Below are 57671 nucleotides of genomic sequence, written 5' to 3'. Positions count from 1 at the left end.
ATAATGAGGAAGAACCATGTCTGTCGTGATTTATCATAACCCACGCTGCTCAAAGAGCCGTCAAACTCTAGAAGTGCTTCAGGAAAACGGCGTACAGCCAGAGGTCATCAAATACCTGGAGACTCCGTTAACAGTTGAACAGCTGAAAGTACTGTTCACTCAGCTTGGTTTTGACAGTGTTCGCGACATGATGCGCACCAAAGAAGCGGACTACAAAGAAGCAAACCTTGGCGATGCTTCAGTTACTGATGAAGATCTTTTCGCCGCGATGGCAACCAATCCAAAACTGTTTGAGCGCCCAGTCGTTGTCGCGAACAACAAAGCAAAAATTGGTCGTCCACCAGAGCAAGTGCTAGAGATTCTGTAATCCAATATGAGCATTAACATTCTTGTTCTTTATTACAGTCGCCACGGCAACACACAAGCTCTAGCAAGGCAGATTGCACGAGGGGTTGAATCCATCCCGAACTGCGAAGCTATGCTAAGGACGGTGAACGACGTGTACACAGTAGAAGAGCAGCCTGATTCGCGTTATCAACCAACCGATCCTATTGCCTCGTTACAAGAACTTCGATCTTGTGATGGTTTGGCGCTAGGCAGTCCGGTTTGGTTTGGTAACATGGCCGGGCCAATGAAGCACTTTTGGGATAGCACGACATCAATGTGGATCAATGGTGATCTCATCGATAAGCCAGGTTGTGTATTTACCTCTTCTTCATCATTGCATGGTGGTCAAGAGACAACACAACAAAGCATGATGTTGCCCCTGCTTCATCACGGCATGTTAGTCGTGGGCATCCCCTACTCAGAACCGGCGCTGCACACCACTCAAACTGGTGGTACGCCTTATGGTGCAAGCAGTACTGGAGAGAGCGCTTCACTTAGCAAAGAAGAGATTGAGTTGGCGCAAAACCTAGGTAAACGCCTAGCGCGCATCGCAATAAATCAGAAGGGAATTTCTCAATGATGTATATGCCAGAGAAGGCTATGTCTCCCAAAACCAAGCTATTTCGCTACCTTGCTTTAGCGGGCAACTTGTCGCTTTTATTCTGGGTGGTGGCTTGGCAGATGACGCTTTCACCGCACCCTCATCTCAGTAATGTCACACTGGCGATTGCTTGGGCTATCCCGCTGTTATTGCCATTACCGGGCATTTTAGCAGGAAAACCTTATACGCACGCATGGGCAAATTTCGTCTTGATGCTCTATTTCCTACACGCATTAACTATCTTGTATGTAGACGATGGTGAACGTTTATTAGCGGCTGTAGAACTGCTTCTGACGACTCTAGGTTTCGCGGGCAATATCTTATTTACTCGCTTTAGAGCCAAAGAGTTAGGCATCAAGTTGAAGCGTCTTTCTGAAGTAGAAAAGAGAGAAAAAGCTAAGTTCGAGCAATAATATTGAGCCCATGCTTTTAAACTGACCGCTTACAAACAAAAAGCCCTGCGAGATTGCTCTTGCAGGGCTTTTTTCAAGTTTTCATTTCAATCAGTCATGTCAGCTGACAATTATGAGCGAACCCACTCGTATACCAAGCTTGGCTTAGCATGTACTGGCGCAGTGATGGTTAGATCTTCTGTACTAGAATCCTCTAACGTTGCGTCAGGCGTATTCGTTAGCTCAGCATCCTCAGATACCTCGTTGCCCTTAATCACTTGTACGCCTGAGTCAGTTTCGTCACCAACGACTTCAGCAGCGTCTGTTGAATCATCACCTACAGACATTGTGTTGTCTTGAGTTTCAAATTCAGGGCTCACTTCAGGCTCAATGTAAGATTCTTCAACCTTCGCAACTTGGCGAATACTTGCTACTTCTTGCTCAAACTCTTGTTGAGTCGACAATAAGTGAATTCGGAAAGTGACTTCGTTGTTCTGAATCTTCAGAATATCTAGGCTTGCCACCGAGTTTAGACGCTTAAGTGCGTTCTCTAACTGGAAGAAGTCTTGAGCATTATTCAGGCTAATAAACTGCGTTAAAATCGATTCTGATGACTCACTCGCTACCGTCACAGCACTTTTGCCTGCGTAGTAGTTACTGATTTGGTCAACTAACTTCTTAGAAGTCGTGTCGCTGTTACCCGATAGTGAACCACTTACAGGCGATGTTGGTGCACTCGTCAATTGACTTGGCTTTTGATCGTATAGAGCCCAACGTAGGCCTGAAGATTGAGCCTTTATCACCAACACAGCATCAACAGGATAACGCTGACTCGCTTTACTGATTGGCGTAACAAAGCTACCCCACAAATCAGAAGTCGCAATACCCGTAATATCGTCAAAGTCACCCACAGGCAGCGTTAGAGGCAAGCCACGCTCTTTTGCGTTCGCTTGTAAGCTAGCTGCTAACTGTGAGTTAGAGTGTTCCCATACGATGTTCTTGTCGTAGTTGTCCTCTTCCACCAGCCAAACAAGGATGTTTGAACGCGAGTCAGGCCAGTAAGGTAACTGTGCTTGAGTCAACAGAGAACGGATTTGAGCACCGTTAAAACGCATACGCAATGTTGATTGGTCATTGCTTTCGCCAAAACTCATTTGAGACATGTACTGCGAACTCTTGCGCATCGCCTTTTGAATCGTCTCATTCGAAGCGACATCAGTTTGGCCAGTCGCACGTATCAATACCTGCTCCATACCTGTATTTCTTGCCACTTGTTCTGGCTGTTTGTCTTCAGCGTTAATCGCAACTTCAGCACTAAAGATATCTACTTGAGTTAAGGCATAACTCGGAGAGGCTAATAGTCCCATCAACAACAATGCTATGTAGCGCATACTGATCCTAATATTCAAATCTTGTGCCTAGATGATAAGCAACTATGGATTGAGGGGCAAGGTCGATAGCGCCCACTGTGTTTAATAACCACAAAATATCACCTGGCCATGATAAATCGCTCACTTATAAACTGAATTTCTAGGGCTTAGATGGATATAAAACATCACTAAGATAAATAAATTTGATCTATTTGGTGTAGCAATCGATTGCCAAGTGATAGAATCCCGCGAATTTTATTTTTCGCTTTTCATATAACGACCATTTTTAAGGACATAACATGAAAAATGCTCTGCAAGGTGCGCAAATGCTGTTTGTAGCATTTGGTGCGCTTGTATTAGTGCCGCTACTGACTGGACTCGATCCCAACGTTGCACTGTTTGGCGCAGGTATCGGTACCCTTTTATTCCAACTTATTACACGCCGTTCAGTGCCAATCTTCTTAGCATCTTCTTTTGCTTTCATCGCGCCTATCATGTTTGGTATTCAAACTTGGGGTGTTGGTGCAACCATGGGCGGCTTGATGGCGGCGGGTGTTGTGTATGTACTAATGGGCGCGTTAATTAAAGTTCGTGGCGTTGGCTTCATCCATAAACTGCTTCCACCTGTAGTGGTTGGCCCTGTGATCATGGTGATCGGCTTAGGCCTTGCGCCTGTTGCGGTTAACATGGCGCTAGGTAAGACAGGCGATGGTGCGGTTCAGCTTGTTGATGCAGACGCTGCCCTGTGGATCTCTTCAATTTCACTGTTAGTGACGATTGTCATCAGTGTGTTTTCAAAAGGCTTCCTTAAGCTACTGCCAATCTTCGGTGGTATTGTTGCGGGTTACATCACCAGCTTGGTATACGGCGCGGTAGACTTCACTCCAGTAGCGCAAGCATCGTGGTTAGCACTACCAAACTTCACCATGCCGGAGTTCAACATCAACGCTATCTTCTTCATGGTGTTTGTCGCGATTGCCCCAGCCGTTGAGCATGTAGGTGACATGCTGGCGATTTCTAACGTGACGGGTAAAGACTACCTTAAGAAACCTGGCCTGCACCGCACAATCACAGGTGACGGCGTGGCAACAATAGCTGCTTCTATGCTGGGCGCTCCACCAAACACAACTTACAGTGAAGTAACAGGCGCAGTAATGCTTACCAAAGCATTTAACCCTGTAATCATGACTTGGGCTGCAGTAACCGCTATCGTTCTTGCATTGGTTGGTAAGCTAGGCGCATTACTGCAAACCATTCCGGTTCCAGTGATGGGCGGTATCATGATTCTTCTGTTTGGCTCTATCGCAACCGTAGGTCTTAACACGCTAATCAAGAACAACGTTGACCTTCACAAATCACGTAACCTTGTGATTGTGGGCATTACTTTAGTCTTTGGTATTGGCGGCATGGCCTTTGGTATCGGTGACTTCAGCCTACAGGGCGTAAGCTTGTGCGGTATCGTAGCGATTCTACTTAACCTAGTACTTCCAGAAGAGCTAGGTGACAACACTGTGGTAGACAAAGCTCAAATCGATTAATCCATCGGTAAGGCTAGATTCAAAAGAATCACAAACCAACAAGATCAAAAAAGGGAGAGCATTGAATGCTCTCCCTTTTTATTAATACGGCTAATTCAGCGAGTTAAGAAACGATTTAGAGTCACTTAAGCTGAAACCGAATTACTTAGTACCGAAGATCTTATCACCAGCATCGCCAAGACCAGGAACAATGTAACCCTTGTCGTTTAGCTTCTCATCGATTGCAGCTGTGTAAAGTTCAACATCTGGGTGCGCTTTTTCTAGAGCCGCAATACCTTCAGGAGCCGCTACAAGAACAAGAATCTTGAAGTGCTTACAACCTTTCTCTTTCATTAAGTCGATAGTCGCGATCATAGAACCACCCGTTGCAAGCATTGGGTCTACCACTAGAGCGATACGCTCATCGATGTTAGATGCAAGCTTGTTGAAATATGGAACTGGCTCAAGCGTTTCTTCATCACGGTAGATACCAACAACGCTGATACGTGCGCTTGGGATGTGCTCAAGAACACCGTCCATCATGCCTAGACCAGCACGTAGGATTGGCACTACTGTTACTTTTTTACCTTTAATTTGGTCAACTTCAACTGGGCCGTCCCAACCATTAATAGTTACACGTTCAGTTTCAAAGTCTGATGTCGCTTCGTATGTTAGAAGGCTACCCACTTCTGTCGCTAGCTCACGAAAACGCTTAGTGCTAATCTCACCTTCACGCATCAGGCCAATTTTATGTTTTACTAGCGGGTGTTTCACTTCAACAACTTTCATTTCCAACTCCGGCAATATTTAAACAAACCTGTAGATTATACACGAACTCTAAGGTTATTTCAGAATCTTTATTCTAATAAAAAAAACCGCGCAAACGTTTGCTCTTCATATTCAAGCCCTGTTAGAATAGCGCCGTTTTCACATCCAACTTAAGTTCGAGGACTATCCCGTGAGTGGTAATACTTCTTCTCTAAGCTACAAAGACGCTGGTGTTGATATCGACGCAGGTAATGCACTAGTAGACCGTATTAAAGGTGCTGTTAAACGCACTCGTCGCCCTGAAGTAATGGGCGGTATTGGTGGCTTTGGCGCCCTATGTGAACTTCCAACGAAATACAAAGAGCCAGTACTTGTTTCAGGTACTGATGGTGTTGGTACTAAACTTCGCCTTGCTTTGGATCTGAAAAAACACGACACCATTGGTATCGACCTAGTGGCAATGTGTGTGAACGACCTAATCGTTCAAGGTGGTGAGCCTTTATTCTTCCTAGACTACTACGCAACAGGTAAGCTAGATGTAGACACAGCAGCAGACGTTGTTTCTGGCATCGCTGAAGGTTGTGTTCAAGCTGGTTGTGCACTTATCGGTGGTGAAACCGCTGAAATGCCGGGCATGTACGAAGGCGACGACTACGATGTTGCTGGCTTCTGTGTTGGCGTTGTAGAAAAAGCTGACATCATCGACGGCACTAAAGTAGCAGCAGGCGACGCACTTATCGCTGTTGGCTCAAGTGGTCCACACTCAAACGGTTACTCTTTAATTCGTAAAGTCCTAGAAGTTTCTGGTGCTGATAAGAGTGAAGAACTAGAAGGTCGCACTATCGGTGAGCACCTACTAGAACCAACTAAGATTTACATCAAATCAGCACTTAAGATGATTGCAGAGCATGACATTCATGCTATCTCACACATCACAGGTGGTGGTTTCTGGGAAAACATCCCACGCGTACTTCCTGAAGGTACTAAAGCAGTCATTGATGGCAAGAGCTGGGAATGGCCTGCTATCTTCAACTGGCTACAAGAGAAAGGTAACGTGGAGACATTCGAAATGTACCGCACTTTCAACTGTGGTGTAGGCCTAGTTGTTGCTCTACCTAAAGATCAAGCAGACGCTGCTGTTGAACTACTGAAAGCTGAAGGCGAAAACGCTTGGGTTATCGGTGAGATCGCAAACGCTGAAGCTGGCGAAGAGCAAGTTGAAATTAAATAAGTGATACGCTCACTTACTTAGTTAATCAATGAGGACCTAATGGTCCTCATTTTGCTATTTAGCCCGCAGAAAACCTTAGTTTATGTAGGTACATTGTAAACAATTCAGTTAATCAATCGTATGACCCACTCTATGAAAAACAATCACTCAAATAAAACCAGTCACTCTAATAAAAACATCGTTGTGTTAGTTTCAGGAAGCGGAAGTAACTTACAGGCAATTTTGGATGCCTGTGATAACAATATGATTGATGCTTCAGTTAAGGCTGTCTTTTCAAACAAAGCAGAGGCTTTTGGATTAGAACGAGCGAAAACCGCAGGTGTTGACGCACATTCAGTGAATCCAAAAGACTTTGGTTCACGTGAAGAGTTCGATCATGAATTGATGATTCAGATTGATGCATACCAACCCGATTTAATCGTACTTGCGGGGTACATGCGTATCCTGAGTTCAGCGTTTGTTCGTCACTATTCCGGTAAAATGGTCAACATTCACCCTTCCCTGTTACCTAAATACCCAGGCCTACACACCCACCAGCGTGCCATTGATGCACAAGATAAAGAGCACGGTACTAGTGTCCACTTTGTGACCGAAGAACTTGATGGGGGCCCTGTGATCTTACAGGCTAAGGTACCGGTATTTGAAGGTGATGATGCTGATATGCTGGCAAGCCGAGTGCTTACCCAAGAACACTGCATTTACCCTATGGTCTGTAAATGGTTCGCCGAAGATCGTTTATCAATGCTAAACGGGCAAGCTGTCTTAGACGGTAAGGCATTAGGTAAACACGGTTACGCAGAAGAGTAATTCTTCAGAAACTAAATCAAATCCAAAAAAAGGCCGCTTACTGATTCATTAGTTCAGTAAGCGGCCTTTTTTATAGGGTTCAAATAATACTATTCGGGACACTTAGCTCAGCTCAATGGTTCAGTTGGCGCTTGGCTTGCTACCTTCTTCGGCGCATAAGCGACATCTTCCAGTGCTTTATGATTGTTGCCAATCAGCTCACCAAAATGAAACAGCGCGTATTCGCCCGGCTTCATTCTAAACCACTCTTCATTGTCTGTTAGAGGCTGAGTTGCCACCACTGTAACCACATCATTAGGCGTAGTTTCTTCCTGGAAGTTAATCTCAACATCTTCATCAATCAGGCTCGCTTTACCAAAAGGTGCGCGCCTTGTTATCCAGTACAAATGGTTGGTGCAGTAGGTCATGACATACTCACCATCACTGAGTAACATGTTAAATACGCCTTTCTCTCGCAGCTGGTCACAACACTCAGCCACAAAGCGGAACATACCTTCCATATCTTGAGGTGGCTCAGGGAAACGCTCTTCAAGTTGTTTGAGTAGCCAACAGAAAGAGAGTTCACTGTCTGTCTCGCCAACCGGTCTGAAACGACCACTGGTCAGATCGTCATAATCCGTTAATTGACCATTGTGAGCAAAGGTCCAGTATCGCCCCCAAAGCTCACGAGTAAAAGGGTGTGTATTCTCTAGATTAACACCACCACGGTTCGCTTGACGGATATGACTGACAACGGCTTGGCTTTTAATTGGGTAGTTTTGAACCAACTCAGCAATCTTTGATTCACAGCTAGGGTTAGGATCTTTAAATGTACGAAAACCCTTTCCCTCATAGAAGGTAATACCCCAGCCATCACGATGCGGGCCAGTATTGCCTCCACGCTGCATAAGACCAGTAAAGCTAAAACAAATATCAGTTGGCACATTCGCGCTCATACCGAGCAATTCACACATGGTTTAATCTACTCCCTATTAAAACCAATGGAGCCACAAACATGGGTTCCAAATGTCTGTAAAACTATTATTCCATCTCTTTTTCAACAAGCTGAATCACAATATGAATGATCTTAATGTGAATCTCTTGGATACGATCTGCGTAACCAAAGTGTGGTACTCGGATTTCGATATCAGCACAACCCGCCATTTTGCCGCCATCTTTACCCGTCAATGCAATCGTCTTCATGCCTTTAGCTTGAGCAGCTTCAATCGCTTTTAGAATATTGGCAGAGTTACCTGAAGTCGACAGACCGAACAACACATCACCTTTACGACCTACCGCTTCTACATAACGAGAAAATACGTGGTCGTAGCCAAAATCATTACTCACGCAAGACAGGTGGCTTGGATCTGAAATCGCAATGCCAGCGTAACCTGGACGGTTTTCACGGTATCGGCCTGTAAGCTCTTCCGCGAAGTGCATTGCATCACAGTGTGAACCACCGTTGCCACAAGAAAGCACTTTGCCTTCTTGTTTGAATGAGTCAGCAATCAGTTTTGCCGCCGCTTCAATTTGAGCGATGTTATGGTCATCACTCAGGAACTTATTCAGAACGTCAGCAGCTTCGTTTAATTCACTTTTGATTAGGTCTTGGTACATAAGACTTATCTCTTATTTTTTTTGACGCAGCTTAAAGTGCGTGAAATGAGAACTGAGGGTTTTCCCCTCTTTATAGCTGAGTTTACCCACAAACATGAAATAGTGTCGACACTTAAGCCCAAAGATTGCCACCTTAATTAACTTGTCGTTGTAAATCCGTCCAAATATTCGCCACCAACCTCTCACAATTAGAACTTTAACTCTATTGAGATCACTTTTTACTCACCTTGGAGTTTTACAAATATTTAATATTTTGTTTACACTTGACTGGTTAGACCTCTTACCTAAAACTTAATAACAATAAGTGATCTCTGAAAAGGAAATCGATCATGAACATATTGCTCTCCCTACTCGGCATGACCGCCATCTTAGGCGTCTGTCTTTACCATAGAGTTAGTCTGGTACGTGCATTAGTTGTATTAACCGGCGCAATGGTAGCATTAACACTGCTTGGCGGCGTGGCTGTTACCGGCTGGCTTTGCTATCTATTAGCCGTTGCGATCTTTGCTGTACCGACCATTCGTCAGACACTGATCAGCCAAAAAGCACTCTCTTTATTTAAGAAAGTTCTACCGGCGATGTCTCAGACAGAAAAAGAAGCACTAGAAGCCGGAACAGTATGGTGGGAAGCAGAGCTGTTCAAAGGCAAACCTGAATGGAAGAAACTTCAGAACATTGCTGACCCGAAACTCTCTGAAGCTGAGCAAGCGTTTTTAGATGGTCCAGTAAATATCGTGTGTGAAATGGTCAATGATTACCAAGTCACTCATGAGCTTGCTGATTTGCCACCAGAAGTATGGCAATACCTGAAAGACCATAAATTCTTCGCCATGATCATCAAGAAAAAATACGGCGGCTTAGAGTTCTCAGCTTACGCTCAATCTTTGGTTCTACAGAAGCTAACAGGCGTTTCTAGTGTATTGTCATCGACGGTTGGCGTACCTAACTCATTAGGCCCTGGTGAGCTTTTACAACACTACGGTACAGAAGAACAAAGAAACCACTACCTGCCTCGCCTAGCGGAAGGTAAAGAGATCCCTTGTTTCGCACTAACTAGCCCAGAGGCAGGCTCTGATGCTGGCTCTATTCCAGATTACGGTGTGGTTTGTAAAGGCGACTGGCAAGGCGAAGAAGTACTCGGCATGCGCCTAACTTGGAACAAGCGTTACATCACTCTCGCGCCTGTCGCGACGGTATTAGGCTTAGCTTTTAAACTTCGTGACCCGGATGGCCTGCTTGGTGATCAAAAAGATCTTGGTATCACTTGTGCGCTTATCCCAACGGATTTAAAAGGCGTAGAGATTGGCAACCGCCACTTCCCACTAAACGTACCTTTCCAAAATGGCCCGACGCAAGGCGACGATATCTTCGTGCCTATCGATTTCATCATTGGCGGTCAGAAAATGGCCGGTCAAGGCTGGCGTATGCTGGTTGAGTGCCTGTCGGTTGGTCGTGGTATCACACTGCCTTCAAACTCAACTGGTGGCATCAAGTCTGCCGCGCTTGCAACTGGCGCTTACGCTCGTATCCGCCGTCAGTTCAAACAGCCTATTGGCCGCATGGAAGGGGTTGAAGAGCCACTTGCACGCCTTGCAGGTAACGCTTATGTAATGGACGCTGCAAGTAACCTAACCGTTGCGGGCATCGACCTTGGTGAAAAGCCTTCGGTTATCTCTGCAATCGTTAAGTACCACTGTACTCACCGTGGCCAGCGCAGCATCATTGATGCGATGGATATCGTCGGTGGTAAAGGCATTTGTTTAGGCCCATCGAACTTCCTAGCTCGTGGCTACCAAGGCTCGCCTATCGCGATTACGGTTGAAGGCGCAAACATCCTGACTCGTTCAATGATCATCTATGGTCAAGGTGCGATTCGCTGTCACCCTTACGTACTGAACGAAATGGAAGCGGCTTATTCTGAAAGCAGCGATGCGCTTGATAAGTTTGATTCAGCGTTAGCAGGGCACGTTAGCTTTACGATGAGCAACCTAGTCCGCAGCTTGTGGTTTGGTTTAACCGATGGTCGTGGTTCTGATGCGCCAACACCTTCAAATAAAACAGATAAACAGACACAGCGTTACTACCAACAGCTAAACCGCTACAGTGCAAACCTAGCGCTACTGTCTGATATTTCAATGGCAGTTCTAGGCGGATCACTGAAGCGTAGAGAACGTTTATCAGCAAGACTGGGTGATATCTTAAGTCAACTTTACCTCGGTTCAGCAACGTTGAAGCGCTTTGAAAGTGAAGGCAGCCACGCTGAAGATCTACCGTTAGTACATTGGGGGATGCAAGATAGCTTACGTCAGACTGAAGTGGCGATTGATGAATTCTTAGCGAACTTCCCTAACCCTGTGATTGGTCGTCTGCTTCGTGTTGTGCTAATGCCATTTGGTCGTATCCGTCGTGCTCCAAACGACAAGCTCGATAGCAAAGTTGCGCACATTCTACAAACACCAAGCGAAACACGCTCTCGTATAGGTCGCGGCCAATACCTAGAAGCGACGGAATACAACCCAGTAGGTAAGATTGAAAAAGCGCTAGAAGTGATTCTTCAAGCTGAACCTCTGTTCGACAAAGTCTGCAAAGAGACACATCAAAAACGTGCCTTCTTACGACTTGATCTTGTTGCTCAGTTGGGACTTGAGAAAGGTATCTTAACGCAAGACGAAGCAAATCTTCTGATTAGCGCTGAGGAACATAGACTGTACACGATTAACGTGGATGACTTCTCACCAGAGGAGCTTGCAGCAAAATCTCAGTACCCAGACCAATCGATTGATAACGTCGCTTAAGGCCAGAAAAAGAAACAAAAACGGGACTACTATGAGTCCCGTTTTTTTGTTCATGATTTCGTTGCCACAAATTCCAATGCTTTATCTAGCAGCTTATTCTCTCTAGACAATCTAATCATCTAAGCGAGTTACTTGGGCGCCTTGAGCTGCATCTCAGGTAACGCTTTTTTCTTCGCCTTGACCTTACGAACCACAAACCAAATCAATAAGCCCAATAGAATAGCGACCACATTACCCACCGCAATAATGATCATACTGCGCTGTCTGTCATCTTCACGTTTTTGAAGGATCATCAACTCTGTTGCGATACGCTTCTGTTCAGCAAGAGCTTCTTCTTGAAGACGTCGTGACTCTGCTAAGTCGATATCTTCAACAACGCTGTACGACTGCTCGGTAATTGGAAAAATCAGCGGGCGCTGACTTGAAGCATCAGTGGCATAAACCATCCCTGACCAATTATAAATTCCTAAATCGCCATTATAAGGCACCTCTAAAGCGACTTTCATTGCGTCGACTTCAGCTTGCCCCTGCTTGTACATCACATATTCATCAGGAGCCTTGTGCTCAACATGAACCGCTAACGAGCTCGGTGCGATCATCCCCTGTTCACCAGACACCACAATAGTATGAGGTAAACCCTCTTTTCGTGATTGAATGAAGGTGCTAGTGATCGGTGTTGGGTAAACCAAGACTTCTTGCTCTTGCGCTCGCAGGAACACGCCATTACCAGAGGTAATACGCGCTCGGTATTTACCGGGCTCGATATCAATTGGCAAAGAGACAGTGAACACACCATCTCCAGCCTTTTCATCAAGATCAGCGCCATCATCGGCAAACTCGCCCATCACAACCGGCACCGGGCGCGCTTCTCTCACCAAAGACTCTTCGTTTTCAACAAACTTAGTAAAGGTAACCTTAAGCTTCACGCGATCGAGAAAATCGCGCAGCACCAGCGGCTTGCCATCAGAAGTCAGTCGAGCGGTAAATTTGATGCGCTCTGTTTGATACAACTTATCTGGGAACTCATTAGCATCCAAAACAAGATGAGACAGCAGCTTGATATTGTTCTTAGGGGAAACTTTACCTATCGCTTGCCAAGGGCCGGGCATCGGATTGTCGATAGAGATAATGTCCATGGACGATTCTTCGTACCAACGGACATTATCAGCATTGCGCCAAGAGTAGTATTTCTTGCCATCAGGGCGAACCAAAACGACAGGTTTAGAGTTATCGGCTCGATAAATCACAAAGGTGACTTGTTCAATACTGGGATCAACTCTAAAACGGTTGTCCAATAAACTCATAACGGATTCTGTTGCTGCATGTAAGCCAAAACTTAACAGCAATAAGCAACCGGTAGCCAATACCCTTAACATACTTTCTCCCTACTGACGCCAGAGGCAGCTTCCGCTTTTCTCGACGAGATCTAAACGACTTTGATGCGCTTCTACTTCATCGGCCGTAGCTCGTAAAACCTTTAGGGATTTTCGACCACTTTCTACTCTTCGTATGCTTTCGGCTTCACCTTCCTGTTGACCAGCGTTAAATTGCAGCGAAGTTTGACCACCCGTCATCAATAAGTAGACGTCGGCTAGGATCTCCGCATCGAGCAATGCGCCGTGGAGAGTGCGGTGCGAGTTATCGATACCGTAACGGTCACATAAGATATCTAGGTTGTTTCTTTTACCTGGGAATATCTTCTTCGCCATTGCCAAGGTATCGGTAACTTTACAGTAGTCATCCGTTTTACCTATCGCTGGGTTGAGCTTCTCAAACTCATAGTCCATGAAGCCCGTATCGAAGGGCGCGTTATGAGCCACCAGCTCCGCACCTTTGATAAAGTCGAGAAACTCTTTATGAATGTCTTGGTATTCAGGCTTATCAATCAAGAATTCATCGGTAATACCGTGAACGCCAATCGCCTCTTCTTGAATCGCACGATCGGGCTTGATGTAGACGTGGAAATGACGCCCGGTCAGCCTACGGTTGATGATCTCTACTGCACCAATTTCAACGATGCGGTGACCCATATAGTGAGGGCCACCTTCTGTATTCATACCGGTGGTTTCGGTATCGAGTACAACAATGCGCTTATTTTCGTTCGAACTGTTTTTTTCGTTCGTGCTTTGTTCTGGAGTGCTACTGGTATTCATAAGGATAACTGTGTCAGACTATGCCGATAATGTGCTTGAGGTAATAGTATCAAATCATGACGAAACAAGTTGAAATTTTCACTGATGGTTCTTGTTTAGGCAACCCTGGTCCCGGCGGCTATGGCATCGTACTTCGCTACAAAAAAGTCGAGAAGACGCTAGCAGAAGGTTTCACGCTAACAACCAATAACCGTATGGAAATGCTCGCCGCTGTCGTTGCTCTCCAAGCCCTCAAAGAACCTTGCTCTGTGATTCTGACCACAGATAGCCAATACGTGCGTCAAGGCATCACACAGTGGATTCATAACTGGAAAAAGCGTGACTGGAAAACAGCCGACAAGAAACCGGTTAAAAATGCCGATCTGTGGCAAAGGCTCGATAAAGAAACCGCTCGCCATAGCGTTGATTGGCGCTGGGTAAAAGGACACGCGGGACACAGAGAAAACGAAATGTGTGATGATTTAGCGCGAAATGCAGCGGAGAATCCGACTCTAGAAGATACGGGCTATCAACCAAGCTAATCGTCTTTTTAATTAGACGCACATTTCAGAAAGCGATTTATAATTTCTTAAACTAATTGACAATTTCTCAATCGAATTGATAGATGAAAAGCCGACAACTAATCGGCTTTTTCTGTTTTTAGCGGATATGACGCTTTGGCTGAATCCATTGTACGGCGCGTATTGGTTCTAAAACTTGCCCCAACAGGCGAGAAACGTCGCTTGAGGTGCCAATGTGGTTTGATGGGTTTTAGCGGGTAAGTACGCTTACGAGCAACAATAAAGTATTGGCTTCCGGCGAAGGATGCACAACCACCTAAGCTGTTCTCCAACCACGTCCACATCGCTTGATACTTACTCATCGGAAACAGCGCGTAGGTGTCACAATGAATTACTTCATAGTTAAGTACACCTAACCAGTCTTTAATTCGACTTGGCGTGTACATACGCCCACTCCAAGGCAAGCTGTTCTTTCGCCAAGGCATCAAACTGGCAAGCCCAGTGACACTGATTGGGTTGAAGCCCGTGATAATGATATAGCCATCGTCCATCATCACTCGATCGACTTCTCTCAATAAGCGATGCGGGTCATTGCTATAATCTAGCTGATGACTCAGTACTACAACATCAAAGCTTTTCTCCAAAAAGGGTAAATTATAGCCATCCGCTATCACATTATGTAATGGGTTCTGGATATCTAGGTTTACTTGATGTTGAATGTTGCATGTGCAGCTAGAAATCTCACTACTGAGGCCACCGAGCTTGAGCATATGGTAACCAAATAGCTTTGGGCACCACTCATCGAGTCGAGTTTGAATAGATTCTCTCAACCAGTCCCCATTGTGCAATTGCGCCCAAGTGTAAGGACGTTCAAACTTCTTTCTGCTACGTGCTGGCTTCATCAATAATCTGTCTCACTTATTCTGTCGCACTAATAGTGACTGGAGAACCAATAATGTTACATATCAAAAGCATACCTGCATTTAACGACAATTACATCTGGCTGATTCAAAATAGCGATCGCCGTTGTGCTGTCGTCGACCCTGGTGATGCGGCTCCAGTATTAGAGTACTTGGCACACCATGAGCTAACTTTAGATGCAATCTTGATTACACACCACCACCACGATCACATTGGTGGTGTTCCAGAACTCGTTAGACAATTTCCCGGCGTGGATGTTGTCGGTCCAAGGAATGAACCTATCCCTACCTTAACTCATCCGGTCGATGATGGTGATCAATTAGAACTGTTTGGCGAAGTATTCCTCGTCCTAGGGCTCAGTGGCCATACTGCGGGTCATATTGGTTATGTGGGCGATGCCAAACTGTTTTGTGGTGATGTGTTGTTCTCTGCGGGCTGTGGCCGAATCATGGAAGGCACACCACAACAGATGTTCGATGCACTGAATAAGATCACGGCTCTGCCTCAAGAAACCGAAGTTTATTGTGCACATGAGTACACTGCAGCCAATATCGCTTTCGCATTAGCCGTAGAGCCTGATAACCAACATTTGCAGCAATATCGCGACCAAGTGAACCGACTTCGCGCTCAAAATAAGTCGACCATCCCCACAAATTTGAGACAAGAGAAGTTTGTGAACCCCTTCCTGCGCTATACCGAGCCAAGTGTAGTGAAATCAGTGTCTAATCGCACCGAGCAGACCGATCCTTTATCGGTATTCACCGCTTTACGTGCGTGGAAGAACGAATTTTAACAAATACAGACTTGTCACTCATAGGGGGTGGCAAGTATTATCATCGGCCGTTAATTAAAAAGGCTGTAACATGCGAGTTAAGTACAGCTGGGCTTTGGTATTACTACTTTCTGGTTGCCAATTAACTCAGTCAGAGAATCCAGACCAAGCTTCCGAGCAAACCAACACATCTCCTACTAAAGAAGTTTCTCAAGCGAACGTTTCATCAGAAGCAACAGCCAAAGAAGATCAAAAAGTTGAAGCACCTGTCGTTACTCCACAAACACAAGAAGATGTTTGGAAACGCATTGCGATGCAACTTGAAATGGAAGTGCCAGACCAAAAGAAGGTCGACTACTACCGAACTTGGTATCTCAAGCACCCGAGTCATCTAAAAACAGTATCAAAGCGTGCTGAACCTTTCTTGTATCTGATCACGACTAAGATTGAAGAAAAAGGCTTACCACTAGAATTGGCACTACTACCCGTTGTAGAAAGCTCTTTCGATGCGTTTGCCTACTCTCATGGCAGCGCTGCAGGTCTATGGCAATTCATTTCAGGCACTGGCAAAGACTACGGGCTTGAACAGAACTTTTGGTATGACGGCCGCCGCGATGTTGCCGCCTCTACCGACGCCGCATTGGACTTCCTCTCAGATCTTAACCGACGTTTCGATGGCGACTGGAATCATGCGATTGCTGCCTATAACAGTGGTGGTGGTCGAGTAAACAGCGCAATCCGCAAGAACAAGAAGCTTGGCAAGCCAATCGACTTTTTCTCTTTGGACTTACCAAAAGAGACCAGCAGCTATGTACCTAAACTGCTTGCGCTAGCAGATGTCATTGCCAACCAAGAAAAGTATGGCATCGATATTCCGGCGATCCCGAATAAGCCAGTGCTGACTCTGGTTAACCCTGAAGAACAGCTTGATTTAGCCATTGCTGCGAACTACGCAGGCATTCCTGTCAAAGAACTTCAAGGTTACAACCCGGCTTACAACCAATGGGCAACGGCACCAGAGAAACACCAACAACTATTACTTCCTTTAGATTCAGTTGAGAAATTCAACAAAGAAGTCGCTGCCAATAAAGGCAAAGGCATGAAGTTGGTGCGTTACAAGGTTCAATCTGGTGACAGCATTAGCGTACTGGCAAGCAAATATAACACCACCAGCAAAGTGATCCGCTCTGCAAACGGTTTGAGCAACAACAATATTCGTATTGGCCAGCACTTACTTATCCCAACATCCACCAAAGACGACAAGACATACGCCCTAAGCGCCTCAAACCGCCTAGCAAGCACACAGTCGAAGAGTCGTGGTCAATATAAGCTCAGCCATACTGTAAGAAGTGGTGACAGCCTATGGACGATTGCACGCGCAAATAAGGTCTCTCATCAATCACTGGCTAAGTGGAATGGCATGGGACCACGCGACACGCTTAGAGTTGGTCAAGAACTGGTCATTTGGAAGAACGGCTCAGACGGCGCCATCATCCGTACGATCTTTTATAACGTAAGATCAGGTGACACAGTCAGCGGTATTGCATCAAAGTTCAAAGTAAAAAGTACAGATGTTGTAAAATGGAACACTTTGCAGAACAAAAAATACCTACAGCCAGGACAAAAACTGAAGCTGTATGTTGATGTAACTAAGGTAAGTGTATGAACCCGTCAAGTAACCCACTCGTCATGCTGTTGGATATATTCCGTTCGCCAACAGCTTGTTTCTTAGCGCTTTATCAACGAAGTGCTTGGGGATGGCAACCCTACGTCGTATTAATGCTCAGCCCATTTTTGTTTTGGGGTGCTTATTTTTCGAATGTAGATTTTGCATGGTTAAGTGCAGAGCTCTCGCAGCAACTGGCTCAAACGAACCCTGACCAATTGGCGTTACTTGACAGCAATACCTTACTCGCAAGTGAAATCATCAGCGACGTATTTGGCCGAACATTAACCATCGTTCTATTGGCATTCTGGTTTAACCTAGCAACCAAGCCAAGCCAACATCAGCACAGCTTTTGGCGATGGTTTGCAGCGGCATCGGTTGTTATATTCCCAGCTGTTTTAGGTGATGTAGCAAGCTACGCAAGCCTGATACTCAAGCATGGACATGTGATGAACTACGCTGCCGACTTGAACAGCTTAAATGGCTTGATCAAGTTACCGCTAACTAATGATTGGTCACAGTTTGCTAGCTCATTACCACTGCTTCTGCCATGGTACATCGTGCTAGGTTATGCTGCGGTATTAACGTGGACTGAGTTTGAACGCGGGCAAGCGCTTGTGATTTCAGGCTTACCATGGGTTGGCTACTACCTAATCTGGGCGCTCTACATTTTAATCTTTTAAGTATAAGAGATAAGGCTAGCGAAGACTCTCTAGCCTATTGTTCCGTTAGATTTCCCAAGGTAACCACCGTGCGAATGGTTAAGTTCCAATGACTAATAGCTAATCACTATTTAGCCTTAAAGGTCACTCGCATAGGGTTATGATCAGAAGCGTCCGTAATGGGCGCTTTTGCTTTTTCTACCTCTAGCCCTCGATAGAACACATGGTCGAGCACCAGTCCTGTAATGAACTGAGTTCTGTTATCTGGCTCAAAGGCAACTTCCGTCAAACCAACCTTCTCCAACGCATCTTTCAATACAGCAACGCGAGCTTCACTCCAGCTATTAAAGTCCCCAGCAAAAATAACCGGCCCACGATACTTTTGCAGATTGTCAGTTAAGCTCTTGAGCTGAGCCTCGTAATCTTCCGTACCAAAGGTAAAGTTCACAGCGTGGATATTAATCACAGCCAGCTCTTCGCCATTGTTTAGTTGGTAACGCGACCAAAGCGCCGATTTAGGCAGTTGAAGCCAAGGTTCTTCATGAGTATAAGCACACGCTTCAATCGGTAAATGGGTTGCTAGGTTGAGTACCCCAGCACTTTGCTCAAAGGCCTCAAACGCATTAACACGTGTGCTTCCCCACTGTCCGCTCATTACCCATTGGCGAAGTCCTTCTGTCATACTAGCTTCTTGCAGCAAGACTAAATCGCTACCTGCCGACAGCTTATTTAACTCACTCTGCCAATTATTTCGGTTTTGCTTGTAGATATTCCACACCGTAATGTCTAAGCCATCAGACACATCAATCGCTTTCGGTGCAGAGTTTTGGTAGCAACTGTAGATGTCGTTACTGGTACTTTGAGAGGAAATGATCAGGTTGGGTTTATTCGGGATCACGAAGATAAAATGAAAACTAACGACAGCAAGCGTTATCAATAACGTGATAACAATGATGGTTTTCTTAAACATACAGCACCCTACCAGAGATGAAAAAGGAGCGATAAACGCTCCTTTTAGGGTAATAGTTTTTTTATACGGCGTCTTCGTCTTCTTCGCCAGTACGAATACGTACCACACGTTCAACTTCAGTAATGAAGATCTTACCGTCACCAATTTTACCTGTTTGAGCCGTCTCAATGATGGTATCAACACATTGGTCAGCCACTTCGTCGGTCACAACGATTTCTAGTTTCACTTTAGGTAAAAAGTCGACCATGTACTCTGCGCCGCGGTATAGCTCAGTATGACCTTTTTGACGTCCAAAGCCTTTAACTTCAGATACTGTCATACCCGTAATACCCACTTCTGCAAGTGCTTCACGTACATCATCAAGTTTGAATGGCTTGATAATGGCTTCAATCTTTTTCATGTTCATCCCTTAAACTGTGCGAATGGCTCATTATCGGTTAGCTATAGTAAACATTCAATGAAAAAAGCCAGAGCTTTAAAGCTCTGGCTCGAAATTTATCATCTTGTTTAATCAGCGCTTTGAGAAGGTTTTACTTAAGGCTTGCGTAGTAAGCGGCTAGATTCGCGATGTCTTCATCACTCAGCATTGAAGCTTGAGCCTGCATTACAGCGGCCAAACCGCCGGTGCGCTGGCCATTCTTATAGGCCTTAATTGATGAAGCGATGTATTGCTCGTTTTGACCTTTAAGGTTTGGATAGCCAGGGATCACTGCGATACCGTCTGCACCATGACATGCCGCACAGATTGCTGCTTTAGCTTGACCCGCAGCAACATCAGCCGCCAGAGCGTTACCACTCAATAGTCCAAATCCAAGAACTAATCCTAGTGTAATTTTCTTCATTGCATATTCCATTAATTATTTTTATTAAAGTGACGGTGAATTGTGACATAAACTTTTTCTACTTGCTCCAAAGCGCTTCACAATCTTGACCTTCGTAGTTTTTATCTACGAATAAGCCTAAAACAGCGATCACTCGATCGCCATCCATTAATATCGGCGTTCTGCGTCTTAACCAACTGGGTACTTGGTACTCTTGAAACAACTTCTTAAGCTTCCTGCTATGACCGCGCCCAACAGGGTGTGCTGACAATCCCTCAGGGTTAAATATCACTCGCAGTGTTCCTCTAGTTGTGTTGAGACTAAAATGTTGCGCATCACAGTGGTTAGATACACCATCACTCGCCGCTGAAGTTAAGTGTAGTTCCCCTAAACCGTCAGGCAAAACTAAGCTCTCTTCCATCGAGATATCACTTTGCCAGTTCGACAAGTCTTTGGTCTCTTTTACGACATGGAGCTGATGATTAAAACGTCTAACCTCAACCTCATTCAACACCAGCTTAGGGTTGGCGTCTGCCTGAGCACATGCCACCTCATCCCATATAAGTTTGAGCTGCTTTTGGCTCGGCATCGGTTGATTACAGCGGCTCAGCCACATTCTTAATAAGCGTGCACGCAGTAAATCAGAGTACTGAGATAATACCTCAATACTTAAGCTGTGCTTCTCAGTCAAAGCTTGTTGTAAGTGAGATTCTAACAACTCATCCAACAGTAACTCTTGCTCTGCACATAGCTGAGCACTACGACTGACCGATTCTCGAAAACTAGGCCAACGCTCGGTCAGTGTCGGAGTGACTTGATGACGAATAAAATTACGGTCAAAGCGAACGTCTTGATTACTCTCATCTTCTACCCAAGTTAAAGCCATATCGCGCGCCGCCCCTTCAATATCCGTTCTCGTCACCGACAGCAGTGGGCGAACGATATGAGCACCTGAAAATGGCATCACTTTCGCCATTGAAGAGAGCCCTTTCGGACCACTGCCACGCTTAAGAGCTAACAAGAAGGTCTCGACTTGGTCATCGATGTGCTGGCCTGTCACTAACACATCACCTTGTCTAATATGCTTTTTAAGGGCTTGGTATCGCGCGTCTCGAGCCAGCTTTTCAACGCTTTCTCCACGGCTAATATCTAGCGAGACTCGTTCAATGAACAAGGATACCGACAAAGCATCACACCATGTTTTGCACTGCTCTGCCCAATAATCAGCATTGTTGCTTAAGCCGTGGTGAACATGTACCGCACAGCAATCGATGTGATGGGACTTAGCGAATTGGGCAGCCAACTCCAACAACACTCGTGAATCGACACCACCACTGAAAGCGACGATCAACCGACAAGGCTTAAGCGCGCTTTGATCAAGTACAGATGTGAAGGTATCAATTAAGTGTGTCATGAGGCTAATAAACCAAGAGATCGTGTTTTAAGGGATAATGTTTTAATAATAAAAAAGGGTTGGCACTGAGTCCAACCCTTTCATCATTTGTTCGTATAGCTAGCCTTATCGCTAAGGCAAGTTATCAGCAGTAGCCGTAGCTCATTAGACGCTGGTAACGACGCTCAAGCAGCGTTTCGTTATCAAACTGCTCTAGCTCTTCTAGCTGTTTAACTAACATGTCTTTCATGTTTTGAGCGGTTTGTGCAGGGTCGCGGTGCGCGCCACCTAGAGGCTCAGGAATGATTTCGTCGATAAGCTCAAGCTCTTTAAGACGAGGAGCAATCAGGCCCATCGCTTCAGCTGCTTGTGGTGCTTTATCTGAATCGCGCCATAAGATTGAAGCACAACCTTCTGGAGAGATTACTGAGTACGTAGAGTACTGAAGCATGTTCACGTAGTCACCAACACCAATCGCTAGTGCACCACCAGAACCGCCTTCACCCACAACGTTACAGATAACAGGAACTGAAAGGCCAGCCATCACTTTTAGGTTTTTAGCGATAGCTTCAGATTGACCACGCTCTTCAGCACCAACACCTGGGTATGCGCCCGCTGTGTCGATGAAAGTAATAATAGGCATGTTGAAACGCTCAGCAGTTTCCATTAGACGTAGCGCCTTACGGTAACCTTCTGGCTTTGGCATACCAAAGTTACGGAGCACTTTCTCTTTAGTCTCACGACCTTTCTGGTGACCAATAACCATAACAGGACGGCCATTTAGACGAGCCATACCACCCACAATAGCTTTGTCGTCAGCGTAAGCGCGATCGCCCGCCATCTCTTCAAACTCTGTGAATGCATGCTCCAGGTAATCTTTGGTGTAAGGACGTTGAGGGTGACGAGCAAGTTGAGCTACCTGCCATGCACCTAAGTCACTAAAGATTTTCTGTTTAAGCTCTAAGCTTTTTTTCTCTAGTTGTTCGATTTCTTTGTCTAGATCTACCGCTGTGTCACCACCGTGACGCGAAACGTCACGTAGCGCTTCGATTTTTGCTTCAAGTTCAGCGATAGGCTTTTCAAATTCTAGAAAGTTCAGGCTCATCTATGAATCCTTGTTGATTCAGCTCCGCATTCGCGAAGCTAAATTTTAGTTAAATTCGAGTTCTACTTGGCTATTTCCAAGCAGCTGTTTTAATTCGTCTAGTAATGTATCACTTGGCGTCACACGCCATTCTGTGCCCAATGTTAACCGCGCTCTAGCGTCGGCACGCTGGTAGTATACATTGACTGGGACCGTTCCGGCTCTATAAGGTTCTAAGATTTGACTAAAGCGTTCAAAAAATTGACCGTTAATTTGGGATTGGTCGATAGATATCGACACCCCACGAGCATATTTCTCACGGGCGCTTCCTAAGTCCATGACCTCGCGCGCGGACATTTTAAGCCCGCCATTGAAATCATCAAAGCTGACCTGTCCGGAAACGACCACAATTTTGTCTTTTTCGAGCAATTCTGCGTAGCGATCGAGCGCATCCGAGAACAACATCACTTCCATTCGGCCCGATCGGTCATCAAGTGTCATCAAACCGATTCGCGTACCGCGCTTAGTCGTCATTACTCTCGCAGCAATCACCAAACCGGCAATTGTTAGTGATTGGTCACGACGCGTTGGCGTGGCATCTTTCAAACGACAGCTGGTGTATTTCGCTAACTCTTTGATGTAAGCGTTAACCGGGTGACCCGTTAAATACAAACCAAGCGTTTCACGTTCACCTTCAAGCCAAACCTTCTCAGGCCATTTAGGCACTTGGGTATACTTGTGTTCGACCTCTTCCGGAGCGTCGGTCAACACGCCAAACATATCAGATTGACCAAAAGACTCGGCATGGTGATGTTGACTCGCTGCCTTCACCGCATCTTTCAAAGATGCCATCATCGCCGCTCGGTGAGGACCTAATCTATCTAAGGCTCCGGATAGAATCAACTTTTCGATAACACGTTTATTAACCTTCTTCAGATCAAGACGTGCACAGAAGTCGAATAAGTCTTTAAAGTAACCACCTTTATTTCGCGCTTCAATAATCGCTTCAATAGGGCCTTCACCGACCCCTTTGATCGCACCGATGCCATAAACAATCGCGCCATCTTCATCCACGTTAAAGCGGTACAGACCCGAGTTGATATCTGGTGGTAAAAGCTTGAGCTTCATACGGAAACATTCATCAACAAGGCCAATAACCTTCTCGGTGTTATCCATATCTGCCGTCATTACCGCAGCCATAAATTCCGCTGGGTAGTGCGTTTTCAGCCATAGCGTTTGATAAGAAACCAGTGCATATGCTGCGGAGTGAGATTTGTTAAAGCCGTAGCCCGCAAATTTCTCTACCAAGTCAAAGATCTTCATGGCCAGCTCGCCATCAACACCATTGGCTTCAGCACCCTCTTTAAAGGTACCACGCTGCTTTGCCATCTCTTCTGGCTTTTTCTTACCCATCGCACGACGCAACATATCCGCTCCACCAAGCGTATAGCCAGCAAGGATCTGTGCGATTTGCATTACCTGCTCTTGATACAGGATGATGCCGTACGTAGGTTCTAGCGTCTCTTTCAGCGATTCGTGTTGCCACGTTTCATCAGGGTAAGAAACCGCTTCACGGCCGTGTTTACGGTCGATAAAGTTATCTACCATGCCTGATTGCAGAGGACCCGGACGGAACAGGGCTACCAATGCGATAATATCTTCAAAACAGTCGGGCTGTAGACGTTTGATAAGGTCTTTCATACCACGCGATTCCAGCTGGAATACCGCGGTGGTTTCAGAATTTTGTAATAGGTTAAATGACGCTTGGTCATCAAGAGGAATCGACTCGATACGAACCGGTTCTTTCCCCTCTTTCTTCAAACGTGGATTCACTAGGCCTAACGCCCAGTCGATGATGGTCAGGGTACGCAGCCCCAAGAAGTCGAACTTAACCAAGCCAGCCGTTTCAACGTCATTCTTATCGAACTGCGTTACTGGGAAGTTACCTTCTGCGTCGGCATAGATTGGCGCAAAATCGGTGATCGTGGTGGGTGAGATAACAACACCACCTGCGTGCTTACCGGCATTTCGCGTACAACCTTCAAGGATGCGACACTTATCAATCAGCTCACGAACTTCTTCATCGCCATCGTAAAGCTCTGGCAATGCAGGTTCAGCAAGGAATGCTTTCTCTAGCGTCATACCCGGGTCTGGCGGTACAAGCTTTGAAATTCGATCGACGAAACCAAACGGGTGGCCCAATACACGGCCTACATCGCGGATTACCGCTTTTGCCGCCATGGTACCAAAGGTGATGATCTGAGAAACGGCATCACGACCGTACATTTCAGCCACGTGATCAATAACTTGGTCACGCTTATCCATACAGAAGTCGATATCGAAATCGGGCATGGATACACGTTCTGGGTTCAAGAAACGTTCGAAAAGTAGATCGTATTCAAGTGGATCGAGATCGGTGATATCCAAGGCGTAAGCGACTAGAGAGCCGGCACCAGAACCACGGCCAGGACCTACTGGCACATCGTTGTCTTTTGACCACTGGATGAACTCCATTACGATCAAGAAGTAACCTGGGAAACCCATGTTGTTAACAACTTCGAGCTCAATCTTGAGTCGCTCATCGTATTCCGGTCTGCGCTCAGCACGCACTTTTTCATCTGGGAATAGGAACGCTAGACGTCGCTCAAGGCCTTCTTCAGATTTCTTGATCAAGAAGTCTTCAATCGCCAAACCTTCCGTTGGGAAGTTAGGCAGGAAGTACTCGCCCAGACGAACCGTTACATTACAACGCTTAGCAATCTCAACACTGTTCTCAAGTGCTTCAGGGATATCGGAGAACAACTCGCACATCTCTTCTTCGCTACGAAGATACTGTTGCGCGCTGTAATTTTTAGGACGACGAGGATCGACCATAGTGAAACCATCATGAATTGCCACGCGGATTTCATGGGCATCAAACAGGTCTTCAGTTAGGAATACTACTTCGTTGGTTGCAACAACAGGCAAGTCTTCCTGCTCAGCCAGTTCCAACGCAAAGTGCAGGTAAGACTCTTCATCCGGACGTCCGGTACGAATCAGCTCAAGGTAAAAACGATCAGGGAAGTATGTTTTGTAAAACTTGACATTGCTTGCAACCAGTTCACGGTTACCTTTCAGTAACGCTTTACCGATCTCACCTTCCTTCGCACCCGATAAAATGATCAGGCCTTCAGCATTCTCAATCAGCCACTCTTTATCAATAACAGGCTGATGCTGAACATGACCACGAAGATAGGCTTTTGAGATGAGTAACGTTAGGTTGTTATAACCTTTATTGTCCGTTGCGATAACGGTGAGCTTGGTCAACTCGTCACCGAATTCCGGAGACTGCATCAAGAAGTCAGCACCAATAATAGGTTTAACCCCACACCCATGGGCAGTACCGTAAAACTTCACCAAACCACACAGGTTGGTAAAGTCGGTCAATGCTAGAGCAGGCATACCCATTTCAGCGACTTTTTTAACTAATGGTGGCACCTTGGATAGGCCATCCACCATCGAAAAGTCACTGTGTACGCGTAGGTGAACAAATTTTGGATCTGACATTATTTTTCCTGAGTTCTAGGTTTGAGCCTAGGATTACAACTGTGTGTATTCTATTTTTTTCTAATACAAGTTAGCAACTTTATTTGATGCCAAGCTCTAGTTAACGTAAAGCTCTAGTCTATGCCAAGAATACGTTTTACTGGCTTAAAGCTCTTTCGGTAATGCTCGGTTACACCATGTTTTTCAATCGCTTCGAAATGCGCTTTGGTCGGGTAACCTTTATGCTTAGCAAAACCAAACTCTGGATGAAGTTTATCAAGATCTTCCATCTCTTGGTCACGAACGACTTTTGCGATAATAGACGCCGCACTGATTTCAGCCACTCGCAAGTCACCCTTCACAATCGCAAGACCATCCATCGGCAGTTCTGGGACACGGTTTCCATCTATCAACGCCATATCAGGTTGAACGCTCAAACCTGCGATAGCGCGCTGCATAGCTACCATCGTCGCTTGCAGAATATTCAACTCATCAATTTCTTGTGGAGAGCAACGACCAACCGACCACGCTAAAGCTTTCTCTTTGATTTCTGGAAGCAGCGCAAGACGCTTTTTCTCAGATAATTTCTTTGAGTCGTTCAAGCCTTCGATTGGGTTGTTTGGATCAAGGATAACCGCAGCGGTCACCACGTCGCCAACCAAAGGGCCACGCCCTACTTCATCCACGCCAGCAAACAGCTGGTAACCTTGCGGGTATTCAAATGGAGGAAGCTCTTTTTTTTCTTTTACTGCCATAACTAATCTCTTAATGTTCTGTAAATAAGCGCTTTATGCTTCAACAAAAGGTCGGTCAATCAATTTCAATACTGCGTTAGCGGCTTGTTTGTCTGCGTCTTTGCGGATCCAGTGATGCATCTCGGTAAAGCGTTCGATCAAGGCACTGTTATCGGCTGATAGCATTTTATCGACAGACGGGAACAAAAAGTCTGGGTGGCACTCTTCAAGAATATGCTCTTTCACGATCTCTTCACCAGCCAAAATATTCGGCAGTGACACAAACTCAGTGATCGCCAATTTCTTAACAATGTAACCCGTCAGCTTATTTACTTTGTAACCAACCACCATAGGGCGTTTAAGCAACATACATTCAAGAGCCACGGTACCTGAAGCCAAGAGCACAGAATCAGCGGCGGTAATCACGTTGGTTGCCGTATCTTCGACTAACGTGAATTCAAGCTCAGGTGCGGTCGATTGCCAGATTTCAGTAAACTGCTTTTTACGCTGTTCGTTAACGAGCGCAACAACAAAATTGATATCCGGATACTTCTGCTTGATACGTTGGCAAGTTTCGATAAATGGTTGAGCAATCAAACCCATCTCACCACCACGACTACCCGGCAATACAGCTAACCATTGCTTGTCTTGATCTAAGCCTAACAGCTCACGTGCATCTTGTTTGCTTGGTTCTAAAGGAATAGCATCAGCTAACGTGTGACCAACAAATTCACAGGCAACGTTGTATTTATCATAAAACGCTTTCTCAAATGGCAGGAAGGCCAAAACCAAGTCGGTTGCTTTGTCGATTTTAAAGATACGTTTAGGACGCCAAGCCCACACGGAAGGGCTCACGTAATGAACCGTTTTAATGCCGGCGTTCTTAAGATCGAGTTCAAGTCTTAGGTTGAAGTCAGGCGCATCGATACCCACAAACACATCTGGCGGGTTTTGAGTGAAATACTTTACCAGCTCTGCTTTCACTTTTAATAAGCGAGGTAAACGGCCAAGTACTTCAACTAAGCCCATGACAGCCAGCTCTTCCATCTCGAAAAGAGACTCACAACCAAGCGCCTTCATTTTTGGTCCGCCAATACCCACGAATTCAGCGTTCGGGTACTGCGATTTGATTGCTTTGATAAAACCTTCGCCAAGCGTGTCACCAGAGAGTTCTCCGACAACGATACCTACGCGCAGTGGTTCATTCGAAACAAAGTCCGTGCTGTTGGTTGCTGTTTCTTGCTGTGCCATAGTTTTCCAATTCCCTTCTTGCCTAAAACAAAAAAGATCGCCTAATGATTAGCGATCTTTTTGTTATACCAATCTGATTAAGTAATTATTGTCATACTTACGCGGATTGGTACATAACCACATCGAGTATTAACGAATAATACCGCGCTCAGAGTTCTCTAGCATTTCAAGCATAGGAACTACCGAAGTAAACTCTTTTGCCATTTCCACTAAAGCCGCTTTCGCTTCTTCAAGTGTTTTACCTGAACGGTATAGCTCTTTGTACGCTTTCTGTAGTGCACGAATTTCAGGTTTCTCAAATCCGTTACGCTTCAAGCCTACTAGGTTAAGGCCGAATGGAGCCGCGTGGTTACCCTGTGCAAGCACGTACGGCAGTACATCTTGAACAACTGCAGAACAGCCACCAATGTATGCGTAAGCACCAATTGAGCAGAATGGGTGAATCGCAGAAAGTGCCATAACACCAGCGTAGTCGCCAACCGTTACATGACCGCCAAGAATAGCGTTGTTACCAATGTGAGTGTGGTTACCAACAATAACATCGTGCGCTACGTGAGCATTAACACAAAGTAAGTTGTCATCACCAATCACTGTGGTTGCTTTGTCTTGAACCGTACCACGATGGATTTGAACCGCTTCACGAATTACGTTGCGATCACCGATCACAACTGTTGTGTCTTCGCCGCCGTATTTCTTATCTTGGTTTTCTTCACCGATAACAGCGTGTGGGAAGATACGGTTTTCTTTACCAATGGTTGTGTGACCTTTGATCACAACGTGCGACATCACTTCAGTGTCGTCTCCAATGGTCACGTTACCAGCAATGTAAGTGAAAGGCCCAACCGTCACGTTAGCACCGATAGTTACATCACCTTCGATTACTGCTGCCGGGTGAATTTTCGCTGTTTCATGAATCATATTAAAACTCTCTACGAGCACATTTAAGTTCAGCTGAACATACAACTACGTCGTCAACCTTAGCAACACCGTTGAACGATGCAATACCACGACGTTCTTTTAAGAATTCAACTTCGATAACCAGTTGGTCACCAGGTACTACTGGCTTACGGAATTTTGCTTTATCAACACTTGCAAAGTAGTAAAGCTCGTTGCCAGAAGGCGCACCAAAAGATTTAAATGCTAGAAGGCCTGTTGCTTGTGCCATTGCTTCTAAGATCAACACGCCTGGGAATACAGGAAGTTGTGGGAAGTGGCCTGTGAACTGAGGTTCGTTAACAGAGACATTCTTAATCGCAGTCAGTGTTTTTTCTTTTTCAAAGCTAGTCACACGATCAACCATTAAGAATGGGTAGCGATGAGGTAATAGTTCCTGAATTTCAGTAATGTTCATCGTTGTCTGTTCAGTAGTCAAAGTCGTATTCCTATATATATTCTTTATTTAATTAGAAGGATTATAAACGAAAAAGACTCGCTGTACGCGAGCCTTTTATTAGAAATGCTGGAATTATGATTCCGCGCTCTTCTCGATAAGTTTTTCAACGGTTTTCAAACGCTTGTTCATTTCATCAATTCGATGAACACGCGTTGCTGTTTTACGCCAATCTTTATTTGGCTGTAAAGGAATACCTGAAGAGTACATGCCTTTCTCAGTGATGCTGCGCATTACCATCCCCATACCGGTGATTGTAACGCCATCAACGATTTCAATGTGACCATTAATCACACTGCCGCCACCAATAATACAGTACTTACCTATCGTCGTGCTGCCTGCGATGATAGTACCACCCGCAAGAGCAGAACCATATCCGATGTGAACATTGTGTGCGATTTGCATTTGATTATCGATGATAACGTTGTCTTCAATAACCGTGTCATCTAACGCACCACGGTCGATCGTGGTACACGCACCGATCTCTACGCGGTTACCAATGCGAACAGAACCCACTTGCGGGATCTTAACCCACTCACCTTTCTCGTTCGCATAGCCAAAGCCATCAGAGCCAATAACAGTACTTGATTGGATCAGACATCCTTCACCAATCACAACTTCATGGTAAACACTTACGTTAGCCCACAGCTTAGTGCCTGCGCCAATTTTTGCATTTTTACCAATAAAGCAACCAGCACCGATGATCACATCATCACTAAGTACTACACCAGACTCAATCACAGCGTTCGCGCCAATAGACACATTTTGTCCAATGGTTGCTTCGCTAGAGATTGAAGCAGAATCAGCAATAGCCGCTGCGGGAGCAGGAGTAGTATCAAGCGCTTGAGCAACTTTAGCAAAAGCAACATAAGGGTCATTAACCACAATCACGTTAGTCTTGCACAGTTCACGCTCACTCTCTTTAACCATAATAGCGGACGCTTTACAGTCACCTAGGTGCTTGCTGTACTTCACGTTAGAAAGGAACGTAATGTTACCTTCTTGCGCTTTATCCATCGGAGCGACTGCTGAAACGGTAATTGTACCATCTCCGTGTAGCTCTCCCCCGGTAATCGTTGCCAATTCGGCTAAAGTCAGGTTCTTCATAAAACTTATTTCAGTGCTTTAATTACTTTCTCAGAGATGTTGTATTCTGGCTTGCCGTATTGCAGAGCTTGAATATCAACGATCATGTCGTAGCCTTCTTTCTCTGCAACTTTCGTTACAGCATCTTGAATCACTTTGAATAGCTTCTGCTTCTCTTGTGCTTCACGACGTTGGCTTGCTTTTTCTAGTGCTTGAGCTTTGATTTTGTACTTGCTGTCTAGTTGGCCTACTTCGATACGTAGCTTCTCAACTTCGTCAGGACCTAGTAGCTCGCCATCACGCTTAAGCTTTTCAATCTTCGTTTTAGCTTCAGCTTGAATGCTCTGTAGCTCAGCTGCTTTGTCTTTGAACTCTTCCTGCATTTTTTGAAGAACAACTTCACGCTGAGGTAGAGCCTGGAATACTTGTGCAGTGTTTACATAACCCACTTTTTGCGTAGCTTCAGCAGCTGTTGCAAAGAAAGAAGAGCTAAGAACTACAAGGCCTAAACCTGCTGCTTTAATCATATTTTTCAAAATATTGTCCTTTAAATATTAGAAAGTTCTACCAATGGTGAATGTGAAGAATTCCTCATCATCACCTTCGTAAACTTTAATTGGTTTCGCTAGAGAGAAAACCAGTGGGCCCATCGGTGACATCCATTGAAGGGCTGCACCATAAGATGAACGGTAATTTGTTGGATCAGAGTAATCGTAGTAGTACTGGCCACCACTATTCGGTGCACCACGGTCTACGAACTCTGTGTCCCACACACTTGCCATGTCGAAGAAGACACTGGTACGAATCTGGCTACGCGCTTCATCAGAAGCAAACGGTGTTGGTACAATTAACTCTAAGCTTGCCAAAGCAACCGCGTTACCACCTACTGAATCATCAGTAGCGGTATCATAGGTTGGGTTGTTACCTGTGCTGCTTCCGTAAACGGCTTTCGGGCCAGCTGAGTTAGAACCAAAGCCACGTAGGGTTGTAAAACCACCTGCGTAGTAGTTCTCGTAGAATGGGAACAAGTTATCGTTACCATCTGTTTGACCATAACCATTACCATAGCCTAATCGGCCACGCATCAATAGTGTGAACTCATGCTTTTTAGTCAGCGGGATGTAATGTTTTACATCGTACTGCATTTTGAAGTACTGAGCATCAGAGCCTGGTACCGTCATTTTAGCGAAAGCACGTTGGTGGTTACCCTCAGTTGGGAAGAAACCACGGTTCAAATTGTTACGCGTCCATGAAATATTGATATCGAAGTCATCGGTTAAGATGTGCTCGTCACCGTATTGGTCGATACTTCTCGCGAACTGTTCAACTTGGATATAAGTCGGTACGTTACCGATCTTGTTGTGCGTATAGCCCACACCAAACTCGATACGGTTCAGCTCATCCATAGGGAAACCCCATGTTAGGCTGGTACCGTAACTTTGGTTGGTATAGTCGACGATGCCCGCTTCAGAGGCTTCAAATTCGTTGTAGAAGATCTTACCGCCTAAGCTCACACCATCAAGGTTCCAGTATGGGTCACGGTAGTCTAAGCTCACGTTCTTTTGGTAATCATTCATCATGGCACTTACGCCAACACGGTTACCTGAACCTGCAAAGTTATCTTGTTGCAAACCAACTTGGAAACTAACACCTGATTCAGTACCGTAGCCAACACCAAAGTTGATACTGCCTGAGTTCGCTTCCTTAACGTTGTAAACCAAATCAACTTGGTCTTCACTGCCAGGAACACGCACTGTTTGTACATCAACCGTTTCAAAGAAACCTAAACGGTTAAGACGGCTCTTACCGGTATCAATGGACTTAGAGTTAAGCCAGCTGCCTTCCATTTGACGCATTTCACGACGCAGTACTTCGTCTTTCGTTGAGTTGTTACCCGTGAATCGAATATCACGAACATAGATACGGCTGCCCGCTTCTACATTGATAACCAACGACACTTCTTTGGTCTCATCGTCAAATTCAGGAATCGTGCGAACTTGTGGGTACGCGTAGCCAGATTCACCAAGAATTCGTTTTACGTTCTCTTCCAAAGACGTTACCGAAGAACCGTTGTACGTATCGCCGTCTTCGAATGGCACTAACGCTTCGAAGTCAGCCTCACGACCGATTAATTCACCACGGAAAGAGACATCTTTAACGGTGTAGGCTTCGCCTTCATCGAGGCCAAGCGTGATGTAAACACCTTTTTTGTCTGGAGAGATCGCCACCTGCGTAGAGTCAACCTTAAACTTAAGGTAACCACGGTCAAGGTAGTAAGATTTCAGCGCTTCGATATCACCGGCTAATACTTGCTTTTGGTATTTTTCATCCGCAAGGAAATTCCACCATGCAACATCAACATTCAGATTGAAACGACTAAGCAGTTCAGAGTCAGAGAAGACTTCATTACCGATAAAGTTGATTTGCTGAATCTTAGCGGATACGCCCTCAGTAAACACAAACTTAAGGTCAGAACGGTTACGTGGCAGAGGTGTCACAACCGCTTTTACTGTCGCGTTGTACTTACCAACACTGTAGTAAAAATCTTCAAGGCCTTTTTCAATGTTACTCAGCGTAGTACGGTCAAGGGCTTCACCTTCACGAACACCAGACGCATCTAGGTTCTGCTGAAGCTGTTCTTCTTTAATCGCTTTATTACCAGAGAATGAGATGCTTGCGATGGTCGGTCGTTCTTGAACTTGAACAATCAATACACCTTCATCACGAAGTACTTTAACGTCCTCAAAGTTGCCCGAAGCATACAATGCACGAATGATCTCAGACACATCGCTTTCATCCACTTCATCGCCAATACGTACTGGCATTTTCAGTAGAGCTGCACCAAGTGCAACACGCTGTAAACCTTCGATCTTGATATCTTGAACTACAAAGTTTTGTGCTCCGTTCGCAGCCACACTAGTGGCCAATAGACTTGCGAACAGAATTTGCTTAATCGCCATACTTATTCTAATTATTCCTTGCTACTACCAATGCCTGTGAGAAACCATTCACAGACGAGTAAAATCGTTAAATATTGCCAGAGCCATCAATGAGAAGAGGATTGCCCCTCCCACTCTGTATCCCATTTCCTGAACTTTCTCAGGTACCGGTTTACGAGTAACGGCCTCAATAGCGAAAAACAGCAAATGTCCGCCATCAAGCATAGGCAGCGGAACCAAATTAATAATCCCTAAGTTAACACTAATCAGAGCCAAAAAGCCCAAGAAGTAAACCAGACCATAATCGGCGGTTGTACCTGCACCTTTAGCGATTGAAATAGGGCCACTCAAGTTGTTTAAGCCAACATCACCAACGATGAGCTTCTTAAGCATTGTCAGTGTCAATCCAATGATTTGACCTGTTTTATCAAATGCTTTTCCTACAGACTCAATTACACCAAATTGTAACTCAAAGCGATAATCTTCTGGCCATTCTGCGACTTCCGGAGCAATACCTGCATAGCCGATTGTCGAACCATCAGAAAGCTCTCGACTTTTTGGTGTCATAACCAATGACTGCTCGGCACCATTTCGCAATACGACCAAGTCCAATGATGTCATTGGATTAGCACGAATTAACTCAACAACCGACTGCCACTGTTCAATAGGTTGCCCGTTAATCTCAACAATTTTATCGCCAGCTTCAAGACCTGCATCGTATGCAGCGCCATCATCAATGATTTGAGCCAGTACGGTCGATATCTCTGGAGAATACGGCCTAAAGCCCAGCGTTGTCATTGCAGATTCAGTTTCTGGGTTGAACGACCAGTCTGAAATATCCAATGTCATTTGTTGCTCAAAGCCGATGTCGTCTTGAGAAGCAACCGTCACTGTCATGGATTGATCACCAATGTGCGATATCAACCCCATATTGACTGATTCCCAATCTGCGGTTTTGATTCCTGAAATAGATTTAAGTTCCATTCCAGTTTCAATTCCGGCTTGTGCAGCAATAGATTGTGGAGTGACTTCACCAATCACGGGCTTAACCGCGGGTACGCCAATCAAAAATACTAACCAATACGCGAACACCGCAAAGATAAAGTTGAATGCAGGGCCTGCACCCACAATCGCCGTTCGTTTCCAAAGCGGCTTCTTGTCGAAAGCGTATTGCTGTTGATCTTCAGAAAGATCGTCAACACGACCATCGAGCATCTTAACGTAGCCGCCCAGTGGAATCACTGACAAGCTGTATTCAGTACCATCACGGCCCACTTTACTCCAGATTGATTTACCAAAACCAATCGAGAATTTTTCAACTTTCACACCACAACGACGAGCGACCCAGAAGTGTCCAAACTCATGAACAGCAACCAGAATGCCAAGCGCTACGATAAAAGATGCGAAGTTCCACAGAATTCCACTCATGCTAGCTGCTCTTTAATAAATTGAATGGCTATTTGACGAGACATATTATCGAGCTCGAGAAGGCTTTCCAAGCTATCTAAACCCTCAGAGTTATGTTGTTCACATACTTTGCTCATAACGTGTTCGTTAATGACAGCAATATCGGTAAACTTCACCTGATTGTTCAAGAAAGCATCGACCGCGATCTCGTTTGCTGCATTAATGGCTGTTGTCGCATGCTGACCTAAGTAGCACGCTTCAATCGCTAACCTCAAACACGGGTAACGACTGAAATCTGGTTCTAAGAAGGTAAGCTCACCCACTTTAGTAAAGTCTAAAGGCTTAACACCCGCCTCGGTACGATTAGGGTAAGACATCGTCAAAGCGATTGGCGTTGCCATATCTGGTTCGCCCATTTGAGCAAGCACAGAGCCATCCTTGTACTGAACCATCGAGTGAATCACAGACTGCGGGTGAATGATGACCTTTAACTGCTCCTGAGAAGCATTAAATAGCCATTTCGCTTCAATGTACTCTAGCCCTTTATTCATCATAGTCGCAGAATCGACAGAGATCTTAGGCCCCATAGACCAGTTAGGGTGTGCAATTGCGCGTTCAGGAGTCACTGATTCGAGTTCTGCCACATCGGTATAACGGAAAGGACCACCAGAACCAGTCAGAAGAATATGGTTAATGCCGTTTTCTTCAAGGTTACAGCGGCCTAGGTTAGTTTGTACGTTCTGCGGAAGGCATTGGAAAATAGCATTATGCTCGCTATCGACAGGAAGCAGCTCTGCACCGTATTTTTCCACGGCGTCGATAAACAACTGCCCAGACATCACCAAAGCTTCTTTGTTTGCAAGCAAGATACGCTTGCCCGCTTTAACCGCAGACATAGTAGGAAGTAAACCAGCGGCACCAACAATCGCGGCCATTACCGTGTCCACTTCCTCTAGAGAAGCAACCTGACACATGCCTTCAGTGCCTGAAAGTACTTTTACGTTAGGGTAACTCACGGACAACACTTCAGTCAGTTGAGACGCTGCATCAGAGCAAGCCATAGCAACATAGCTTGGTTGCCACTTTTCAACTAACGCCAGCATCTTTTCAACATTCGAGCCTGCAGCCAGTGCAACCACTGAATAGAGATCTGGGTTTTGCTCAACGACTTTTAGTGTACTTGCACCAATTGAGCCGGTAGCGCCAAGGATAGTTAGATTTCGCATCACATATGACCGTAGAAATGTAATAAAGGGCAGAATCACTGCCCTTTTTTATTAGAATGCTAAATAAAGCAGAGCAAAGACAGGGAATGCAGCCGTTAAGCTATCTATTCTATCTAGTATACCACCATGACCAGGAATCAGATTACTGCTGTCTTTCACCCCAGAAACACGCTTAAACATGCTTTCAACAAGGTCACCTAGAACAGAAATAACAACGGTCACAAGGGTAATAACAATCATGTGAAGTGGGCTTGTGAATTGGATGTCAAACAAGTCAGCAAAGATCCAAGCCACGATCACCGCAGTAATAATGCCACCGATAAGACCTTCAATCGTCTTATTAGGGCTTACCGCTGGTGCCATTTTACGCTTACCAAAACTCTTTCCTGAAAAGTATGCGCCGCTATCTGCAGCCCAAACAAGCAAGCAAACAAACATCACCAGTTTAGCACCGTGGTAAGGATCAGCATCGATACCGTTAGCACGCAGGATAACCACACTCCAGAAGAATGGCAGCAGAGTCAGCACACCAAAGGCGTGACGAAGAAGAGAAGAGTCTTTCCATGCAGGCATAGACTTAGGATAAGTCACCGCCATGCCACTCGCGATTACCCACCAAATCGAGCCAATCGTTAGAATGGCGTAGTGAGCAGTAGACAAGTTATTAAGGCTAAATGCATCAAAAGGGATAAAAGCAAAACTTGCAGCACTTACCACAACCGTTGGAATCAACGCTAAATAACGCGATTTGCTTTCAACAAACTGAGTCCACTCCCAAAAACCCAATAGCGAGATTACCGCTAGTGAAAGAATAAATGTAGGAAGTGATAACTCGAAAATACCTAGAATAACTAGGGGAGCTAAAATCAACGCCGTAATAATTCGTTGTTTCAAACCAAAAAATCCTTATTAACTGTCCATCAGAGCTTTAATTTGCTCACCGGTGCATCCAAAACGACGCTCACGGTTAACAAACCAAGTCACAGCTTCTACTAAGCTGTCTTCATTAAAGTCTGGCCAGAATTGTTCAGTGAAATACATTTCGGCGTAAGCCAACTGCCAAAGCATAAAATTACTAATGCGGCATTCGCCACTGGTACGGATAAGTAGATCGACTTCAGGAATATCTGCCATTGTCAGGTGCTGTGTAATCATAGCTTCATCAATGTCATCTACATTAATATCACCAGACTTTACCTGTTGAGCAATAGAGGTCATTGCTTGCTGAATATCCCACTTACCGCCGTAGTTAGCTGCAATATTAATAACCATACCCGTATTGGTGCTAGTCAAAGCTTCCGCTTCTTCTATCTTCTTTTGTAGTCGATCATTGAAACGACTTTTATCACCAATAACACGAAGTTGTAGATTATTTTTATGAAGCTTTTTAACTTCACTCGACAGCACTGAAATAAACAGTTCCATCAAGATACCGACTTCTTCTTCAGGACGACGCCAGTTTTCGCTACTAAATGCAAAAAGAGTAACGGCTTTAATGCCAAGTCTGGCTGCAGAAGAGATAGTTTTACGAACGGCTTGAACACCGTTTTTATGGCCAAAGACGCGAGGCTTGCCCTGAGCTTTTGCCCAGCGACCATTACCATCCATAATGATAGCAATGTGTTTAGGAAGAGAGTCTGTGAACGCTTGAGAATTATGCATAAAAGAGTGAATCAAATTCTAATAGTCGAACAGAGTAGCATAAAAAAACGCTGCACCGTGAGTACAGCGTTTTTCCGGAAAGAAAAGAATATGGAAAATTAAACTTCCATCAACTCTTTTTCTTTAACAGCTAGAACTTCGTCTACGTTCTTAACCGCAGCGTCAGTTAGCTTTTGAATTTCGTCTTGTGCTTTACGATCTTCATCTTCAGAGATTTCTTTATCTTTAAGAAGTGCTTTTAGATCGCCATTCGCGTCACGACGGATGTTACGGATAGCAACACGGCCACCTTCAGCTTCGCCACGAACGATTTTAACTAGGTCTTTACGACGCTCTTCCGTTAGCGGTGGAAGTGGAACACGGATAACTGTACCAGCAGACATAGGGTTTAGGCCTAGGTCAGATGTCAGGATTGCTTTTTCAACTAGAGGAGTCAGTGTTTTATCAAACACTGTAATAGCTAGTGTACGTGCATCTTCAGCGATAACGTTAGCTACTTGAGTCAAAGGCGTTGGAGCACCGTAGTACTCAACAGTAAGACCAGAAAGTAGGCTCGGGTGCGCACGGCCTGTACGAATCTTTTGCAGGCTGTTTTTTAGTGCATCAACACTTTTTACCATGCGCTCTTGAGCGTCTTTTTTGATTTCGTTAATCACAATTTCACCTTGATTATGTTCTTTCTTCAAGAAAGCTTTTTATTTGGAGTGATAAGGATAAGCTTACCAAGGTACAACACCTCAGTAAGCCCGAAAAATTAGTCAGCGTCGCTGATTAATGTACCTTCAGTTTCACCCATAACCACGCGACGTAGTGCGCCTGGTTTATTCATGTTAAATACACGGATTGGCATTTTGTGATCACGTGCTAGCGTAAATGCAGCCAAGTCCATTACTTTAAGTTCTTTATCAAGAACCGTGTTGTAAGACAACGTATCATACAACTCTGCGTCTGGGTTTGCTACTGGGTCAGCAGTAAATACACCATCTACTTTTGTCGCTTTTAGAACTACGTCAGCTTCGATTTCGATACCACGTAGACATGCAGCAGAATCCGTAGTGAAGAATGGGTTACCAGTACCAGCAGAGAAGATCACAACGCGACCTTGACGTAGTTGGCTGATTGCATCTGCCCAGTTGTAGTCGTCACACACACCTTTAAGAGGGATTGCAGACATTACACGTGCGTTTACGTAAGCACGGTGAAGAGCGTCACGCATTGCAAGGCCGTTCATTACCGTTGCAAGCATACCCATGTGGTCACCAACAACGCGGTTCATGCCAGCTTCAGCAAGACCAGCACCACGGAACAAGTTACCGCCACCGATAACAACACCAACTTGAACGCCTAGTTCAACCAATTCTTTTACTTCTTGAGCCATACGATCAAGGATCGTTGGGTCAATACCAAAACCTTCTTCGCCTTGTAGCGCTTCACCGCTAAGTTTTAACAGAATACGTTGATACACTGGTTTAGGGTTCGTAGTCATGGAGTTTACCTTCCAAAGAGTTGATGATTAACAGTCATGGATAAAAACTGAGTAAGTCAGTTTGCATTCATAACCACTAACGTTGCCTTCAAAAATAGTTCACTATTCATAAAAAGACCGCAGCATTTGCCACGGTCTTTTTTCAAACAATACGCTAAGGATTAACCTTTTTGTACCGCTGCAACTTCGTCAGCGAAGCTCATTTCAGCAGCTTTCTCGATACCTTCACCAACTTCTAGACGTACGAAGTTAGATACTGCAGCGCCTTTTTCTTTAAGGATTTCGCCAACAGTTTTCTTAGGTTCCATGATGAAAGCTTGACCAGTTAGAGAGATTTCGCCCGTGAATTTCTTCATACGGCCGATAACCATTTTCTCAGCGATCTCTTGAGGCTTGCCTTCGTTCATAGCGATTTCAACTTGAACTTCTTTCTCTTTAGCAACTACGTCTGCTGGTACGTCTTCTGGGTTAACAAACTCAGGACGAGAAGCAGCAACGTGCATAGCAACGTGCTTAAGAGTTTCAGCTTCGCCTTCACCAGCTACAACAACACCGATTTTCTCACCGTGACGGTAAGAAGCTAGTGCAGCACCTTCAACGTAAGCTACGCGACGGATGTTGATGTTTTCGCCGATTTTAGCAACTAGAGCAACGCGAGTTTCTTCGAACTGTGCTTGTAGCTCTTCTACAGAAGCTTTAGAAGCTACTGCTGCAGCTGCAACTTCTTCTGCAAACGCAGTGAAGCTAGCATCTTTTGCTACGAAGTCAGTTTGGCAGTTAACTTCAAGAAGAACAGCTACACCGTTCTCTTCTTTGATGATGATTGCGCCTTCAGCAGCAACGTTACCAGCTTTCTTAGCTGCTTTCGCTGCGCCAGATTTACGCATGTTTTCAATTGCTAGTTCGATGTCAGCGTTTGCTTCTACAAGCGCTTTCTTACATTCCATCATGCCAGCGCCAGTGCGCTCGCGAAGTTCTTTAACTAGAGCAGCAGTTACAGTTGCCATTCTCTATTCCTCGGTTGATTCGAAAATAAGGTAAAAATCAGGGGCCAAAATGAGGCCCCCGATCTAACTATAACTTAGCTTACATTTAATAAAGATTTCAAAATCTATATTAGCTAAGCCAAGCGTGATTCAGAGCCGCTATTATTCAGCTTCTACAAAACCATCTTTTTCAGCAGCTACAGCAGCAACGTCTTTGTTACGACCTTCTTTAACCGCGTCTGCAGCAGCGTTTAGGTAAAGCTGTACTGCACGGATTGCATCGTCGTTACCTGGGATAACGAAGTCAACGCCGTCTGGGTTAGAGTTAGTATCAACTACAGCGTAAACTGGGATACCTAGGTTGTTTGCTTCTTTAACTGCGATGTGTTCGTGATCAGCATCGATTACGAATAGAGCGTCTGGTAGGCCGCCCATGTTCTTGATACCACCAAGAGACTTCTCTAGCTTCTCCATTTCACGAGTGCGCATTAGAGCTTCTTTCTTAGTTAGCTTGTCGAAAGTACCGTCTTGAGCTTGCGCTTCAAGTTCTTTCAGACGCTTGATAGACTGACGAACAGTTTTGTAGTTCGTTAGCATACCGCCTAACCAGCGGTTGTTAACGTAGAACTGGTTGCTGTTTACAGCAGCTTCTTTAACAGCTTCAGATGCAGCGCGCTTAGTACCAACGAAAAGAACTTTACCTTTCTTCTCACCAACTTTAGCGATTTCTGCTAGAGCTTCGTTGAACATTGGTACAGTTTTTTCTAGGTTGATGATATGTACTTTGTTACGAGCACCAAAGATGAATGGCTTCATTTTTGGGTTCCAGTAACGAGTTTGGTGACCGAAGTGAACACCAGCTTTAAGCATATCGCGCATTGATACAGTTGCCATTTTAAAATCCTCTATGGGGTTAGGCCTCCACATCCCCCATGAATCCGACCCCTAACAACTAACCACTTTTCAGCCGTTATCTGTGTTGTTGAGGCACCCCGGAACATGTGTCGGAATGTGTGTGATTTAAAGAAATAAGTTAGTGGACATAAAGCTTGTTTCGCCAATTGGAGAAAACAGTCCTGATGTCCGGCGCGCTTTATACCATATTTTGTCTATCTATGGCTAGAAAAAATTCTAAAAATGGCGACTGCTATACTGATCCCTATCGGCGAATTTCACCTATAAATAGTGTCGCTATTCATTCACTTCTGTCTCAATAAATTGATCACGATTCACTCACGTTGAGCAGTATCCACCAGCAATGTATGGGCATGGGAATGTTGCGCTAAATTGCTGCACTGATAGAATAACCCCAATATGCACACTTAGGTGCTACCAAATTAAGAGATATGCAATGGCTGTAAAAATTAAAACTGCTGAAGAAATTGAAAAAATGCGCGTCGCCGGCAAGCTGGCCGCTGACATTATTGAGATGATCGAACCTCACATCCAAGTGGGTACCACGACGGAAGAGCTCAATACGCTTTGTCATGAGTACGCTCTAGAAAGAGGTGCATACTCTGCGCCACTCGATTACCACGGTTTCCCTAAGTCTATCTGTACGTCTATCAATCATATTGTGTGTCACGGCATTCCCGCGTCACAAGACGAGACGGGTAGCACAGGTCAATTCAAACCTGCGGTACTCAAAGATGGCGACATTCTGAACGTTGATATCACAGTTATCATCCCTGATGACGCAAATGCCGATCTTAGTACTCGCCCTCAAGGCTACCACGGTGACACCTCTAAGATGTTCCTAGTGGGTGAGGTTTCACCTGCAAACAAGCGTCTGTGCATGGTTGCTCAAGAAGCACTTTACGAAGGCATGCGCCAAGTTAAGCCAGGTGTTCAACTTGGTCAAATCGGTACTGCTATCGAGAAGTACATCAAAACAAACAACAAGAACAACCCACGCGCTAAGTTCTCTATTGTTAAAGATTACTGTGGTCACGGCATTGGTTCTGAATTCCACGAAGATCCACAAGTAGTTCACTACAAGAACAGCGATCGCACCGTGCTAAAAGCAGGCATGTGCTTCACTATCGAGCCAATGATCAACGCGGGTAAGTTTGGCTGTCGTCTTGATGACGAAGATAGCTGGACAGTATACACAGCAGACAGCAAGAACTCGGCTCAATGGGAGCACACTCTGGTTGTAACTGATACTGGTTGTGAAGTACTAACACTGCGCAGCGATGATACAATCCCACGTATCATGAAGAACGCTTAGTTCACCGAACTGAGCGCATCAGCCTTTTAAAAATATCCTCGCATTGTCGAGGATATTTTTTATCCACTCAATTTCGATTTTCCATCAGCTTCTGTTAAATTGTTTACTATTCTCATTTGCTTGCACGGATAGCAGACTATGCCTTATCAATGCCCTCTTACGTTCAATGACGAACAAATTGAAATCTGCGAATTAAAAAATCAGCTCGAGATCTTCACGCAGTATCAAAAAAATGAATTTCTGAACCACCATCCCGTCACCGATTTGGTTCTACTGCGCTCCGAATACATGGATTTACTTCTCAATCGTTTGTGGGAAAATTTCGGATTCAACAAACTGCCTCATATTTCACTTGTCGCAGTGGGTGGTTATGGTCGTGGCGAACTGCATCCTTTGTCTGACATTGATATTCTCATTGTCTCGCAAAAAACACTACCACCAGCTCTTGGTGAAAAGGTCAGTCAATTCATTACTCTACTTTGGGATTTAAAGCTCGAAGTTGGCCATGCTGTGCGAACTATTACTGAGTGTCTCGATATCGGCACCGATGATTTAACCGTCGCGACCAACCTACAAGAGTCGCGATTGTTATGTGGTAGTGAAGACACTTTCCAAGAACTAAAACTGAAGATTCATTCCGATTCATTTTGGCCAAGTGAGACGTTTTACAAAGCCAAGATTCAAGAACAGAGAGAGCGTCATGCTCGCTACCACGACACCACCTATAATTTAGAACCGGACATCAAATCGACTCCGGGAGGGCTCAGAGACATCCATACCCTGAGCTGGGTTGCGCGTCGCCACTTCGGCGCGACCTCTTTGTTAGAGATGAGCAAATACGGCTTTCTGACCGATGCTGAATATCGTGAGCTCGTTGAGTGCCAAGATTTTTTATGGCGTGTTCGCTTTGCATTGCATATTGAACTGCGCCGTTACGACAACCGTTTAACGTTCGCGCATCAAGCTCAAGTCGCTGAACATCTGGGTTATACGGGTGAAGGAAACCGTGGTGTTGAGATGATGATGAAAGAGTTCTACCGAACCCTTCGTCGTGTTGCTGAACTGAATAAGATGCTGCTTAAGCTGTTCGATCAAGCGATCATCAATGGCGGTCAAACCCAAGACGCTGAAATTCTCGATAGTGATTTCCAACGTCGAGGTTCGTTGATCGAAGCGCGCAAGCCTGCCCTATTCCAAGCAAGACCAGAAACCATTCTCGATATGTTCATCCATATCGCCAATGACTCGACTATCGAAGGGGTAAGTCCACCAACATTGCGACAACTGCGTACGGCACGCCGTCGATTGAACCGATTCCTGCATACCATTCCTGAAGCTCGTGACAAGTTCATGGATCTAGTTCGCCACCCTAATGCCCTGCACAAAGCCTTTAGCTTAATGCACAAATTGGGCGTGCTCTCTGCGTACTTACCGCAGTGGAGCCAGATCGTTGGTCAGATGCAGTTTGACCTATTCCATGTTTACACCGTGGATGAGCACAGTATCCGCCTGCTCAAGCACATCAACCGCTTTGGTCAAATCGAAAACCACGATAAGCACCCTATCTGCTGTGAAGTCTATCCTCGAGTACAGAAGAAAGAGTTGCTGATCCTTGCCGCTATCTTCCATGACATCGGCAAAGGCCGCGGCGGAGACCACTCTGAGATAGGTGCGGTTGAGGCTTACTCTTTCTGTATTGAACACGGGCTATCGAAGCCTGAAGCCAAACAAGTCGCGTGGTTGGTACAAAATCACCTATTGATGTCAGTAACGGCTCAACGTCGTGATATCTACGACCCAGATGTGATCACCGAATTCGCCAAAAAAGTGCGTGATGAAGAATCACTCGAGCTACTGGTTTGTTTAACCGTTGCCGATATCTGTGCGACTAACCCTGAGCTATGGAACAGTTGGAAACGAACCCTGTTAGCTGAGCTGTTCCACTCAACGCAGCGAGCACTGCGCCGCGGCTTGGAAAACCCTGTCGATGTCAGAGACCGTATTCGTCACAACCAACAAATGGCATCAGCACTGCTGCGTAAAGAAGGCTTCACCGCTCGTGAGATTGAAGTGTTGTGGCAACGCTTTAAGGCCGATTATTTCTTGCGTCACACACATAAACAAATCGCTTGGCACTGTGAGCACTTACTTCGCCTAGAAGACCCAAGCCAACCGTTAGTGCTGATCAGTAAGAAAGCGACGCGCGGTGGCACAGAAGTGTTCGTTTATTGTAAAGACCAAGCAGCACTGTTTGCGACCGTGGTTGCCGAACTCGACAGACGTAACTTTAACGTTCATGACGCGCAGGTCATGGTTAGCAAAGATGGTCATGTTTTGGATACCTTTATCGTACTAGACCAGCACGGCGAAGCGATTGATGAAGCAAGACACAAAGCCGTTGCTAAACATCTGACTCACGTTCTAGCTGATGGTCGTCCAACTAAAATTAGAACACGCAGAACGCCGCGTAACTTGCAGCACTTCAAGGTAAAGACTCTGGTCGAATTCCTACCGACCAAGAGCAAGAAACGCACCTTGATGGAACTCAGAGCATTGGACACGCCGGGATTACTGGCTCAAGTCGGTGCAACCTTTGCTGAGTTAGACATCAATTTGCACGGCGCTAAAATTACCACCATCGGCGAACGTGCAGAAGATTTGTTTATTCTGACTAGTGAAGCGGGAGGAAGGCTATCTGAAGAGCAGGAACAAGCGCTAAGAGAAAGATTGACGGAGCATGTTTCGGAACTTGCGCCCTAAAAACAGAATCTAATCATCAGATAAGTGTGGGTAAAGATAGAGAGCGATCTTGCCCACAACTTACAATCAATTCACAGATATCAACTATCTAGCTCGTCGTTAGGCTGCTACATTGATCAAGTCAATTACATAAAAGTATTACATTCATAACCTAGAGGTCGCTTATGTATCCAAACCTCACTGGCTTAGGTATCCACGAACCTAAACAGATTGAACGTTACTCCCTTCGCCAAGAAGCGCACAAAGATATCCTGAAGATTTACTTTCGTAAGCAGAAAGGGGAACTGTTCGCGAAAAGCGTTAAATTTAAGTACCCACGACAAGTAAAAAGTGTGCTTGTTAGCGGTGGCAATAATCAATACAAAGAAGTGACAGAGATTAACCGCAACCTCACTCTTGTGATTGATGAACTCAACAAAATCACCAAACCGACGCCAACGGCTGAGGTGGATGTGAAGCAGAAGATCCTTACCGACTTACGCCATCTAGAGAAAGTGGTATCAAGCAAGATCGCTGAGATCGAAGCTGATCTAGAAAAGCTAAAATGATCCCGCGACTAACTATTACTGTTAACTAACCAACATTAGTTATGCCGTTAAGGTAATACCGATACAAAAAGGGCTGATATCACTATCAGCCCTTTGTTTTTTATTCTATTTTCTCTATTCACTTAGACTGGAGATTGCCTAAACACGCGAGACTTACTTAGACAAGCAAGTTTGAGCATCGATTAAGTTAGTATCCCACTCAAAGGTTTCAAACAACCTTAGCCAAGTTTCATCAAGGTTGGCCTTCATCACCAACTCTTCTTTTGTGAAAGGATGGATAAAGCGAAGCTCAGAAGCGTGCAACAACAAACGATGCGAATCTAAATCATCACGGAACAGTCGATTGTGCTTACCATCACCATGTGAAGTATCACCGACAATCGGATGTCTTAGATGAGCCATGTGACGACGCAGCTGATGTTTGCGACCTGTCTTTGGCATCATCTCAACCAAGCAGTAGCGGCTCGTAGGAAAGCGTCCTGTTGAATATGGCACTTCTACTTTTGCTAGCGGTTCATAGACTGTCACTGCCTCTTGCGCTTCTTTGTCTTCTTTCGCGAACTTATCTGCGATCTTATCCAGCTCAACCTTAAGTGCATAATCGAGCGTATCGCCCTCTTCTATCCAACCACGGACAATCGCATGATAGGTTTTTTGCATCTCATGATTAGCGAACATTGGCATCACCTGTGAAGCAACCTCACTCGACAACGCAAACACCAACACACCCGATGTCGGTCTGTCTAAGCGGTGTAATGGAAATACATGCTGACCAATTTGATCGCGCAATGTCTGCATAACAAATTGCGTTTCGTGTTTATCCAACCATGAACGATGCACTAGCATGCCAGCGGGCTTATTCACCGCGACAAAGTACTCATCTTGATAAATGATCTCTAACATTACGCACATACCTCATCAATGTTCTGAATTGTCACTAGCAGTTCGACTTTGTCTGCCTCATTTTTCCACACTTCACCAAAATAAGGATGGATAGCAAAGCCTTTCGGTAGGCTCATTTGGGCATCCATCATTGCGTTGATCTTAACGATAAAGATCCACTGCAACCACTCTTCCGGTTGTAACGAATCAATCCCGAAAGGTTCAACGCTCGCCAGAGCTTCATCCGAAGGCGGAAGCGTGCTCCATAGCGAACATTGGCGCATTTGTTCTTCTAATTGTTGAAGTAAAAGAGGTAACTTTGTGGCTGCTGTCATTTTTCACCAAGTTATTTATCTAGTGACCTTGAAATTGGGGCATAGAGTACCATCTATTTAGGAAAGAAAGTTAGGAGCTTTATTACTATGGAAACGATTCACACGCTCACTCAGTTACTAAAGAATAGCGGTTGCCAGTACGATATCTACGACCTAGGTCGCCGTATTCAGAAGATCGACAACACCTTATTCTCTGATGTTGAGCAAGGGAAACAGCCGTACCCATTTCCACTTCAGAAACAAGCTCACTTAGCGATTAGTTACTGGAACGAACACAAGCAACCTTGGATCTGGTTCCTAAAATTCAAACTGGACGAAAGAGGCCTATTACATCAAGGTGATGTCGGCAATTTCCTTAAGTTTGTTATCGAAGCGATGGGCACACGTTTGAACGGTGAGATCAGCGAAGAGCAACAACAAAAGCTGTCAAACAACCCATATACCTTCAAGCCTTCAGAAGACAAAATGGCCGTGTTCCATAGCCAAGTAAGAGCAGGTTTAGACCTTGCAACGAGCCAATACTACGAACACGCTCAACACTACTTCACAGGCGATCTAGGCTGGGACAACTGGAAAACCGTTGGCCTACAAGGCATCACTGATATGTGTGCTCGTCTCGGCAGCCAACAAAACGGTGTCGCAATCCGTAAAGCCTTCAATAAGCTTCCATCTGAGCCGCTTTACGCAACATTAGGCGCGCTTGAACACACGCAAATTAATGACAAGCTAGCCCAACGTTTACAAGAGATGGCAGAGAACGAGATCAACAGCGATGAACCAGACCTGTTCTTATTGTCTGCGCTAGTGCGTGCCCTATCGGGTGCAGAGCCAAGCATCACCAATGCTGTGATTAACCAAGTTCTGGCGAGCCCACGTTTAAGCCACCAAGAAGTATTGATTGGTTTAGCAGGCCGAAGCTGGCACGCTCTACAAGACCCAGCAATTGCTGAACAATTCTTGCTGCGCCTCGCACAAACGGGCAATCAAAACCTATTCAACCAGCTATTTGCTGATCTGGTGATGATTCCAGCTCTGAGAATGGTATTTTTACCTCTGTTGAACTCAAACCCATCGCCAGAATTGGCGAATGCACTGATCGAGTTACAGCAAGCAACTAAATCTCAGTAATACTTTAGCAACTAACTGATAAGCCACAACAAAGCAGCTTATAGCTAAGGTTAAATAGGAAGAAAAAGTAAAAGGAAGTATGGATTAAATGATAGATAACTTATTGGCTATTTTGTTTCTGTGCTTCTTTTGCTTTCTGTTTTGGCAGCAGCGCAGGCAATCTGAGCTTGCGAAAGCTGCCATTGCGAGAAAGTGTAAAGAGCTCGACTTGCAGCTGTTAAGTGTTGCTTTTAGTGGTCATAAACTGAAGATGCGCCATGAACTCACGACCATTTGGCGCTGGCACACCATTTACCAATTTGAGTTTTCAGCGTTAGGGGATGACTGTTACAAAGGGAAACTGACCATGGTAGGTTTCCGTTCTATGCGGTTTGAGCTACAGCCTCATAGAATGTAACGTCGCAATAAGCGGTGTATCGATATTCATGATAGGGGCCAAACTGATCTTGTTTGGTCTCTTTAAATACAAAGCCGAGTTTTTCTAAAAGCTTAATCGATGGATTATGACCGACATTAACGGTCGCGAAAACATTGGTTAAACGCTCTTCAAAGCACACCAAATTAAAGAAAGGTTTCAGTACCTCACTAGCAAAACCTTGATTCCAATACTCTTTATCCAAGATAAAACCTAACTCGTGCTTACCTTCTTCTGATGAGATAAATACATGCCCAAGATATTCACGGGTTTGGTTATGGATAATGGCGCGGCAAAAGCCGACATTGTCTTGCAGTATCTCTTGAAATAGTTGCTTCGCAGAAGCGATAGAATGCGGCCCATTCATCTCTGCTCGATTAATCGGGCAGCAATTGAGCTTAATGAAGTCATGCTGTAGCTGTTCGGTATAAGGTACTAACAGCGTTCTTGAGGTTGCTATCGTCATAAAACACTCCTTGTGTTGACCATTAGCAGAAAAGCAGATGTCGCGTGCTTAGATAAAAGCTCCTGAATTAAAGAGAGCCCCTAGATAGAGAAAAAGCCTTAGGCAAAGAAAAGCCCCGACACCGAAGTGTCAGGGCTAGGGTCTTACTCGCAGCAGTCCGGCTACTAATTAATGCTCCATGCATCATCCATAATAGTGGCTGTAATCCTTCAGCTCTTTCCTTTACTTCGCCGTCCTAGCGGTGTCCAATCATCCTGAAAGCTAACAATCCTAGTTAGCGCACATCACTTGTTCCGTGAGCGGTGTCCTTTACATCGTCCTGATGCTAATCCAACCCTTTAATCCTAAAGGTGTCCATTGTCATTCCGTTGCAGCTAACTTCCTGTTAACTGACTGTATCCCTACAATGTCCTTGCGCTCCATGCTTGATCACTCAATCCTAAGTAACCAAATCTTCATCCTGAAGATAACCAAATCCTTGGTGCTTTCCTGTTCCGTGTCAGAATCCTTCCGACAAGGTTTAATTTACGCGATTTAGGATTTCGGACAATAGATTTGCATCACATTTTGAATTCAAGAAAGTTGTTAATTATATAAAACAATTAAAATTCAACAGCTTAACCATATGCACATCAATCTCTCTAGCGATGTATTCGTGTTATCTCACAACCTTTGTAAGAGATCTCTCACAAGCCATGGGCGGTTTTATGATTCGCTATCATTCACCAGAGCGAGTAAAATGACTAAAGACTAAAAATGGAGATCAACATGCTGACAAAAGATGTTTCTGAAGAGTTGAAATCAGTGCTTGAAGGACTGCAAGCGCAAGGGAAAGAGCCGACAGTTGCTTTAGTTAAGGCTCGTATGAGCACATCCGTTCCGATGCCCGCTTTAATCACGACCATCAAGAGCTGGAAAAGCGCAAATCGTGTTCCTAAAGTTGAAGTCGCGACACAAGAAGAGCCAGCACTTGATCGTGTTAGCCAACTGGAAAAGCAAATCCTTGAACTCACTGCTCGCGTTGCCATGCTTGAAGCTAAACCAACTGATCAATAAGGCAACTGAGCAATAAGTTGACCGATAAATAAGCTAACAGAGAAATAGAACACTATGAAGATATGGGTTGATGCGGACGCTTGTCCAAAGGTTATCCGAGAAACAATCGTACGCGCAGCTGAGCGCACAGGGGTTGAATGTACCTTTGTGGCAAACCATCTGGTTCCCGTTCCTAAACGCAATAACATTCACTCAATTCAAGTGCCAAGCGGGTTTGATATTGCTGATGATGAAATCGTAAAGCGCACTGAACCCGGCGATCTTGTGATTACATCCGATATCCCTCTGGCTGACGAAGTGATCACTAAAGGTGGGCAAGCACTCAGCTCTCGTGGTGAGCTTTACACCAAAGAGACCATTAAAGCGCGTCTGAACATTCGTGACTTTATGGATACCATGCGCTCAAGTGGCATCCAAACGGGTGGACCAAGTGCCCTTTCTCAAACCGACCGTCGTGAGTTTGCCAACCACTTAGATAGAATTCTAGCCAAACGCTAGCTGGCTCATCCGAGCTTAACCTAGTTCTATCTCTCCATAAAAAATCAAAAAACCTGCAAACAATGCAGGTTTTTTTAATATCAATTAGAAGAAGGTTTCCCCTACTCTACAACTAAGGCGTGTAGTACGTTGCAGCGCCTGGACCTACTGGTAGACCGAATACGAATACCCATAGGTAGAACAAGATGCTCCAACCAAACATGAATACCATTGAGTAAGGCAACATTGTCGCGATCAGTGTACCGATACCTAGGTTCTTCATGTAGCGAGTTGCTACGGCAAGGATAAGACCGAAGTAGCTCATCATTGGTGTAATGATGTTGGTTGTTGAATCACCGATACGGTAAGCCGCTTGAATCGTTTCAGGTGCGTAGCCTACTAGCATTAGCATTGGAACGAAGATTGGCGCTGTTACTGCCCACTGTGCAGAAGCTGAACCGATCATCAGGTTAATGAAACCACACATTAGGATGAATGCGAAGAACAACATTGGACCCGTTAGGCCGATATCCTGAAGGAATGTTGCGCCGCCTACAGCAACCACTTGACCAAAGTTCGTCCACTTAAAGAAAGCAACAAACTGTGCAGCAAAGAATACAAGAACGATGTACATGCCCATTGAAGACATCGACGTTGCCATTGCATTAATCACATCACGGTCATTCTTCATTGAACCGGTAATTTTGCCGTAAACAAAACCAGGAATAGCAAAGAATACAAAGATAAACGCGACGATACTTTTCAGGAATGGAGAGCCTGAAATCGTGCCCGCCTCTGAACGTAGAACACCGTCAGCAGGAACAACAGTCCAAGCTAAAAGCGCACTCACGATTAATACAGCGACACCCGCCAATCTAAGGCCTTTCTTCTCAATAGCAGTAAGCTTACCCATTGAGTCATTTGAAAGATCTTCAGACGCGTCTTCGACATTGTATTTACCCAGTTTAGGTTCAACAATCTTCTCTGTTACCAATGCACCGGCAATCGAGATAAAGAAGGTCGAAATAAACATGAAGTACCAGTTTGATTCAGGGCCAACAGAGTAAGATGGATCAAGCATTTGTGCTGCTGTTTCTGTAATACCAGAAAGCAGTGGATCAACCGTACCGATAAGTAGATTTGCAGAATAACCACCAGATACACCAGCAAATGCTGCCGCTAGACCTGCTAATGGGTGACGACCCAATGAGTGGAAAAGCATTGCTGCAAGAGGGATAAGTACTACGTAACCCAGCTCTGAAGCCGTGTTAGAGATAATACCGGCAAATACCACGGTTACAGTAACCATGCGCTGAGATGCGCCCATTACCATGCCGCGCATCGCCGCAGATAATAGACCTGAGTGTTCAGCAATCGCAACACCTAGCATTGCAACAAGTACAGTACCAAGTGGCGCAAAGCCAACAAAGTTCGAAACTAGATTCGTTACGATGAGTTGTAAGCCTTCAGCATTAAGTAAGCTTACAACGTGGATCATACCATCAGCAGCACGACCACTAGCACCTTCAGGGCGAGGGTCCATGACAGACACTTCAAAGTAACCAGCAATACCTGAAGAAACTAGGATTGCGACACAGAAGATAGCAAAAAGAGTGATTGGGTGGGGTAAAAGGTTCCCCAAATATTCAACGCTGTCTAAAAAGCGTGTGAAAATAGGTTTTTTTGGTGCGTTGTTTTTTATTGAAGCAGATGAACTCATCTGTTCCCTCCTTGTGTAGTGATTCCTGTGCAATTGTGACAAAGATGTTCAAATTGCCAGCGAAGGGTACGCGACAAAAATATCAATTAGAAATTCAAAATGTTACAAAGTGTGTAACAAACGACGACTTTTAACTCTATTTGAACAATTAATTAGCAAATAAATCTATATTAAACACAAAAACTAGATTTATAATTTACAACAACGCATTCACTAGAAATATAACTCACAATATAACCCATTGATTCACTTGAAAATAAAATACACCGTACGTTAAATACACACTCGATATCCGGTTAAGTTCCTCTCGAAGGAAAAGAAAAACAGACAAATGAATGAAGTTTGACTTTCCCCTCGTTTTTACACACATGTCACATCATATTGACGGTTATTTCTGAACCGCTTTGAATCTCGGATTGGTTTTGCAGATAACATAATGACGACCTCTGCGCTTTACTATCTGGCAATCAGGGTGACGGCTTTTCGCACTTTTAAGTGATTTCACAACTTTCATTCTATTTCGCTCCCTTACCTAATTGACCAAAACGACGAGTGAAGTTCGCAACACGTCCCTCTTTATGTAGCACTCGTTGTTTACCCGTATAGAAAGGATGCGACTTTGACGACACCTCAATCGTGAAGTAAGGATAAGTATTGCCGTCTTCCCATTCGATAGTACGGTCTGTTTTTAGCGTTGAGCCGATTAAGAAGTACTCATCGACACTGGTGTCATGAAAAACCACGGGACGGTAATCTGGATGGATATTCGGTTTCATTGTATTTCCCTTAAATAACTAATTTTGCAATGTTATAACATTGCAAATGATAATTATTATCAAAAGAAAAACAAGCGATTTTATGATATTTTTCCGTCTTAATCGTAATCAGAGAACACCCAACTATGTACACAATTGAACCTGTTGGCTTTATTGAGTCTCCTTATAAAGAGAAGTTCGCTGTGCCAAGGCAGCCCAGGTTGGTACCCACATCCACCTCAAGAGTCAGATTGGTTGATGCAGCAAACTGCCTTGAGTCTGTTCGTGATATAGAGCAATTTAGCCATGTTTGGTTACTATTTCTGTTCGACAAGAACCTTGAAGCAGGCTGGAAACCAACTGTGAGGCCACCTCGCCTTGGCGGGAATGAACGTATTGGTGTATTCGCGTCACGTGCCACATTCAGACCAAATGGAATTGGCATGTCTGCGGTTGAACTAAAAGGTGTGTCTCAAGAGAAAGGACAGACTTGGTTGGATCTCGGCAGCGTCGACTTAGTAGACGGTACACCGATCATCGACATCAAGCCTTATATCCCCTATTCAGATTCGATTCCGGATGCATTGGGAGGGTTTGCCGCCGATGAACCAGAAGTGCTCGACGTTAACTTTTCGCAGCAAGCGCAAAGTAAGCTCGCAAGCCATCCACAAGCGCGCCATATCATTCAGGTGATCAAAGAAGTATTAGGCCAAGATCCTCGCCCTGCCTATAAGAAAGGTAAGCCTGACAACAAGGAATATGCGGTAAATTTGTTCAATCTTAACGTGAAATTCGTGGTTGAAACGCTTTTCATCAATGTAACTGACATTGAACGCTTTTGAGATTCCAAATAGGCTGATATTATATGCGGCTATATCAGATTTGCTGTGGTTACGAACGACAGCAAGTTTTCTTTTATCAATGATGAAACGGATACCATAGAATGCGTACCAGTAACTACCTTCTTTCTACTCTGAAAGAGACTCCAAACGACGCAGAAGTTATCAGCCACCAGCTGATGCTACGTGCAGGTATGATCCGTAAGCTAGCTTCAGGTTTATATACTTGGCTACCTACTGGTCTACGTGTACTGCGTAAAGTCGAAAATATCGTTCGCCAAGAGATCGATAATGCAGGTGCCGTTGAAATCTTGATGCCCGTAGTTCAACCGTTTGAGCTTTGGGAAGAGACTGGCCGTTCTGAAAAGATGGGGCCTGAGCTACTTCGTTTCACAGACCGTCACTCTCGTCCATTTGTTCTTAGCCCAACAGCTGAAGAAGTGGTAACGAGTCTAGTACGTAACGAGATCAGCTCTTACAAACAGCTACCTCTAAATCTGTACCAAATCCAGACTAAATTCCGTGATGAGCGCCGCCCTCGTTTTGGCGTAATGCGTGCACGTGAATTCTCTATGATGGATGCGTACAGCTTTGATATCGACAAAGAAGGCTTAGAAAAGTCTTACCAAGCGATGCACGATGCTTACTGTAAAGCATTCGACCGTATGGGCCTTGAATACCGTCCAGTATTGGCAGACTCTGGCGCAATCGGCGGCAGCGGCTCTCAAGAGTTCCACGTTCTTGCTGAAAGCGGCGAAGACCTAATCGCATTCTCTTCTGAATCTGATTACGCAGCGAACATCGAGAAAGCAGAAGCACTTGCTCCTACTGAAGATGCAGCAGCACCAACTCAAGAGATGGAACTGGTTGATACACCAAATGCGAAAACTATCGCAGAATTGGTAGAGCAACACGGTCTAGCAATCGAGAAGACAGTTAAGACTCTATTCGTTAAAGCTTCTGATGAAGTAGACGCTGATATCATCGCGCTAATCATCCGTGGTGACCACGAACTGAACGAAGTGAAAGCAGAGAACCTTCCACAGGTTGCTTCTCCGCTAGAGATGGCTTCTGAAGAAGAAATCCGCGCACTTGTTGGTGCAGGTCCTGGTTCACTTGGACCTGTTGGCCTAGAGCTACCATTCATCGTTGACCGCTCTGTTGCTGTAATGAGCGACTTTGGCGCTGGTGCAAACGTAGATGGTAAGCACTACTTCGGCATCAACTGGGGTCGTGACGTTGAGCTTGCTCAAGTTGAAGATCTACGTAACGTTGTTGAAGGCGACCTTAGCCCATGTGGTCAAGGTACTATTCAGCTTAAGCGTGGTATCGAAGTTGGTCATATCTTCCAACTAGGTAATACTTACTCTAAAGCAATGAACTGTAACGTGCTTGGTCCTGATGGTAAGAGCGTAATCCTAGAAATGGGTTGTTACGGTATCGGTGTTTCACGTGTTGTTGCATCTGCTATCGAGCAAAACCACGATAAATTCGGTATCACTTGGCCAGACGCACTAGCGCCGTTCCAAGTTGCTATCGTACCAATGAACATGCACAAATCTGAGCGCGTTAAAGAAGCAGCTGAGAAGCTATACGCTGAATTAACAGCTATGGGTATCGAAGTTTTATTCGATGACCGTAAAGAGCGCCCTGGTGTTATGTTTAAAGATATCGAGCTTGTGGGTATCCCTCACACTATCGTTATCGGCGATCGCAGCATGGACGAAGGTAACTTCGAATACAAAAACCGTCGTACTGGTGATAAAGAAGCTATCGCAATGGACACGGTTATCGAGCACCTTAAGGCTCAACTAGCTTAGTAATCCGATTACTGACTAGATAAACATTGAAAGGCTGCCGTTAGGTGGCCTTTTTTGTGCCTGTCATTTCGCTTCAAACTCCCTTCTATTTATCAGTAGAGTAAATAACGTAAGTTAATCCCCTGTTCATCTTTAAATCCGTATATTGGTGTCATCAACTTTTTGGACATGCTCACCATTGGAGGTATCGATGGATATCAAAAGCTTACTGAACCAAGCACTTAAATCAGATCTCGTAAAACAAGGTACTCAGAAACTTTCACAAGGGTCTTCAAGTTTAAGTGGCCTTTCTCAAGGCAGCAATAGCAAGAGTAGCAGTAAAAGTACACTCGGAGCCTTCGGTGCAGGCGCAGTTGGCGGAGGACTGTTAGGTGCGTTAATGGGCTCTAAGAAGACTAAGAAAATGGGTAAGAAAGCGGCTGGGATTGGCGGCGCAGCAGCACTGGGCGCTTTGGCTTATAAAGTCTACAACGACTACCAGTCCAAACAAGGCCAGACACCTAACGCCGAACAGGCTCAGTTTGATGAAAATGATGCAAACCACAGCGTGCTGATTCTACGATCGATGATTGCCGCGTCTAAAGCTGATGGCCATGTTGATGAAGAAGAGATGGCTAAGATAGAGCAAGTCGTCGAGAATATGGGCGCTGATTATCAACTGACTAAATTGGTCTCTGAAGAACTGCATAAGCCACTCGACCCAAGCGAAATCGCTCAACTGGCAACGTCACCTCAACAGGCGAGTGAGATCTACTTAGCCTCTTTGATTGTGGCCGACGAACAGAATTTCATGGAAAAGGCGTACCTGAAAGAGCTCGCGAAACAGCTCAATCTTGCTGATGAAGTCACCTATCAACTTGAACAACAAGTCTCTGGCTAATCGGCAAGTACCAAACGAAGCCGTAAAGAACGGCCTAAGCAGCGAGCTAACCAAGTGAGATATTGAGCAAGGACAAACTAACTCTGAACTTGATCAGATCCACTTTGTTTTTGCTTATCTCTATGTGTATATTGAGATCAGTTATCATTTGGTTAGGTATAAAAATGAAAGTATACGATTGTTGTGATTTGGTTCGTGAACTGTATTCTCAAATTGGCAGTGGCGACCAAGGCTATATCCCTAAAGCGATCACCTGCGCAGTAAAAACATTGAATGACCTTGCTGCCGATGAGTCTCTTCCTAAAGAAGCTCGTGAACGTGCAGCCTTTGCCGCTGCTAACTTACTGATTTCAGATTTCGAGGACTAATATGAACCTCGCTAACTTTGAAAAAATGGATCCAGTGATGTTGATGAGCATCGTCAACATGAAGCTTCGTGACGACTTCGGCGGTGATTTAGATCGAGTGGTCAACTTCTACGAGATCGACAAAGCAGCCTTAATCGCTAAGCTCGCGTCTGCTGGTTTTGAGTATCTTCCAGAAGCTAAACAGTTTCGATAGTCGTTTAAAAAATCTTCCTATTTAAAGACCAACCTCTGTGTTGGTCTTTTTTTGTTGGTGATACGTAATAAGGAAACACGCAGCAAACCCATTATAAATTATCTGTATGCACCTATACTTTTATATCTTAGAGTCAACGAACGCGCCTTGAACCAAAGCGTATTGTTGTATAGGCTACCTAAACTAGCATATAAAACTCATCACTCAACTTGATGATAGTGAAGGATTAACAATGAAAAGACTCGGACTTTTAGCCGTTATCGCAGCCGCACTCACCGCAGGTTGCGCTTCAAATACTCAGCAAGACAACTTTCGCGAAGCCTCTTTTGAGCTGTGTAATACTGAAGTCGATATTTACTCTGTAAGCCATGATGAACGAGTTCGCATCGTCTGCTCTGATGGCTCTAAATTCGCTTTGAACAGCGAAGATACACTAGAAGTAATGCGTGATATCAACATCGACTACTGCGATGGCGAAGGCTTAGGCAAATTCAACGAGAGCCGTAGCTACTACTCGTTTAGATGTAAGTCAGGTACTTTACTGAGCATCAAAAAGTAAAACCGATACCAACAAACAGCAAAGGGTTGATGTGCAAACATCAGCCCTTTTTTATTACCTGCCTTTCTGTATTCTCAGATAACCCAACGCTCATACCGACCAATACAAAAAAGGCTCCCAACAGGCTGTCTCTTGATCACAA

58 protein-coding genes are annotated in these 57671 nt (G+C 44.9%); 24 read left to right on the top strand and 34 right to left on the bottom strand.

The window, feature by feature from the left end:
- Positions 1-16: 16 nt before the first annotated feature.
- Genes arsC through AB4583_RS07270 form a run of 3 tightly spaced genes read left to right on the top strand, consistent with a single transcriptional unit; the run spans position 17 to position 1401 of the window.
- Complete coding sequence (arsC, locus tag AB4583_RS07280; protein WP_017060711.1) at positions 17-367, top strand: arsenate reductase (glutaredoxin); 351 nt, start codon at positions 17-19, stop codon at positions 365-367.
- Positions 368-373: 6 nt separating this feature from the next.
- Positions 374-967, top strand: a complete 594-nt coding sequence (wrbA, locus tag AB4583_RS07275) for an NAD(P)H:quinone oxidoreductase (protein ID WP_017060712.1) — start codon at positions 374-376, stop codon at positions 965-967.
- Positions 964-1401, top strand: a complete 438-nt coding sequence (locus tag AB4583_RS07270; protein WP_017060713.1) for a DUF2069 domain-containing protein — start codon at positions 964-966, stop codon at positions 1399-1401. The genes wrbA and AB4583_RS07270 overlap by 4 nt, the downstream gene beginning before the upstream one ends.
- Positions 1402-1511: 110 nt before the next feature.
- On the opposite strand, the gene AB4583_RS07265 is transcribed toward AB4583_RS07270, so the two are convergent.
- Positions 1512-2771: a DUF2066 domain-containing protein gene (locus AB4583_RS07265; protein ID WP_372116925.1), complete on the bottom strand. Its 1260-nt coding sequence runs from the start codon at positions 2769-2771 to the stop codon at positions 1512-1514.
- Between the two features lie 278 nt (positions 2772-3049).
- Here AB4583_RS07265 and AB4583_RS07260 point away from each other — a divergent pair, with 278 nt between their 5' ends.
- Positions 3050-4288 (top strand): uracil-xanthine permease family protein, encoded by a 1239-nt coding sequence (locus AB4583_RS07260; RefSeq protein ID WP_017066555.1) that lies wholly within the window; start codon positions 3050-3052, stop codon positions 4286-4288.
- Between the two features lie 141 nt (positions 4289-4429).
- Here AB4583_RS07260 and upp read toward each other — a convergent pair whose 3' ends face one another.
- Positions 4430-5056, bottom strand: coding sequence for a uracil phosphoribosyltransferase (gene upp, locus AB4583_RS07255; protein ID WP_004738627.1), 627 nt, complete (start codon positions 5054-5056; stop codon positions 4430-4432).
- 169 nt (positions 5057-5225) lie between these two features.
- Here upp and purM point away from each other — a divergent pair, with 169 nt between their 5' ends.
- Both purM and purN read left to right on the top strand, forming a co-directional pair.
- The gene (gene purM / locus AB4583_RS07250; protein ID WP_008222945.1) at positions 5226-6266 is read left to right on the top strand and encodes a phosphoribosylformylglycinamidine cyclo-ligase; all 1041 of its coding nucleotides are present in this window, start codon (positions 5226-5228) and stop codon (positions 6264-6266) included.
- Between the two features lie 132 nt (positions 6267-6398).
- Positions 6399-7073 (top strand): phosphoribosylglycinamide formyltransferase, encoded by a 675-nt coding sequence (gene purN / locus AB4583_RS07245; protein WP_372116922.1) that lies wholly within the window; start codon positions 6399-6401, stop codon positions 7071-7073.
- Positions 7074-7180: 107 nt separating this feature from the next.
- Here purN and AB4583_RS07240 read toward each other — a convergent pair whose 3' ends face one another.
- Positions 7181-8026, bottom strand: a complete 846-nt coding sequence (locus AB4583_RS07240; RefSeq protein ID WP_017072286.1) for a class II glutamine amidotransferase — start codon at positions 8024-8026, stop codon at positions 7181-7183.
- Between the two features lie 67 nt (positions 8027-8093).
- Positions 8094-8669, bottom strand: coding sequence for a D-sedoheptulose 7-phosphate isomerase (gene lpcA / locus AB4583_RS07235; protein ID WP_017063379.1), 576 nt, complete (start codon positions 8667-8669; stop codon positions 8094-8096).
- A gap of 329 nt (positions 8670-8998) precedes the next feature.
- Between lpcA and fadE the strand changes: the two genes are divergently transcribed.
- Entirely contained in the window at positions 8999-11464 is a 2466-nt protein-coding gene (gene fadE, locus AB4583_RS07230; protein ID WP_029235127.1) for an acyl-CoA dehydrogenase FadE, read from the top strand.
- 128 nt (positions 11465-11592) lie between these two features.
- Here fadE and AB4583_RS07225 read toward each other — a convergent pair whose 3' ends face one another.
- Both AB4583_RS07225 and dnaQ read right to left on the bottom strand, forming a co-directional pair.
- Positions 11593-12840 (bottom strand): TIGR03503 family protein, encoded by a 1248-nt coding sequence (locus AB4583_RS07225; RefSeq protein ID WP_017069371.1) that lies wholly within the window; start codon positions 12838-12840, stop codon positions 11593-11595.
- 9 nt (positions 12841-12849) lie between these two features.
- Positions 12850-13617: a DNA polymerase III subunit epsilon gene (dnaQ, locus tag AB4583_RS07220; protein ID WP_017060722.1), complete on the bottom strand. Its 768-nt coding sequence runs from the start codon at positions 13615-13617 to the stop codon at positions 12850-12852.
- Between the two features lie 56 nt (positions 13618-13673).
- Here dnaQ and rnhA point away from each other — a divergent pair, with 56 nt between their 5' ends.
- A complete protein-coding gene (gene rnhA, locus AB4583_RS07215; RefSeq protein WP_017060723.1) occupies positions 13674-14138 on the top strand; it encodes a ribonuclease HI in 465 nt (154 codons plus the stop codon).
- 98 nt (positions 14139-14236) lie between these two features.
- Here rnhA and AB4583_RS07210 read toward each other — a convergent pair whose 3' ends face one another.
- Positions 14237-15019 carry a class I SAM-dependent methyltransferase gene (locus tag AB4583_RS07210; protein WP_017060724.1) on the bottom strand — a complete coding sequence of 261 codons (783 nt, stop codon included), beginning with the start codon at positions 15017-15019 and terminating at the stop codon, positions 14237-14239.
- 53 nt (positions 15020-15072) lie between these two features.
- Here AB4583_RS07210 and gloB point away from each other — a divergent pair, with 53 nt between their 5' ends.
- The 3 genes from gloB (at position 15073) to AB4583_RS07195 (ending at position 18159) form a co-directional block, all read left to right on the top strand.
- A complete protein-coding gene (gloB, locus tag AB4583_RS07205) occupies positions 15073-15831 on the top strand; it encodes a hydroxyacylglutathione hydrolase (protein ID WP_017060725.1) in 759 nt (252 codons plus the stop codon).
- Between the two features lie 70 nt (positions 15832-15901).
- The gene (locus AB4583_RS07200) at positions 15902-17476 is read left to right on the top strand and encodes a LysM peptidoglycan-binding domain-containing protein (protein ID WP_017063374.1); all 1575 of its coding nucleotides are present in this window, start codon (positions 15902-15904) and stop codon (positions 17474-17476) included.
- On the top strand, positions 17473-18159 hold the full coding sequence (locus AB4583_RS07195; protein ID WP_017060727.1) for a YIP1 family protein: 687 nt from the start codon (positions 17473-17475) through the stop codon (positions 18157-18159). The genes AB4583_RS07200 and AB4583_RS07195 overlap by 4 nt, the downstream gene beginning before the upstream one ends.
- A gap of 106 nt (positions 18160-18265) precedes the next feature.
- On the opposite strand, the gene AB4583_RS07190 is transcribed toward AB4583_RS07195, so the two are convergent.
- The 21 genes from AB4583_RS07190 to rpsB form a co-directional block, all read right to left on the bottom strand.
- Positions 18266-19108 carry an endonuclease/exonuclease/phosphatase family protein gene (locus tag AB4583_RS07190; protein ID WP_065583992.1) on the bottom strand — a complete coding sequence of 281 codons (843 nt, stop codon included), beginning with the start codon at positions 19106-19108 and terminating at the stop codon, positions 18266-18268.
- 61 nt (positions 19109-19169) lie between these two features.
- A complete protein-coding gene (gene glnB, locus AB4583_RS07185; RefSeq protein ID WP_017063373.1) occupies positions 19170-19508 on the bottom strand; it encodes a nitrogen regulatory protein P-II in 339 nt (112 codons plus the stop codon).
- Between the two features lie 130 nt (positions 19509-19638).
- The gene (locus tag AB4583_RS07180) at positions 19639-19962 is read right to left on the bottom strand and encodes a cytochrome c (RefSeq protein ID WP_170791809.1); all 324 of its coding nucleotides are present in this window, start codon (positions 19960-19962) and stop codon (positions 19639-19641) included.
- A 46-nt stretch (positions 19963-20008) separates the two neighbouring features.
- Positions 20009-21343: a tRNA lysidine(34) synthetase TilS gene (gene tilS / locus AB4583_RS07175; RefSeq protein ID WP_372116919.1), complete on the bottom strand. Its 1335-nt coding sequence runs from the start codon at positions 21341-21343 to the stop codon at positions 20009-20011.
- A 124-nt stretch (positions 21344-21467) separates the two neighbouring features.
- Entirely contained in the window at positions 21468-22427 is a 960-nt protein-coding gene (accA, locus tag AB4583_RS07170; protein WP_017069378.1) for an acetyl-CoA carboxylase carboxyl transferase subunit alpha, read from the bottom strand.
- 45 nt (positions 22428-22472) lie between these two features.
- Positions 22473-25952, bottom strand: coding sequence for a DNA polymerase III subunit alpha (gene dnaE, locus AB4583_RS07165; RefSeq protein WP_017063372.1), 3480 nt, complete (start codon positions 25950-25952; stop codon positions 22473-22475).
- A 113-nt stretch (positions 25953-26065) separates the two neighbouring features.
- Positions 26066-26686, bottom strand: coding sequence for a ribonuclease HII (rnhB, locus tag AB4583_RS07160; protein WP_017063371.1), 621 nt, complete (start codon positions 26684-26686; stop codon positions 26066-26068).
- A gap of 33 nt (positions 26687-26719) precedes the next feature.
- On the bottom strand, positions 26720-27916 hold the full coding sequence (gene lpxB / locus AB4583_RS07155; protein WP_017069380.1) for a lipid-A-disaccharide synthase: 1197 nt from the start codon (positions 27914-27916) through the stop codon (positions 26720-26722).
- A 129-nt stretch (positions 27917-28045) separates the two neighbouring features.
- Positions 28046-28834 (bottom strand): acyl-ACP--UDP-N-acetylglucosamine O-acyltransferase, encoded by a 789-nt coding sequence (lpxA, locus tag AB4583_RS07150; RefSeq protein WP_017069381.1) that lies wholly within the window; start codon positions 28832-28834, stop codon positions 28046-28048.
- Position 28835: 1 nt separating this feature from the next.
- Positions 28836-29288 carry a 3-hydroxyacyl-ACP dehydratase FabZ gene (gene fabZ / locus AB4583_RS07145; RefSeq protein ID WP_372116917.1) on the bottom strand — a complete coding sequence of 151 codons (453 nt, stop codon included), beginning with the start codon at positions 29286-29288 and terminating at the stop codon, positions 28836-28838.
- Between the two features lie 93 nt (positions 29289-29381).
- Positions 29382-30413 carry a UDP-3-O-(3-hydroxymyristoyl)glucosamine N-acyltransferase gene (lpxD, locus tag AB4583_RS07140; protein WP_372116915.1) on the bottom strand — a complete coding sequence of 344 codons (1032 nt, stop codon included), beginning with the start codon at positions 30411-30413 and terminating at the stop codon, positions 29382-29384.
- A 5-nt stretch (positions 30414-30418) separates the two neighbouring features.
- The gene (locus tag AB4583_RS07135; protein ID WP_017069383.1) at positions 30419-30919 is read right to left on the bottom strand and encodes an OmpH family outer membrane protein; all 501 of its coding nucleotides are present in this window, start codon (positions 30917-30919) and stop codon (positions 30419-30421) included.
- Between the two features lie 27 nt (positions 30920-30946).
- Positions 30947-33352, bottom strand: coding sequence for an outer membrane protein assembly factor BamA (bamA, locus tag AB4583_RS07130; protein ID WP_017069384.1), 2406 nt, complete (start codon positions 33350-33352; stop codon positions 30947-30949).
- A gap of 48 nt (positions 33353-33400) precedes the next feature.
- Positions 33401-34759, bottom strand: coding sequence for a sigma E protease regulator RseP (gene rseP, locus AB4583_RS07125; RefSeq protein ID WP_017060736.1), 1359 nt, complete (start codon positions 34757-34759; stop codon positions 33401-33403).
- Positions 34756-35964 (bottom strand): 1-deoxy-D-xylulose-5-phosphate reductoisomerase, encoded by a 1209-nt coding sequence (gene ispC, locus AB4583_RS07120; protein WP_017060737.1) that lies wholly within the window; start codon positions 35962-35964, stop codon positions 34756-34758. The genes rseP and ispC overlap by 4 nt, the downstream gene beginning before the upstream one ends.
- Before the next feature lie 51 nt (positions 35965-36015).
- The gene (locus tag AB4583_RS07115; RefSeq protein ID WP_048612218.1) at positions 36016-36858 is read right to left on the bottom strand and encodes a phosphatidate cytidylyltransferase; all 843 of its coding nucleotides are present in this window, start codon (positions 36856-36858) and stop codon (positions 36016-36018) included.
- 15 nt (positions 36859-36873) lie between these two features.
- Positions 36874-37626, bottom strand: a complete 753-nt coding sequence (locus AB4583_RS07110; protein WP_017063364.1) for an isoprenyl transferase — start codon at positions 37624-37626, stop codon at positions 36874-36876.
- Positions 37627-37724: 98 nt separating this feature from the next.
- The gene (gene frr / locus AB4583_RS07105; RefSeq protein WP_017060741.1) at positions 37725-38282 is read right to left on the bottom strand and encodes a ribosome recycling factor; all 558 of its coding nucleotides are present in this window, start codon (positions 38280-38282) and stop codon (positions 37725-37727) included.
- Between the two features lie 98 nt (positions 38283-38380).
- On the bottom strand, positions 38381-39112 hold the full coding sequence (gene pyrH / locus AB4583_RS07100; protein ID WP_017063362.1) for a UMP kinase: 732 nt from the start codon (positions 39110-39112) through the stop codon (positions 38381-38383).
- 161 nt (positions 39113-39273) lie between these two features.
- On the bottom strand, positions 39274-40119 hold the full coding sequence (gene tsf, locus AB4583_RS07095) for a translation elongation factor Ts (protein WP_017063361.1): 846 nt from the start codon (positions 40117-40119) through the stop codon (positions 39274-39276).
- A gap of 141 nt (positions 40120-40260) precedes the next feature.
- A complete protein-coding gene (gene rpsB / locus AB4583_RS07090) occupies positions 40261-40992 on the bottom strand; it encodes a 30S ribosomal protein S2 (protein WP_032546326.1) in 732 nt (243 codons plus the stop codon).
- Between the two features lie 457 nt (positions 40993-41449).
- Between rpsB and map the strand changes: the two genes are divergently transcribed.
- From map to AB4583_RS07075, 3 genes are all read left to right on the top strand, one after another.
- On the top strand, positions 41450-42328 hold the full coding sequence (gene map / locus AB4583_RS07085; RefSeq protein ID WP_017060743.1) for a type I methionyl aminopeptidase: 879 nt from the start codon (positions 41450-41452) through the stop codon (positions 42326-42328).
- Between the two features lie 138 nt (positions 42329-42466).
- On the top strand, positions 42467-45088 hold the full coding sequence (glnD, locus tag AB4583_RS07080) for a bifunctional uridylyltransferase/uridylyl-removing protein GlnD (RefSeq protein WP_017069386.1): 2622 nt from the start codon (positions 42467-42469) through the stop codon (positions 45086-45088).
- 164 nt (positions 45089-45252) lie between these two features.
- The gene (locus AB4583_RS07075; protein ID WP_004734354.1) at positions 45253-45636 is read left to right on the top strand and encodes a DUF3461 family protein; all 384 of its coding nucleotides are present in this window, start codon (positions 45253-45255) and stop codon (positions 45634-45636) included.
- Between the two features lie 153 nt (positions 45637-45789).
- On the opposite strand, the gene truC is transcribed toward AB4583_RS07075, so the two are convergent.
- Both truC and AB4583_RS07065 read right to left on the bottom strand, forming a co-directional pair.
- Complete coding sequence (truC, locus tag AB4583_RS07070) at positions 45790-46539, bottom strand: tRNA pseudouridine(65) synthase TruC (protein ID WP_017060745.1); 750 nt, start codon at positions 46537-46539, stop codon at positions 45790-45792.
- On the bottom strand, positions 46539-46853 hold the full coding sequence (locus AB4583_RS07065) for a YqcC family protein (RefSeq protein ID WP_017069387.1): 315 nt from the start codon (positions 46851-46853) through the stop codon (positions 46539-46541). Before AB4583_RS07065 ends, truC begins: the two co-directional genes overlap by 1 nt.
- Positions 46854-46940: 87 nt before the next feature.
- Between AB4583_RS07065 and AB4583_RS07060 the strand changes: the two genes are divergently transcribed.
- Entirely contained in the window at positions 46941-47981 is a 1041-nt protein-coding gene (locus AB4583_RS07060; protein ID WP_372116913.1) for a DUF3549 family protein, read from the top strand.
- 88 nt (positions 47982-48069) lie between these two features.
- Positions 48070-48378 carry a DUF3301 domain-containing protein gene (locus AB4583_RS07055; protein ID WP_032498839.1) on the top strand — a complete coding sequence of 103 codons (309 nt, stop codon included), beginning with the start codon at positions 48070-48072 and terminating at the stop codon, positions 48376-48378.
- On the opposite strand, the gene AB4583_RS07050 is transcribed toward AB4583_RS07055, so the two are convergent.
- Positions 48344-48862, bottom strand: a complete 519-nt coding sequence (locus AB4583_RS07050; RefSeq protein ID WP_004738571.1) for a GNAT family N-acetyltransferase — start codon at positions 48860-48862, stop codon at positions 48344-48346. The two genes, AB4583_RS07055 and AB4583_RS07050, sit on opposite strands and share 35 nt — an antisense overlap.
- 768 nt (positions 48863-49630) lie before the next feature.
- Between AB4583_RS07050 and AB4583_RS07045 the strand changes: the two genes are divergently transcribed.
- Positions 49631-49918, top strand: a complete 288-nt coding sequence (locus tag AB4583_RS07045) for a hypothetical protein (RefSeq protein ID WP_372116910.1) — start codon at positions 49631-49633, stop codon at positions 49916-49918.
- 54 nt (positions 49919-49972) lie between these two features.
- Positions 49973-50416, top strand: coding sequence for a YaiI/YqxD family protein (locus tag AB4583_RS07040; RefSeq protein ID WP_017063355.1), 444 nt, complete (start codon positions 49973-49975; stop codon positions 50414-50416).
- A 112-nt stretch (positions 50417-50528) separates the two neighbouring features.
- Here AB4583_RS07040 and AB4583_RS07035 read toward each other — a convergent pair whose 3' ends face one another.
- The 3 genes from AB4583_RS07035 to AB4583_RS07025 form a co-directional block, all read right to left on the bottom strand.
- Complete coding sequence (locus AB4583_RS07035) at positions 50529-52115, bottom strand: AbgT family transporter (RefSeq protein ID WP_010436458.1); 1587 nt, start codon at positions 52113-52115, stop codon at positions 50529-50531.
- 388 nt (positions 52116-52503) lie between these two features.
- Positions 52504-52629 (bottom strand): type B 50S ribosomal protein L36, encoded by a 126-nt coding sequence (gene ykgO / locus AB4583_RS07030; protein ID WP_004734365.1) that lies wholly within the window; start codon positions 52627-52629, stop codon positions 52504-52506.
- 1 nt (position 52630) lies between these two features.
- The gene (locus tag AB4583_RS07025; protein ID WP_009847432.1) at positions 52631-52891 is read right to left on the bottom strand and encodes a type B 50S ribosomal protein L31; all 261 of its coding nucleotides are present in this window, start codon (positions 52889-52891) and stop codon (positions 52631-52633) included.
- A 125-nt stretch (positions 52892-53016) separates the two neighbouring features.
- Here AB4583_RS07025 and tsaA point away from each other — a divergent pair, with 125 nt between their 5' ends.
- The 6 genes from tsaA (at position 53017) to AB4583_RS06995 (ending at position 57529) form a co-directional block, all read left to right on the top strand.
- Entirely contained in the window at positions 53017-53712 is a 696-nt protein-coding gene (tsaA, locus tag AB4583_RS07020) for a tRNA (N6-threonylcarbamoyladenosine(37)-N6)-methyltransferase TrmO (RefSeq protein ID WP_017063354.1), read from the top strand.
- Positions 53713-53813: 101 nt separating this feature from the next.
- Entirely contained in the window at positions 53814-55529 is a 1716-nt protein-coding gene (locus tag AB4583_RS07015; RefSeq protein ID WP_372116908.1) for a proline--tRNA ligase, read from the top strand.
- Between the two features lie 190 nt (positions 55530-55719).
- On the top strand, positions 55720-56409 hold the full coding sequence (locus AB4583_RS07010) for a tellurite resistance TerB family protein (RefSeq protein WP_017069194.1): 690 nt from the start codon (positions 55720-55722) through the stop codon (positions 56407-56409).
- 164 nt (positions 56410-56573) lie between these two features.
- The gene (locus tag AB4583_RS07005; RefSeq protein WP_008222923.1) at positions 56574-56777 is read left to right on the top strand and encodes a YaeP family protein; all 204 of its coding nucleotides are present in this window, start codon (positions 56574-56576) and stop codon (positions 56775-56777) included.
- Position 56778: 1 nt separating this feature from the next.
- A complete protein-coding gene (locus tag AB4583_RS07000) occupies positions 56779-56970 on the top strand; it encodes a DUF4250 domain-containing protein (RefSeq protein ID WP_004738555.1) in 192 nt (63 codons plus the stop codon).
- A gap of 232 nt (positions 56971-57202) precedes the next feature.
- Entirely contained in the window at positions 57203-57529 is a 327-nt protein-coding gene (locus AB4583_RS06995) for a hypothetical protein (protein ID WP_017060755.1), read from the top strand.
- Positions 57530-57671 lie beyond the last annotated feature (142 nt).

Source organism: Vibrio sp. 10N.222.49.C12 (genome assembly GCF_041475025.1).
GTDB classification, from domain to species: Bacteria; Pseudomonadota; Gammaproteobacteria; order Enterobacterales; family Vibrionaceae; genus Vibrio; species Vibrio crassostreae_C.
Note: the sequence above shows the minus strand (reverse complement) of the source record. Positions and strands in the feature narration are given on the sequence as shown.

What these genes read in the sequence shown, in the direction of transcription:
- AB4583_RS07110 (WP_017063364.1), bottom strand. Translation starts at nt 37,626, where the DNA reads ATGCATAATTCTCAAGCGTTCACAGACTCTCTTCCTAAACACATTGCT.
- tsaA (WP_017063354.1), top strand. Translation starts at nt 53,017, where the DNA reads ATGTACACAATTGAACCTGTTGGCTTTATTGAGTCTCCTTATAAAGAG.
- dnaQ (WP_017060722.1), bottom strand. Translation starts at nt 13,617, where the DNA reads ATGAATACCAGTAGCACTCCAGAACAAAGCACGAACGAAAAAAACAGT.
- truC (WP_017060745.1), bottom strand. Translation starts at nt 46,539, where the DNA reads ATGTTAGAGATCATTTATCAAGATGAGTACTTTGTCGCGGTGAATAAG.
- AB4583_RS07015 (WP_372116908.1), top strand. Translation starts at nt 53,814, where the DNA reads ATGCGTACCAGTAACTACCTTCTTTCTACTCTGAAAGAGACTCCAAAC.
- bamA (WP_017069384.1), bottom strand. Translation starts at nt 33,352, where the DNA reads ATGGCGATTAAGCAAATTCTGTTCGCAAGTCTATTGGCCACTAGTGTG.
- upp (WP_004738627.1), bottom strand. Translation starts at nt 5,056, where the DNA reads ATGAAAGTTGTTGAAGTGAAACACCCGCTAGTAAAACATAAAATTGGC.
- AB4583_RS07265 (WP_372116925.1), bottom strand. Translation starts at nt 2,771, where the DNA reads ATGCGCTACATAGCATTGTTGTTGATGGGACTATTAGCCTCTCCGAGT.
- lpcA (WP_017063379.1), bottom strand. Translation starts at nt 8,669, where the DNA reads ATGTACCAAGACCTAATCAAAAGTGAATTAAACGAAGCTGCTGACGTT.
- AB4583_RS07055 (WP_032498839.1), top strand. Translation starts at nt 48,070, where the DNA reads ATGATAGATAACTTATTGGCTATTTTGTTTCTGTGCTTCTTTTGCTTT.
- pyrH (WP_017063362.1), bottom strand. Translation starts at nt 39,112, where the DNA reads ATGACTACGAACCCTAAACCAGTGTATCAACGTATTCTGTTAAAACTT.
- AB4583_RS07180 (WP_170791809.1), bottom strand. Translation starts at nt 19,962, where the DNA reads ATGGAATATGCAATGAAGAAAATTACACTAGGATTAGTTCTTGGATTT.
- AB4583_RS07240 (WP_017072286.1), bottom strand. Translation starts at nt 8,026, where the DNA reads ATGTGTGAATTGCTCGGTATGAGCGCGAATGTGCCAACTGATATTTGT.
- AB4583_RS07060 (WP_372116913.1), top strand. Translation starts at nt 46,941, where the DNA reads ATGGAAACGATTCACACGCTCACTCAGTTACTAAAGAATAGCGGTTGC.
- AB4583_RS07225 (WP_017069371.1), bottom strand. Translation starts at nt 12,840, where the DNA reads ATGTTAAGGGTATTGGCTACCGGTTGCTTATTGCTGTTAAGTTTTGGC.
- wrbA (WP_017060712.1), top strand. Translation starts at nt 374, where the DNA reads ATGAGCATTAACATTCTTGTTCTTTATTACAGTCGCCACGGCAACACA.
- AB4583_RS07050 (WP_004738571.1), bottom strand. Translation starts at nt 48,862, where the DNA reads ATGACGATAGCAACCTCAAGAACGCTGTTAGTACCTTATACCGAACAG.
- AB4583_RS07210 (WP_017060724.1), bottom strand. Translation starts at nt 15,019, where the DNA reads ATGAAGCCAGCACGTAGCAGAAAGAAGTTTGAACGTCCTTACACTTGG.
- fadE (WP_029235127.1), top strand. Translation starts at nt 8,999, where the DNA reads ATGAACATATTGCTCTCCCTACTCGGCATGACCGCCATCTTAGGCGTC.
- rnhB (WP_017063371.1), bottom strand. Translation starts at nt 26,686, where the DNA reads ATGGCAGTAAAAGAAAAAAAAGAGCTTCCTCCATTTGAATACCCGCAA.
- AB4583_RS07190 (WP_065583992.1), bottom strand. Translation starts at nt 19,108, where the DNA reads ATGTTTAAGAAAACCATCATTGTTATCACGTTATTGATAACGCTTGCT.
- rnhA (WP_017060723.1), top strand. Translation starts at nt 13,674, where the DNA reads ATGACGAAACAAGTTGAAATTTTCACTGATGGTTCTTGTTTAGGCAAC.
- AB4583_RS07260 (WP_017066555.1), top strand. Translation starts at nt 3,050, where the DNA reads ATGAAAAATGCTCTGCAAGGTGCGCAAATGCTGTTTGTAGCATTTGGT.
- lpxB (WP_017069380.1), bottom strand. Translation starts at nt 27,916, where the DNA reads ATGGCACAGCAAGAAACAGCAACCAACAGCACGGACTTTGTTTCGAAT.
- map (WP_017060743.1), top strand. Translation starts at nt 41,450, where the DNA reads ATGGCTGTAAAAATTAAAACTGCTGAAGAAATTGAAAAAATGCGCGTC.
- AB4583_RS07075 (WP_004734354.1), top strand. Translation starts at nt 45,253, where the DNA reads ATGTATCCAAACCTCACTGGCTTAGGTATCCACGAACCTAAACAGATT.
- AB4583_RS07270 (WP_017060713.1), top strand. Translation starts at nt 964, where the DNA reads ATGATGTATATGCCAGAGAAGGCTATGTCTCCCAAAACCAAGCTATTT.
- lpxA (WP_017069381.1), bottom strand. Translation starts at nt 28,834, where the DNA reads ATGATTCATGAAACAGCGAAAATTCACCCGGCAGCAGTAATCGAAGGT.
- AB4583_RS07045 (WP_372116910.1), top strand. Translation starts at nt 49,631, where the DNA reads ATGCTGACAAAAGATGTTTCTGAAGAGTTGAAATCAGTGCTTGAAGGA.
- AB4583_RS07025 (WP_009847432.1), bottom strand. Translation starts at nt 52,891, where the DNA reads ATGAAACCGAATATCCATCCAGATTACCGTCCCGTGGTTTTTCATGAC.
- accA (WP_017069378.1), bottom strand. Translation starts at nt 22,427, where the DNA reads ATGAGCCTGAACTTTCTAGAATTTGAAAAGCCTATCGCTGAACTTGAA.
- AB4583_RS07005 (WP_008222923.1), top strand. Translation starts at nt 56,574, where the DNA reads ATGAAAGTATACGATTGTTGTGATTTGGTTCGTGAACTGTATTCTCAA.
- AB4583_RS07040 (WP_017063355.1), top strand. Translation starts at nt 49,973, where the DNA reads ATGAAGATATGGGTTGATGCGGACGCTTGTCCAAAGGTTATCCGAGAA.
- tsf (WP_017063361.1), bottom strand. Translation starts at nt 40,119, where the DNA reads ATGGCAACTGTAACTGCTGCTCTAGTTAAAGAACTTCGCGAGCGCACT.
- AB4583_RS07195 (WP_017060727.1), top strand. Translation starts at nt 17,473, where the DNA reads ATGAACCCGTCAAGTAACCCACTCGTCATGCTGTTGGATATATTCCGT.
- AB4583_RS06995 (WP_017060755.1), top strand. Translation starts at nt 57,203, where the DNA reads ATGAAAAGACTCGGACTTTTAGCCGTTATCGCAGCCGCACTCACCGCA.
- AB4583_RS07135 (WP_017069383.1), bottom strand. Translation starts at nt 30,919, where the DNA reads ATGATTAAAGCAGCAGGTTTAGGCCTTGTAGTTCTTAGCTCTTCTTTC.
- AB4583_RS07035 (WP_010436458.1), bottom strand. Translation starts at nt 52,115, where the DNA reads ATGAGTTCATCTGCTTCAATAAAAAACAACGCACCAAAAAAACCTATT.
- rseP (WP_017060736.1), bottom strand. Translation starts at nt 34,759, where the DNA reads ATGAGTGGAATTCTGTGGAACTTCGCATCTTTTATCGTAGCGCTTGGC.
- dnaE (WP_017063372.1), bottom strand. Translation starts at nt 25,952, where the DNA reads ATGTCAGATCCAAAATTTGTTCACCTACGCGTACACAGTGACTTTTCG.
- gloB (WP_017060725.1), top strand. Translation starts at nt 15,073, where the DNA reads ATGTTACATATCAAAAGCATACCTGCATTTAACGACAATTACATCTGG.
- AB4583_RS07010 (WP_017069194.1), top strand. Translation starts at nt 55,720, where the DNA reads ATGGATATCAAAAGCTTACTGAACCAAGCACTTAAATCAGATCTCGTA.
- arsC (WP_017060711.1), top strand. Translation starts at nt 17, where the DNA reads ATGTCTGTCGTGATTTATCATAACCCACGCTGCTCAAAGAGCCGTCAA.
- AB4583_RS07200 (WP_017063374.1), top strand. Translation starts at nt 15,902, where the DNA reads ATGCGAGTTAAGTACAGCTGGGCTTTGGTATTACTACTTTCTGGTTGC.
- lpxD (WP_372116915.1), bottom strand. Translation starts at nt 30,413, where the DNA reads ATGAAGAACCTGACTTTAGCCGAATTGGCAACGATTACCGGGGGAGAG.
- glnD (WP_017069386.1), top strand. Translation starts at nt 42,467, where the DNA reads ATGCCTTATCAATGCCCTCTTACGTTCAATGACGAACAAATTGAAATC.
- tilS (WP_372116919.1), bottom strand. Translation starts at nt 21,343, where the DNA reads ATGACACACTTAATTGATACCTTCACATCTGTACTTGATCAAAGCGCG.
- ykgO (WP_004734365.1), bottom strand. Translation starts at nt 52,629, where the DNA reads ATGAAAGTTGTGAAATCACTTAAAAGTGCGAAAAGCCGTCACCCTGAT.
- AB4583_RS07000 (WP_004738555.1), top strand. Translation starts at nt 56,779, where the DNA reads ATGAACCTCGCTAACTTTGAAAAAATGGATCCAGTGATGTTGATGAGC.
- AB4583_RS07065 (WP_017069387.1), bottom strand. Translation starts at nt 46,853, where the DNA reads ATGACAGCAGCCACAAAGTTACCTCTTTTACTTCAACAATTAGAAGAA.
- purN (WP_372116922.1), top strand. Translation starts at nt 6,399, where the DNA reads ATGAAAAACAATCACTCAAATAAAACCAGTCACTCTAATAAAAACATC.
- rpsB (WP_032546326.1), bottom strand. Translation starts at nt 40,992, where the DNA reads ATGGCAACTGTATCAATGCGCGATATGCTTAAAGCTGGTGTTCACTTC.
- ispC (WP_017060737.1), bottom strand. Translation starts at nt 35,964, where the DNA reads ATGCGAAATCTAACTATCCTTGGCGCTACCGGCTCAATTGGTGCAAGT.
- glnB (WP_017063373.1), bottom strand. Translation starts at nt 19,508, where the DNA reads ATGAAAAAGATTGAAGCCATTATCAAGCCATTCAAACTTGATGATGTA.